This window comes from Paenibacillus taichungensis, assembly GCF_013359905.1.
Lineage (GTDB): Bacteria > Bacillota > Bacilli > Paenibacillales > Paenibacillaceae > Paenibacillus > Paenibacillus taichungensis.
Window position 1 is genome coordinate 1 of record NZ_JABMCC010000117.1, and the last position, 57,671, is coordinate 57,671.

53 protein-coding genes and 3 pseudogenes (1 of these 56 running past the window's edge) are annotated in these 57,671 nt (G+C 39.3%); 51 read left to right on the forward strand and 5 right to left on the reverse strand.

The window, feature by feature from the left end:
- The 19 genes and pseudogenes from HP548_RS22875 to HP548_RS22965 all read left to right on the forward strand — a co-directional run.
- On the forward strand, positions 1-198 hold a 198-nt coding region (locus HP548_RS22875), incomplete at its 5' end, for a stalk domain-containing protein (protein WP_217504780.1).
- 400 nt (positions 199-598) lie between these two features.
- Positions 599-835, forward strand: a complete 237-nt coding sequence (locus HP548_RS22880) for a hypothetical protein (RefSeq protein WP_099853728.1) — start codon at positions 599-601, stop codon at positions 833-835.
- A gap of 20 nt (positions 836-855) precedes the next feature.
- Positions 856-2,535, forward strand: a complete 1,680-nt coding sequence (locus HP548_RS22885) for an AI-2E family transporter (RefSeq protein WP_246318188.1) — start codon at positions 856-858, stop codon at positions 2,533-2,535.
- 11 nt (positions 2,536-2,546) lie between these two features.
- On the forward strand, positions 2,547-3,710 hold the full coding sequence (locus tag HP548_RS22890) for a hypothetical protein (RefSeq protein ID WP_175382987.1): 1,164 nt from the start codon (positions 2,547-2,549) through the stop codon (positions 3,708-3,710).
- Entirely contained in the window at positions 3,710-4,825 is a 1,116-nt protein-coding gene (locus HP548_RS22895) for an AAA family ATPase (RefSeq protein ID WP_099854568.1), read from the forward strand. Before HP548_RS22890 ends, HP548_RS22895 begins: the two co-directional genes overlap by 1 nt.
- A gap of 20 nt (positions 4,826-4,845) precedes the next feature.
- Positions 4,846-5,514 carry a hypothetical protein gene (locus HP548_RS22900; protein ID WP_099853731.1) on the forward strand — a complete coding sequence of 223 codons (669 nt, stop codon included), beginning with the start codon at positions 4,846-4,848 and terminating at the stop codon, positions 5,512-5,514.
- Between the two features lie 213 nt (positions 5,515-5,727).
- Complete coding sequence (locus tag HP548_RS22905) at positions 5,728-5,853, forward strand: AAA family ATPase (protein WP_175382988.1); 126 nt, start codon at positions 5,728-5,730, stop codon at positions 5,851-5,853.
- Between the two features lie 15 nt (positions 5,854-5,868).
- The gene (locus tag HP548_RS22910) at positions 5,869-6,129 is read left to right on the forward strand and encodes a hypothetical protein (RefSeq protein ID WP_099853733.1); all 261 of its coding nucleotides are present in this window, start codon (positions 5,869-5,871) and stop codon (positions 6,127-6,129) included.
- A gap of 356 nt (positions 6,130-6,485) precedes the next feature.
- Positions 6,486-6,884 carry a hypothetical protein gene (locus tag HP548_RS22915; RefSeq protein WP_099853735.1) on the forward strand — a complete coding sequence of 133 codons (399 nt, stop codon included), beginning with the start codon at positions 6,486-6,488 and terminating at the stop codon, positions 6,882-6,884.
- A complete protein-coding gene (locus HP548_RS22920) occupies positions 6,841-7,152 on the forward strand; it encodes a hypothetical protein (protein WP_143813556.1) in 312 nt (103 codons plus the stop codon). Before HP548_RS22915 ends, HP548_RS22920 begins: the two co-directional genes overlap by 44 nt.
- 682 nt (positions 7,153-7,834) lie before the next feature.
- Positions 7,835-8,605, forward strand: coding sequence for an SDR family NAD(P)-dependent oxidoreductase (locus tag HP548_RS22925; protein WP_099853737.1), 771 nt, complete (start codon positions 7,835-7,837; stop codon positions 8,603-8,605).
- A 176-nt stretch (positions 8,606-8,781) separates the two neighbouring features.
- A pseudogene (gene trxA, locus HP548_RS22930) lies at positions 8,782-9,100 on the forward strand (thioredoxin).
- A 69-nt stretch (positions 9,101-9,169) separates the two neighbouring features.
- Positions 9,170-9,826, forward strand: a complete 657-nt coding sequence (locus HP548_RS22935; RefSeq protein ID WP_099853741.1) for an ArsR/SmtB family transcription factor — start codon at positions 9,170-9,172, stop codon at positions 9,824-9,826.
- 526 nt (positions 9,827-10,352) lie between these two features.
- Positions 10,353-10,490 (forward strand): thioredoxin family protein, encoded by a 138-nt coding sequence (locus tag HP548_RS22940; RefSeq protein ID WP_217504803.1) that lies wholly within the window; start codon positions 10,353-10,355, stop codon positions 10,488-10,490.
- 201 nt (positions 10,491-10,691) lie between these two features.
- Positions 10,692-11,144: a rhodanese-like domain-containing protein gene (locus HP548_RS22945; protein ID WP_099853743.1), complete on the forward strand. Its 453-nt coding sequence runs from the start codon at positions 10,692-10,694 to the stop codon at positions 11,142-11,144.
- A 2-nt stretch (positions 11,145-11,146) separates the two neighbouring features.
- Positions 11,147-11,485 (forward strand): thioredoxin family protein, encoded by a 339-nt coding sequence (locus HP548_RS22950; RefSeq protein ID WP_175382989.1) that lies wholly within the window; start codon positions 11,147-11,149, stop codon positions 11,483-11,485.
- A gap of 104 nt (positions 11,486-11,589) precedes the next feature.
- Positions 11,590-12,684: a flavin monoamine oxidase family protein gene (locus tag HP548_RS22955; RefSeq protein WP_175382990.1), complete on the forward strand. Its 1,095-nt coding sequence runs from the start codon at positions 11,590-11,592 to the stop codon at positions 12,682-12,684.
- Positions 12,685-12,908: 224 nt separating this feature from the next.
- A complete protein-coding gene (locus HP548_RS22960; RefSeq protein WP_175382991.1) occupies positions 12,909-13,679 on the forward strand; it encodes an SDR family NAD(P)-dependent oxidoreductase in 771 nt (256 codons plus the stop codon).
- A gap of 105 nt (positions 13,680-13,784) precedes the next feature.
- Entirely contained in the window at positions 13,785-14,363 is a 579-nt protein-coding gene (locus HP548_RS22965) for a TetR/AcrR family transcriptional regulator (RefSeq protein WP_099853751.1), read from the forward strand.
- Between the two features lie 220 nt (positions 14,364-14,583).
- On the opposite strand, the gene HP548_RS22970 is transcribed toward HP548_RS22965, so the two are convergent.
- Entirely contained in the window at positions 14,584-15,252 is a 669-nt protein-coding gene (locus HP548_RS22970; RefSeq protein ID WP_099853753.1) for an ArsR/SmtB family transcription factor, read from the reverse strand.
- A 389-nt stretch (positions 15,253-15,641) separates the two neighbouring features.
- Here HP548_RS22970 and HP548_RS22975 point away from each other — a divergent pair, with 389 nt between their 5' ends.
- From HP548_RS22975 to HP548_RS23060, 18 genes and pseudogenes are all read left to right on the forward strand, one after another.
- Positions 15,642-15,929 carry a hypothetical protein gene (locus HP548_RS22975; protein ID WP_175382992.1) on the forward strand — a complete coding sequence of 96 codons (288 nt, stop codon included), beginning with the start codon at positions 15,642-15,644 and terminating at the stop codon, positions 15,927-15,929.
- 108 nt (positions 15,930-16,037) lie between these two features.
- Positions 16,038-16,389: pseudogene (locus HP548_RS22980) on the forward strand (FAD-dependent oxidoreductase); the annotation flags it as partial.
- A gap of 392 nt (positions 16,390-16,781) precedes the next feature.
- Positions 16,782-17,123: a thioredoxin family protein gene (locus tag HP548_RS22985; RefSeq protein ID WP_099853758.1), complete on the forward strand. Its 342-nt coding sequence runs from the start codon at positions 16,782-16,784 to the stop codon at positions 17,121-17,123.
- Positions 17,124-17,383: 260 nt separating this feature from the next.
- The gene (gene ytxJ / locus HP548_RS22990) at positions 17,384-17,722 is read left to right on the forward strand and encodes a bacillithiol system redox-active protein YtxJ (RefSeq protein WP_099853760.1); all 339 of its coding nucleotides are present in this window, start codon (positions 17,384-17,386) and stop codon (positions 17,720-17,722) included.
- 114 nt (positions 17,723-17,836) lie between these two features.
- The gene (locus HP548_RS22995) at positions 17,837-18,394 is read left to right on the forward strand and encodes an OsmC family protein (protein WP_175382993.1); all 558 of its coding nucleotides are present in this window, start codon (positions 17,837-17,839) and stop codon (positions 18,392-18,394) included.
- Positions 18,395-18,598: 204 nt separating this feature from the next.
- A complete protein-coding gene (locus tag HP548_RS23000) occupies positions 18,599-19,273 on the forward strand; it encodes an SDR family NAD(P)-dependent oxidoreductase (protein WP_099853765.1) in 675 nt (224 codons plus the stop codon).
- 124 nt (positions 19,274-19,397) lie between these two features.
- Entirely contained in the window at positions 19,398-20,129 is a 732-nt protein-coding gene (locus HP548_RS23005; RefSeq protein ID WP_175382994.1) for a DsbA family oxidoreductase, read from the forward strand.
- 27 nt (positions 20,130-20,156) lie between these two features.
- Positions 20,157-21,209, forward strand: a complete 1,053-nt coding sequence (locus HP548_RS23010; RefSeq protein ID WP_175382995.1) for an NADH:flavin oxidoreductase — start codon at positions 20,157-20,159, stop codon at positions 21,207-21,209.
- Positions 21,210-21,375: 166 nt separating this feature from the next.
- On the forward strand, positions 21,376-21,642 hold the full coding sequence (locus HP548_RS23015) for a hypothetical protein (protein ID WP_099853771.1): 267 nt from the start codon (positions 21,376-21,378) through the stop codon (positions 21,640-21,642).
- An 830-nt stretch (positions 21,643-22,472) separates the two neighbouring features.
- Positions 22,473-23,435 (forward strand): zinc-binding dehydrogenase, encoded by a 963-nt coding sequence (locus HP548_RS23020; protein WP_099853773.1) that lies wholly within the window; start codon positions 22,473-22,475, stop codon positions 23,433-23,435.
- A 149-nt stretch (positions 23,436-23,584) separates the two neighbouring features.
- Positions 23,585-24,718 carry an N-acetyl-alpha-D-glucosaminyl L-malate synthase BshA gene (gene bshA, locus HP548_RS23025; RefSeq protein ID WP_175382996.1) on the forward strand — a complete coding sequence of 378 codons (1,134 nt, stop codon included), beginning with the start codon at positions 23,585-23,587 and terminating at the stop codon, positions 24,716-24,718.
- A 146-nt stretch (positions 24,719-24,864) separates the two neighbouring features.
- A complete protein-coding gene (trxA, locus tag HP548_RS23030) occupies positions 24,865-25,182 on the forward strand; it encodes a thioredoxin (protein ID WP_099853777.1) in 318 nt (105 codons plus the stop codon).
- Between the two features lie 140 nt (positions 25,183-25,322).
- Entirely contained in the window at positions 25,323-26,093 is a 771-nt protein-coding gene (locus HP548_RS23035; RefSeq protein WP_175382997.1) for an SDR family NAD(P)-dependent oxidoreductase, read from the forward strand.
- 98 nt (positions 26,094-26,191) lie between these two features.
- Positions 26,192-27,292 carry a flavin monoamine oxidase family protein gene (locus HP548_RS23040; protein ID WP_175382998.1) on the forward strand — a complete coding sequence of 367 codons (1,101 nt, stop codon included), beginning with the start codon at positions 26,192-26,194 and terminating at the stop codon, positions 27,290-27,292.
- 36 nt (positions 27,293-27,328) lie between these two features.
- Positions 27,329-27,994 (forward strand): carboxymuconolactone decarboxylase family protein, encoded by a 666-nt coding sequence (locus tag HP548_RS23045; protein WP_099853782.1) that lies wholly within the window; start codon positions 27,329-27,331, stop codon positions 27,992-27,994.
- Positions 27,995-28,202: 208 nt separating this feature from the next.
- A complete protein-coding gene (locus tag HP548_RS23050; RefSeq protein WP_175382999.1) occupies positions 28,203-28,391 on the forward strand; it encodes a hypothetical protein in 189 nt (62 codons plus the stop codon).
- A gap of 229 nt (positions 28,392-28,620) precedes the next feature.
- Positions 28,621-29,091, forward strand: a complete 471-nt coding sequence (locus tag HP548_RS23055; RefSeq protein WP_343054923.1) for a rhodanese-like domain-containing protein — start codon at positions 28,621-28,623, stop codon at positions 29,089-29,091.
- Between the two features lie 632 nt (positions 29,092-29,723).
- A complete protein-coding gene (locus HP548_RS23060) occupies positions 29,724-31,160 on the forward strand; it encodes an MFS transporter (protein ID WP_217504801.1) in 1,437 nt (478 codons plus the stop codon).
- A gap of 96 nt (positions 31,161-31,256) precedes the next feature.
- Here HP548_RS23060 and HP548_RS23065 read toward each other — a convergent pair whose 3' ends face one another.
- Complete coding sequence (locus tag HP548_RS23065) at positions 31,257-32,225, reverse strand: LacI family DNA-binding transcriptional regulator (RefSeq protein WP_099853784.1); 969 nt, start codon at positions 32,223-32,225, stop codon at positions 31,257-31,259.
- 163 nt (positions 32,226-32,388) lie between these two features.
- Here HP548_RS23065 and HP548_RS23070 point away from each other — a divergent pair, with 163 nt between their 5' ends.
- From HP548_RS23070 to HP548_RS23105, 9 genes and pseudogenes are all read left to right on the forward strand, one after another.
- Positions 32,389-33,729, forward strand: coding sequence for a 6-phospho-beta-glucosidase (locus HP548_RS23070; protein ID WP_175383000.1), 1,341 nt, complete (start codon positions 32,389-32,391; stop codon positions 33,727-33,729).
- A gap of 307 nt (positions 33,730-34,036) precedes the next feature.
- Positions 34,037-34,324 (forward strand): hypothetical protein, encoded by a 288-nt coding sequence (locus HP548_RS23075; protein ID WP_099853788.1) that lies wholly within the window; start codon positions 34,037-34,039, stop codon positions 34,322-34,324.
- A gap of 255 nt (positions 34,325-34,579) precedes the next feature.
- The gene (gene trxB, locus HP548_RS23080; RefSeq protein WP_099853790.1) at positions 34,580-35,503 is read left to right on the forward strand and encodes a thioredoxin-disulfide reductase; all 924 of its coding nucleotides are present in this window, start codon (positions 34,580-34,582) and stop codon (positions 35,501-35,503) included.
- Positions 35,504-35,556: 53 nt separating this feature from the next.
- Entirely contained in the window at positions 35,557-36,045 is a 489-nt protein-coding gene (locus HP548_RS23085) for an OsmC family protein (protein WP_099853792.1), read from the forward strand.
- Between the two features lie 12 nt (positions 36,046-36,057).
- A pseudogene (locus tag HP548_RS33460) lies at positions 36,058-36,198 on the forward strand (thioredoxin); the annotation flags it as partial.
- Between the two features lie 716 nt (positions 36,199-36,914).
- Positions 36,915-38,204: an MFS transporter gene (locus tag HP548_RS23090; RefSeq protein WP_099853794.1), complete on the forward strand. Its 1,290-nt coding sequence runs from the start codon at positions 36,915-36,917 to the stop codon at positions 38,202-38,204.
- A gap of 396 nt (positions 38,205-38,600) precedes the next feature.
- A complete protein-coding gene (locus HP548_RS23095) occupies positions 38,601-40,460 on the forward strand; it encodes a beta-glucoside-specific PTS transporter subunit IIABC (RefSeq protein ID WP_175383001.1) in 1,860 nt (619 codons plus the stop codon).
- 14 nt (positions 40,461-40,474) lie between these two features.
- Positions 40,475-41,911, forward strand: coding sequence for a 6-phospho-beta-glucosidase (locus tag HP548_RS23100; protein ID WP_175383002.1), 1,437 nt, complete (start codon positions 40,475-40,477; stop codon positions 41,909-41,911).
- Positions 41,912-42,178: 267 nt separating this feature from the next.
- Positions 42,179-43,051 carry a MurR/RpiR family transcriptional regulator gene (locus HP548_RS23105; protein WP_099853800.1) on the forward strand — a complete coding sequence of 291 codons (873 nt, stop codon included), beginning with the start codon at positions 42,179-42,181 and terminating at the stop codon, positions 43,049-43,051.
- Positions 43,052-43,816: 765 nt separating this feature from the next.
- Here HP548_RS23105 and HP548_RS23110 read toward each other — a convergent pair.
- From HP548_RS23110 to HP548_RS23120, 3 genes are all read right to left on the reverse strand, one after another.
- Positions 43,817-45,004 (reverse strand): MFS transporter, encoded by a 1,188-nt coding sequence (locus HP548_RS23110; protein WP_175383003.1) that lies wholly within the window; start codon positions 45,002-45,004, stop codon positions 43,817-43,819.
- Positions 45,005-46,005: 1,001 nt separating this feature from the next.
- Positions 46,006-46,956 (reverse strand): AraC family transcriptional regulator, encoded by a 951-nt coding sequence (locus HP548_RS23115; RefSeq protein WP_175383004.1) that lies wholly within the window; start codon positions 46,954-46,956, stop codon positions 46,006-46,008.
- A gap of 991 nt (positions 46,957-47,947) precedes the next feature.
- Positions 47,948-49,186 (reverse strand): MFS transporter, encoded by a 1,239-nt coding sequence (locus HP548_RS23120; RefSeq protein ID WP_175383005.1) that lies wholly within the window; start codon positions 49,184-49,186, stop codon positions 47,948-47,950.
- A 460-nt stretch (positions 49,187-49,646) separates the two neighbouring features.
- Here HP548_RS23120 and HP548_RS23125 point away from each other — a divergent pair, with 460 nt between their 5' ends.
- The 5 genes from HP548_RS23125 to HP548_RS23145 form a co-directional block, all read left to right on the forward strand.
- The gene (locus HP548_RS23125; RefSeq protein ID WP_246318189.1) at positions 49,647-51,905 is read left to right on the forward strand and encodes an ABC transporter ATP-binding protein; all 2,259 of its coding nucleotides are present in this window, start codon (positions 49,647-49,649) and stop codon (positions 51,903-51,905) included.
- Entirely contained in the window at positions 51,902-52,486 is a 585-nt protein-coding gene (locus HP548_RS23130) for a DUF1854 domain-containing protein (protein ID WP_175383006.1), read from the forward strand. Before HP548_RS23125 ends, HP548_RS23130 begins: the two co-directional genes overlap by 4 nt.
- A 51-nt stretch (positions 52,487-52,537) precedes the next feature.
- On the forward strand, positions 52,538-54,754 hold the full coding sequence (locus HP548_RS23135; protein WP_175383007.1) for an ABC transporter ATP-binding protein: 2,217 nt from the start codon (positions 52,538-52,540) through the stop codon (positions 54,752-54,754).
- A gap of 154 nt (positions 54,755-54,908) precedes the next feature.
- The gene (locus tag HP548_RS23140) at positions 54,909-56,153 is read left to right on the forward strand and encodes a multidrug effflux MFS transporter (RefSeq protein ID WP_175383008.1); all 1,245 of its coding nucleotides are present in this window, start codon (positions 54,909-54,911) and stop codon (positions 56,151-56,153) included.
- A 795-nt stretch (positions 56,154-56,948) separates the two neighbouring features.
- Positions 56,949-57,671 carry the 5' portion of an arylamine N-acetyltransferase gene (locus tag HP548_RS23145; protein ID WP_175383009.1) on the forward strand. It continues 132 nt past the right edge of the window, so only the first 723 of its 855 coding nucleotides appear in the window; it begins with the start codon at positions 56,949-56,951; its stop codon lies off the right edge, out of view.

Consider the following 57,671-nt stretch of genomic DNA (forward strand, 5'->3'; position numbering starts at 1 on the left):
GGTTTAACAAAAAATAAGTACAAAGTAACGTTAACGCTGGGTAGTAAAACGGTATTTTACAATGGTATGTCTTCTACATTAAGTACCGCTCCAAAAGCCATTAACGGAATTACGTACATTCCTGTACAGGCTATTAAGGGTCTGGGTGCATCTATGAAATTTACTTCAAGCAATAACACATTAAATATTGAAATCTAGACTACTCCGTGGAGGGCGCTTGCTCTCCATTTTCTTTGAATTAAGTTAGAAAGGGTGTACCACTTACTGTATTGTTTCTTTAGAATTATCGGATGTTCAAGCTCACTAATACATACCTTGGAGTGAACGAATGTTAACTAAAAAGTAACTGCTAAAACAATGGCTCGTTAACCATCAACTGTATATATTTCTTTTCCGCCAGGAAACATGAATCTAGATAAAGCAATTATTCTTAAAACAAATAGAACAATTAGCAGTTAAAGGTAGCTTTAAAGATACTAATTATATCTTATATATTGTTTCTGAAATAGAAGGCATCGTACCAGTGTGTGTTGGGCGAAGTAATAACCCTCTCAATCTCTGGAAAGTTCATTTAAAAGGCCTAGCTAGGAGACAAGGCTTGTATAAAGAGTGGCGTACTCTGCTACTTGATGATGCTGGTATATTCAAATATAAAGTTGGCTTATTTATTGTTGCAGATTCCGTTTTATCTCATCTTCCAATCCCTGGGTTTCCTTGCACCATTGGTTCGGTTGAATATCAGCATATGAGTTTGATATCCGACACTTATCCAAATGGTCTTTTAAATCAATGGTTTAAATCATCGATCAGCCTGATTCGTGAGAAACCGATTTAATAAATTAATAAATATCTTATTTGGAAGGATTGTTTGAACCTGTGGCTAATAAAAATGCAAATCTAAATATTGAAATCGATATTACTGGAACTGACTTTGATCTTAAAGAAGTTGAAAGTTTCTTGTCAAAACAGTTAGAAGAAAGCTTTTCTGATTTAGATTTACTGGAGAAAGATAGAGAGAACATATCCGATCCCGATTCTTTAGGGGAAATAATTCTTGATGAAGTTTGGAAACAATTCGGAAATCAAATTGGTCTCGACATGACTAATGAGACATTAATTCAAAAATATGATAGAGAGCATTCTGTACAGTATAAGGATATTGCTGACTCAGTTATGCAAGATCAACGATACAAAGATGCCAATAAAGCAATGAAAGAGCAGCAACTAGCTGGGAATTTAAAGGATGAATACACAGGAAAACACTTTAAACATGGAGAAAAAGCGAATTTAGATCATGTTATTCCAAGAAAAGAGTTGTTTGAAAATCAAAGAAGGAAACAAGCTAATTTAGATGTAGCTGACATTGCTAATAAAGGAGAAAATCTAAAACCGACAAACGAATCATTAAATAAAAGCAAAGGTGCAAAGAGCAATAAAGAGTATTTAGAAACCCGTGAAACTAGGGAAATGTCACTTATTGAACAAAACGAAAAGACAAATAAAAAGGTTGATGAGTCAAATAAGTCAGAAGCTGAAAAACGTTCGCAAAAAGAAGAAAATAATAAACGCTTGAACGATAAACTTGCTGCTGATAGCGATCGTATGATGAAATCTGATAAAGAAGCAAGGAAAGCAATTAATAAAGATATTCGAATGAATGCAACAAAAGAGGTTGGAAAAAAAGCTGGAAAAGATGCTTTGAAGACAATGGCTATCTCAGCACTTTTTACATTATTGAAAGAAATCATGAACGGTTTAATCCGTTTCTTCAAAGTGAAATCTAAGTCATTTAATAGATTTTTAACTGAAATGAGGCAATCGATGAAATCTTTCTTTTCCAAAATTCTAAGTATTTTTCAAACAGGAGCTTCAACATTAATTGGCACAATTATATCTGAATTTTTTGGTCCTATAGTAAGTGTTTTCAAGAAATTGGCAAGTTTAATCAAGCAGGGGATCTCTTCTGTGATTGATGCGATTCATTATCTTCGTGATAAAGAGAATAAGGACAAACCATTTAGTGTAAAGGTTGCACAAGTCGGAAAAATAGTAACAGTCGGAATAGTTGGCGGCAGTGCGATTTTCTTAGGAGAGATCTTTGAAAAAATCCTGTTAACAATTCCTGGAATGCAAATTGAGTTACCATTGATTGGTTCTCTTGCAAATATGATAGCACTATTTTTCTCAAGTTTAGTTTTTGGATTAGTTGGTGCAATAGTTTTAAATTTGATCGATAAGTTTATCTCCAAAAAGTTAAAAGAAGAGAATGACCAACGAATCATAGAGAGCAAAAATGAAATTATAAATCTTCAACATATGCAACTTTTTGTAGCTGAAAACCATGTACAAATATTGAAAGAAAATGTTATGAGCGGAATTTCAGAGAACCATGCTTTAGCGAAAGACACAATGCAAACATCGCTTCTTAAGATATTTGGAGATAATAAGGGTAAAGATTCTAAAAACCATGACAATATTAGTAATAATCAGAGTGCTTTAGTGCAAATGCAAAATGATTTAGAAGATTTACTTTGAGGTGATGAGGCGTGTCGAATATAAAGCATAAAGAGCAAAGTTCAAATAAAGAACTTACAGGAGCCTTGACTAACAAAACCAATATTTTCAATGAAAAGAAAAATAGATTGAAGGCATTTAGCAAGAGTTTTCCTAATTCAAAAAGTTTGCCCAGTGTCCCGACTTCGAAAGGGTTATTCGGGTTGTTTGATTATAAGGTAACTGGTAGTGATCTAAATTCGCTTACTGAAAAAATTCAGGATAAAATGATTAAACAGAATCAAATTCTTGTTAAAACGATTCAAGAGTTTAACACTATTTATGACACATTTTCCGCATTAGATAAAGAGTATATTCGGGGGATTTTAATTTCACTGAAATCAGCTGAAGAGGCTAATGCAAAAGCTTTAAAAGGAATAAACGGCGTTAAAGAAAATCAAATAGAGATAACACAAATCATAGAGCAACAAAAACAAGTAATTCAAGTTCTGAAAAAATTTAAGGAAAAGATCGAGAAGATAGAACATTTAACTGATGTTGATACAATTTTTGGTGAACTTTCGACAATGCAAAGTAACCTTAAAGTCAATGAGACCAAGATTGAAACTCAAGACCTGAGATTAGTTGATTTGAACGATGAAATGAAATCATTGTTGTCTTCACTGTCAGTTTTTCAAGGAAATTTTAATTACTTTAAAGAAATTCAAGTTGAAAAATTTCAAACCGTTAAACAGCTCGTTTCAAATCAAAATGAAAATATATCTGAAATCGAATTAATAATTACTGATAATAAGACTAACATCGCAGCTCTAAATAAAGAAATTGTTATTCATGGAGAGAAACTTGGTGATTTAAAACAATTAATTCAAAATGATATCCAGATCTTATCTGAAAAAGTCACTCGAAACAATTCTGAGCTTGTTGCCAGACTGGTCTCAACTACTAACGAAGTTTCAACCAATAAGTTAAATTTTGAAAATGCTATTAAGGAACTGAACACTGGAATCGATCAAAAAGCAGAAAGCATGTCTGCATATCTTAAATCTGAATTATCAAAGGCCAAAAACGAAATTGCAGAGCTTAGTCTCTTCACAAAAAGCTTATCAAAAGTGTTGAAGATTACCCAAGCTATTTCATTTACTAGTATTGCTATACTATGTATTCTAGTACTTTTGATAATAAGTGGGGTGTTATGATGATTTCAGAGAATTATAAGCACCAACTGATTAAAGAAACTAAGCAAGTAGATGTTTTATTAGGACAAACATCTACGTTTGAACAATTAGTTCGAGAAATAATTTATGAACAAAATGATAAAGCAATTCTAGAACTAATCAAAAACTTAGGCGTCTTAACTAAAATACAATCATTTCCTAACATGGAAAAAAAGCAAGAACAAATTTTTGAGTTGTTATATAAATATCTTGGAGCATCAAAAATTGATGAGCTCTTTCAGGATTTAAAAGAGTCATCCAATGTTTCATTAAATGCGTTCCTTAACCAATTAAATGAATTGGTCGGTCTTGAGAATGTGAAACAACAAGTTCGTGATTTGATTGATTATAATCAAATACAACATTTACGTGTGAAAAACGGATTGAAGAAGTCTAACAAAACTTTGCATATGGCTTTTCTTGGGAATCCTGGTACAGCTAAAACTACAGTAGCTCGTATTTTTGGGAGAATGTATAAAGCTATCGGATTACTAAGTAAAGGTCACTTCATTGAAGCGAGCAGGACTGATTTAATTGCTGAGTATCAAGGACAAACAGCAATGAAGGTGAAAAGGTTAATTAATCGTGCAAAGGGCGGAGTGCTATTTATTGATGAAGCTTATAGTATTACAGAGAATGATCATAGCGATAGTTACGGTAGAGAAAGTCTTACTGAGTTAACAAAAGCTCTTGAAGATTATCGCAATGATCTAGTTGTAATCGTAGCTGGATATACCAGTTTGATGGAGAAGTTTTTTGAATCCAACCCAGGTTTAAAGTCAAGATTCAATACTTTTATTTCATTTAGTGATTATTCACTTGATGAGCTTGTTCGAATATTCATTTATACGTGCAACCAAAATGATTATATTGTCCAAGAGGAGGCTATGGAAGAAGTCCGTAATGTGTTACAAACTATCATAAATGAAAAAGATGATCAATTTGCAAATGGCCGTCTTGTTCGGAATCTGTTTGATGATATAACGCTGCATCAATCGAAAAGGCTGTCTAAGTTGACGGAACATATAACTAAAGAATCCTTGATGTTAATTACCAAAGAAGATGTTCCTAAAAATTATACACTTAAAATTTTTTAACAGAAGGAGATAGTTCATTCATGTATACAATTAATTTGTTTGAATCTTCTATGCATTCTAATCATCTGAACAACAATACATACATAAAGTTTGATTTCGACTTAAGAATCTCAGAAAGCATCCAGTTTATTGACATTCAGATGTCGGATCAAACACACAGACTTCAAAACATCTTGGATATTCAGGTATCAGCAAAGGTTAACTCTACTTTCCTAAAGAAAGCTGTGGGTCAAGTCCAACCTAATATTCGTGTGTTCAATCAAGGCTCTGGTTATAGAGAATGGGATTGGATATTTGACTCAAACGATATCTCTACCATAGAAGGGGTTCGTTCTGGTGACCTGTATTTCACAATTGATGTAAAGGCGATTGTAGAAGTCATGGAGAACGGAAACAAAATCATTCCGATAACCGGCAACCAACAAATAAAGATATCAGAGTCTGATTGGATTCGGTTCATACATTATTACGGTTATTCCACTAAATACGGAGTAAGCCTTCCAGCAGCATTGTTAAACGACACAAGTTGGATTCAAGCCTATGAACAGCTTGATGATGCTCGTGAGCATATGAAACGAGGAAAGACCTACGATGCCCTTCGGCAATGTCTCTCAGTAATAGAATCTTATACTGACGTTGGCAATGGAAGAGGGGGACCATACAGCTCGAAAGTCTGGGAGGGTTCCTAAGTGATATTACGGAGCAGAAAAGAGATGGAATTACTGGATTATTAACCGGAGTATCGACCTACCTAAATAAGGTTGGGCATCATCGCAACTCAAAATTAAAAGACAACGGAAATCTACCTGCTGTTCCTGTTGACCAGTATGAAGCTGAGCTAATGATAAGCATATCTCATTTGGTAGTAGCTTATTTAGAACGGTTAAGTGGGGGAAATTCAAATGAAAATTAAAAAGGTGAAAATCCAAAACTTTAAGAGTTTTTACGGGGAATTCGTCTTAGAACTTAGTGAAGGAATGAACATCCTAGTTGGCAACAACGAGGCAGGGAAAAGTACCATGATTTAGCAGAGGAGCGATCATATGAACAATGGCGATCAGTACGATATTCAAGAGGATTTATGCTACGCTCACATCGTGAACCGGCATGGTAAGGGAATGACAGCTACGGCAATGGTTCCGCTTGTCCTTGCTAAGCTTCAATCGGCAAACATTGTAACGAAACGAACACCGAATGCCGCTGCGCTTCACGTTAGCTTCATAAGACGCTTATTGGCAGGAAAGTGTTTGAAGTATCCTGCCAAGTATACCGACACAGTCATCGCTCAACTGAAATACGCATAATGATTAAAGCCCTAAGTCTCCAACTGGAGTTACTTGGGGCTTCTTTTCGGTTAGCCGCTCGTTGCAAACATCACGAAAAACAGCAGTTTTTTGAACAATCCGTATGAAGTCTTATTCTCTTTTCATATGGCAAACCGACAAAATAAACGGTGTGCGAAAATGTTGTTAGAAAGCAACAGACAATCAGACCAAATGGGACGGAGATATTATAGATGACTGATTCAAATATACCATCAGGTAAAGTTCCTGTTGTAAACGCATGGCTTCATAAGCTCTGTATGGAACGAGCGAAGTAGTCGCTAAAAGATAACGGCGCGAAAAATCCAAAGGATGATGATGAAGGTCAGACCCACTTCGTGCATGGTGATAATGATGAATCAATTAAGATTATCGTCCGTTGGCATGATGAAGATAATGATGAAGAAATCGATGGAGCTACAGTTAATCCATCGAAGAATCTCCCTGCTAAAGTAAGCCATTTCTTATTGATTCGAACGTATTACACCCAAAAGGGATATGTTCCTGAATTCTGTTACTTTACTTTTATCCCGAGAGCATTAGCTGATAAACAACAAGTTGTGTCTTATGTAGAGTTAAAGAAGGATTTCAGTTATGAACTGATCCCGCAGAAGAGGTTTGAAACCTACCCCTACAGTAATCAAAGGTTGCAACAGGATACGATAATTGAAATGGAAGATACGGCTAAAGAAGTTGAGTCAGTTATCCGCTACTGTAAAGGAACAGCTTATCAATGAAGCTCGTAGCGGACAAGGCAAGTTCAAGCGAGACCTGTTGAAGTTGAGCGACAAATGCAGACTATGGAGTATTCGGATGAGCGGTTCCTTATTGGCAGCCTTATTAGACCTTGGAGTAAGTGTGATCTTTCGGACTAGCGGGTCGATCCGTATAACGGCTTCTTGCCCGACGTCCTCCGACACCTTTCATGTCAAGGGACAAGAACTTGTACCGATTGCCGGAATGGACAAGAACCTGTTCCTATTCCCGATTAGGGTGTATATCTAATCGCCATTTGACAGTTAATTCATTAAGCTAACGGCAGGTTAGTTTAATATCAAGGAGGTGCTTACTAAGTATATTGATATTTATATAACGACACTACAGCCATTTATCGAGATGCAATATATAGGTGAGAGGAATTACCAGTATTAAGTGGTCATTTGCTTCTGTAGGCTGTAAACCTGACTTGAGTCGGGTGATTTGATCGAGGATGAAGAGTTGGAGGACAACTTGCGCATTTTGGAAATTTTCAGCCAAAGTAAAAGAACTTGTAGCGAATACCGTGAAACGTTCCACTTTTCATTCTCAACTTAATTCGGGATTTCGTATAAACCAAAAGTAACTTGCGAGCAGATTCAACAAAGATGCTACCAATATTGATTGCACTTAAGGATACTTTGTTACAGATCGCCGTGATGTCGTAAAACGCTCAAAATATGATATGGAGAGATGATTCAAAACACCTTCAAGAAAATGAGACCACGCCTTATGATATGGGACTATCTTGGAAGTGTTTTCAATTTGGCACGCCAAAGGTACATACTCAATGAGAGAATTCACGCTAATGATATAAAATAGCTCTTTTCCGATTTTCCTTCTTGAATGATTTGTTATTTAGATGCACATCCTTAGTAGGTATTTTGAAACAATACAAATGAAAATTAATGAGGCCGAGGAGATGCGTAAGATGAAATTTGAGAACAAAACCGTTATTGTTACAGGCGGAGGAACTGGGATCGGAAAAACGACAGCGAAAAGATTTTTTGAAGAAGGAGCCCATGTCATTATTAATGGCCGTCGTGAAGATGTTCTGAAAAAAACTGCTTTAGAGATTGATCCCTCAGGTAAAAAAGTGTTGCCCGTTGTTGGTGACATCAGTTTGCCGGAAACTTCGAAGAAAATAGTTCAAGTGGCCATTGAGACTTTTGGAGGGATTGATGTGCTGGTAAACAACACAGGTAAATTTAACCCGACTCCTTTTTTGGAACATACACCAGAGGATTTACAATCTTATCTGGATACCATAGTTAAAGGGACATTTTACCCTTCTCAAGCTGTTATTCCCGAAATGAAAAGAAGAGGGGGAGGGGCGATTGTCAATACAGGCTCGATGTGGGCAATTCAAGCGGTAGAAGCTACACCGTCTTCTGCATACTCGGCCGCCATGGCAGGCCGTCACGCTCTCACTCGAAATTTGGCAATTGAATTCGCTAGCGATCACATTCGAGTGAATACTGTAGCACCTGCCGTTGTAGAGACACCAATATACAACACCTTTATGAGTGAAGAGGAAGTAGCTAAAGTCCTTCCTGGTTTTAATGCATTTCATCCGATCGGACGGAACGGTACCCCGCGGGATGTAGCAGATGCTATCCTATTTCTTGCCAGTGACTCAGCTTCTTGGATCACAGGTATTATTATGCCATTAGATGGCGGAGTTACGGCTCGTTTGAGATAAGTTTATTTGGGGCAATCACACTAAGATTGTTCCTATTTTTATATTGAGATGAATTAAACAACCTTTAAAAGTGTATTGGTCTCACACTTCATAAGAAAATAGACTTGACGAAACAGTTGAATTACAATATAATTCAATCAATCAATTGAATACTTAATTAAAGGAAGGCCGTTCAACTGGGTGCAATAACACTAACAAAAGAAACATTTCTTAATGAAATTCAATCAGGGGTAACGTTGGTTGATTCCTGGGCACCTTGGTGTGGTCCGTGTAAAATACAGCTTCCGATCGTTGAGGAATTAGCTGGCGAGTTGAAGGGCCAAGCAACATTGCTAAAATCAATGTCGAGGAAGAAACCGAACTTGCCTCGCCATTTGACATTAGAAGCATTCCTACACTTCTTTTGTTTAAAAAAGGTTAATTAGTGGACACGATGGTGCGCATTAACCAAAAAACACACTCAAAGAAAAAATTGTGAAACTGACAGGAGAATAAAACGAATTAAATAGATTAAAAATCGGTAATGCTTTGATTTTTAATAATCTTTGGAAAGAAGGGTCTATTATGCTATCCCATTCGGAAGCGTCTATTAAAGAAAGACTGTATCAGCAGTATGCCCGGATCGGGAAATGTTTGTCCAGTGACAAACGGCTCGAACTCCTGGATTTACTTTCAAACGGTCCTAAATCAGTTGAAATCTTGGCACAACAGACGGGTATGAGTGTTGCTAACGTATCACGGCATCTTCAGGTTATGTTGGACTCGAGATTAGTCAAATTTCGAAAAGAGGGAACCTACGCCATCTATAACCTGGGAGATCCCGTTGTGTCCGAGTTTTTAATGGTCTTATGGAAGCTTTGTGAGAACAGGCTATCCGATATACCACGGATTAAAGAAGATCTGTTACAACAATATGAAGGTATGCAGACGATTGCAAAAGAAGAATTACTAGAAAGAATGGCTGCAAACAAAATTGTTGTTCTGGATATTCGGCCTAAAGACGAATATGAAGCAGGGCATATTGAAGGTGCAATCTCGGTACCGTTGGAGGAACTCGATACGTACCTTCAGACCCTGCCTTCGCATATCGAACTTGCAGCCTATTGTCGGGGCCCATACTGCGTGAATACAACGGAAGCTGTGGAACGCATACTGAAGAAGGGCTTTACTGCTTATCGAATTGATGAAGGGGTGCACGCGTGGAATTTGAAGCATGTGTGATTATCGGTACAGATAATAGAAGAAGAGTCCAGCATGAGGTAAAGAGATGCTTCAATAAGAGGTAGGCATACCTAACCTCTGCGTTCAATTAGATTTATGCCTCAGTATTAGAACCATCACAAGGTTTTGAAATTCTGCAGGTAAGCAAAAACCCAAACTTGACTTAGGGAATAGTCCGTTTTATTATTCAATTATTAGTTTGAATAATAAAACAGGAGAATGGAACTTGTATATGTCGGTTATTTTAGGATTAGGTCCTGCAGGAATGAACGCTTTTTATCAAGGGACCTTCAACATCACAAATGAACTGTCAAACCAAGAAAATGAAAACAATTTTAACACTTGCTTATAAATCGGTGGTGCGATTTCCCTAGCGATTATTACAGCAGGTCTTATCAGTTCGCTTGAATATTTAAATATAAATGAGGAGGATTAAATAGGGGGGCTGTATCTATAAAAATGTAAACTTTTGAAACAAATATGACGTTAGTCGATTTTTGGGATCAAACTTCCGATTGTAGATGAGCTGACGGATGAGTTAGCAGGTCAAGCAACAGTTGGTAAAGTTAACGTTGATGATGAACCACAATTGGCTGGAAAGTATGGAGTTAGAAGTATCCCTACACTACTGTTATTTAAGATGGTAGATTGGCAGAGACCATGATTACCATGATTGGAGTTACTCCATAAGATAGCCTTAGAGAAAAAAAATCTGGGATTGATAAATAATTTGCATTCATTATTTTATTTGTCAAATGAAGGATGGAGTAGATGATGAATAAATTAAAATCCCCCCTCATTTTCTTTGAAGGAAGATGCATCACTCAACTTTCAGGTTGCTTTGAACAACTGGAGGCAATAATTGATGTTTAGTATATTATTAGCATTTCTGCTGATTTACTGGCTTATCCAACATCTTCGGTTCCTACGAAGTGTTACAGTGTTATCTTTAAAATCAAACCAAAAGCAGTTTTCTGATGCTATTAAATGGCTTGATATTAGAGATGTATCCGACTTTGATAAAGAGCATGTTCCCGAATCCATTAATATATCCTTAGGTCGATTACCTTTTCTTTGGCAAAAGGAACTATCACAAGACGACTGTGTAGTCATATTAAGCGATCAATATTTAAAAGGAAAAAAGGCGACACGTATTTTACAAAAGAATGGATTTCATCACTTATATTTAGTAATAGGCCCAGTTTCTCAGCTAGTCGATTGGGTTCATATAAGTTCTTCAGAAGAACCTGATATTGAAAATTATGGGACCTGTAGACATACAGCTCCCTTTACCACATACAGTAAGGCAGGTGATTAGAGATGAATGTCCAAGAAATAACTTCTATAAAAGAAATAGATACGTTTATTCAAAATAATCGAATGAGCATGTTATATGTTTCGCAAGAGAATTGTAATGTATGCCATGCTATTTATCCTAAACTAAAAGAGTTGGTCAGTCAGTATCCAGAAATAAAACTTGCGCATATTGATGCTAGAAAGGTAAAAGAGGTTGCAGGAAAGTTTTTGATTTTTACAGTTCCCACGATTATGTTGTTTCAGGGTCAGCAAGAATATCTACGCGAAGATCGCTTTGTTCAATTTGCACAATTAGAGCTAGGATTACAACAACTATACAATGCGATGTACCCAACGGATTAACAAAGAGTATGAAATATGACCTTAGTTCAATTTAGTTATCCTGTGTACCAAGGTTCAGTTTTGTCACGATATCTAAAATTTTTCTAAATGAATGGAGTACAGAAATGGAACATCCGGTGATTATTATTGGTGCGGGTTTAAGTGGTTTGCGAGCTGCCACTTTACTTACAGCACAAGGTATTGATTGTAAGATTTTGGATTCAAGAAGCAGAATTGGTGGTAGGGCTTTAAGTAGTTTGAATCCAGATGAACCTGAGCTGGGGAAATTCGATCTTGGACCCACATGGTTCTGGCCGAGATATGAGCGTACTATTGCGAAACTTGTTCAGGAGTTGCACCTCGAAACTTTCGATCAACACACGGAGGGAGCGATGTTATTTGAGCGGTATGATAACCAGGCACCTGAACGCCATATCCTTCCGGCTCACTCCCTGGAGAGATCTGTGCGATTTACAGGTGGCGTGCAATCTTTAATTGACGCATTGGCCCGTAAATTACCCTCTAATCTCTTTGAATTAGAAACACGTGTAACCACAATTAAATTAAACGATCAAAGATCCATCATTATAAGTGCAGATCTTGCAGATGGAAAAACAAAAGATTTTATGGCTCGTGCTGTTATTCTGGCGCTCCCGCCTCGTCTTGTTGCACGAGATATGACTTTTATCCCTACATTCTCTCCCGAAATGAACCTAAACCTAACCAACAAACCAACCTGGATGGCGGGACAAGCCAAAGCTATTGTTGTCTACGACGATCCTTTTTGGAGAAAAGATGGACTTTCGGGATTTGCATCAAGTTGGGTGGGCCCTTTGCAGGAAATTCATGATGCATCTCCCCATACAGGTTCAGGTGCATTATTTGGTTTCTTTGGAATGTTACCGAAAGACCGCCAGCAGTTAGGGGAAAAGCAGGTTTTAGAGCAGGTGAAGGAACAATTAATTAGGCTTTTCGGCTCTCAGGCAAAAAAAGTAAGGACTATTCTTTATAAAGATTGGTCTGTCGATTTGGATACAGCTATTTCTGAGGATAGCATTCAACTTCAAAATTTCCCTAATTATGGTGAAATACCTGTAGTTGGTGAATGGGAAAACAAAATTGTATTCGCTGGGACGGAAACAAATTCAGAGTTTGGTGGGCATCTGGAAGGCGCCCTTCAGTCGGCTGAACTTGCAGTATCCACAATCGTAAATCGGTGAATAAATGAAGGTTATGGTCTCAGTAATCGAATGCATCTACACTCCAAATGCAAAATCGGCAATGACAATCGCTTGGTGTTGTTGGTTTTGTAGTGATGTAATGCCCATGCCTTAATTAATGATTATAAATAATCTTGACATTCTACCTTCTAGTAGGTAGAATTGAATTAATCCAGTAAGACACTTCTGGAATTAAAATAAAATGGATAAAGGAGATCTACACAATGAAATTTGAAAATAAAACAGTAATCGTCACTGGCGGAGGAACAGGTATTGGCAAGAAAACAGCACAACGATTTTTTGAAGAAGGCGCAAACGTGATCATCAACGGCCGCCGGGAAGATGTATTGAATCAAACTGCTTTGGAAATTGACCCTTCAGGTAAAAGAGTGCTGGCCGTATCCGGTGATATTAGTTTGCCTGAAACCTCGAAGAAACTGGTTCAGGCTGCTGTGGAAGCATTTGGCGGAGTTGATGTTCTTGTGAACAACACAGGTAAGTTTGTTCCAGCCCCTATGCTTGAGCACACACCTGAAGATTTGCAATCCTACTTGGATACGATCGTGAAGGGAACGTTCTATCCATCCCAAGCTGTTGTTCCGGAAATGAAAAAAAGAGGAGGAGGGGCTATCGTAAATACAGGTTCAATGTGGGCACTCCAAGCGGTTGAATCGACGCCTTCTTCTGCTTATTCCGCTGCAATGGCAGGACGCCACGCTTTAACTCGCAACATGGCCGTGGAGCTCGCTGGAGATAACATCCGGGTAAATGCTGTTGCACCTGCTGTAGTTGAAACACCAATCTACAACAGCTTTATGACAGAGAAAGAAGTAGCTGAAGTGCTACCAACCTTTAATGCATTCCATCCGATTGGACGTAACGGAACGCCTGCAGACGTAGCAGAAGCCATTTTGTTCCTTGCCAGTGACTCGGCTACTTGGGTAACAGGTATCGTAATGCCATTAGATGGCGGAGTTACAGCACGCTTGAGATAAGGCGTTTCTTATGGGTCAGTCACATCATGTGATTGGCCCTTTCTTAAACTGTAAAAAGGAGGTAGCTACCTTGACAGTATATTTACTGAATGGTAGATTGCTTTTATGAATACAAAAAAAAACACAATGCAAGATATTATGGATGTTGGGCTAACATTAGTCCAGGAAAGAGGCTATAACGGTTTTAGTTATGCAGATATTGCGGAAGCTATCGGTATTCGCAAAGCAAGTATCCATTATCACTTTCCCACTAAACAAGATTTAGTACAGGCTGTCCTTCTCCGATACCGCAAAGATTTTGTGGGCAGGCTTCAGGAAGTTAATGAACAACCATTTAGTTCATTGAAGAAAATTCAACACTTTTTTGGGTTATATCGAGAAACGTTGGAGAATAACACCAAGCTTTGTTTATGTTCAATGATGGCAGCCGAATTAAATTCTTTTCCACTGGAGATCCGCGAGGAACTTAATTTATTTTTTGATGCCAATACGGCTTGGTTAGAGCATGTTCTTGATGAAGGAAAGCAATCTGGAGCATTCACTTTTTCTAATGAGGCACTTGAACAAGCCAAAACCCTTATTGCATTCGTTCAGGGGGCGCAGTTACTATCTAGATCCTCAGGTGATATTGGGTATTATGACTCGCTCGTTACGAACTACATGTCGATTCTGCGCATGGGCTAATCTTTTATTCAAAGAATAGAACTTGTTCGAAATGAACAGGTTGTTTTTTAGGTGAATCCCTGCTGAGTGCGCTGCAATGGGTATACAGTAAAAAGACGACTTCAAAGCCATATAAAACCGGCCACGAAGTCGTCTTTTTTTAGCACTGAATTTAAAAGATGAATTGTGCTTTGTCTGAATGAGTATTTTAGAATCGAAATTGAGTTCTTGGTAATCAATATTAATGCAATTGAAAATGTTCCTGCCACTCGTTTATGCCTTCCTCCATGCGATAAGCGTTGAACCCCTCAGATTGTAATTTTTGTGCTGCCAGGGCTGAATATACACATAGTGGACCTCTGCAATAGGCTATAATTTCTGCGTCTTTGGGCAGTTCACGCATCAAAACGTCTAACTTTTCCATCGGCATGGAAATTGCTCCTTCAATATGGTCCATTTCATACTCTTCTTTAGGACGTAAATCGATGAGAACCATAGAGGAATTATTAAGTTTCTCCATTACCTCATCCATCGTAAGCGTTTGGACATCATCGAGATTGTTCAAGAAATCCTCTTTCATTCTACCGATGTCCGGAAGTTGCTTCTCACTGATTCGCCATAAGGACGAAAGAAATTCTATAATTTCAGGATCAGCCAATGAGTAAATCACGTATGTCCCTTTTTTGGTAAATTTAACGAGTTTTGCATCGAGTAGAACCTGAAGATGACGAGATACATTCGCAATATTCATCTCAGTGCAAGTGGCTATTTTTTCTACGGTTTTAGACCCATTGGATAACACATTCAAAATTTCAAGACGCTTGTCACTGGATAAACATTTTCCAATTCTGGCTAATTGTTTATACAAATCTTCCTTAAAGATCTTTGCAGAGTTCAGCATTCCCTCCATTAAGATCAACCTCAATTCTTTTTCATATTTTAAAGAAAGAAATTCTATTTGAATAGGTTTCTGTATAGCACTCTGCGTTCAATGATATGAACTAACTATATATTCAAAAGTTGACATTGCTAAGCAAAAAAAAGAATTTTAAGTGATTCAATTGATTACTAGAATTTTAACATGTACAGAAGCATAGTCAAGTAGAAAAAATGTAATTTGATGAAGTTACTAGGAATAGCTCGGGTTGCAAGGTGTCAACAAATTTCATTCTGTTGAACATTAGGACATCCGGTACTGACTTGACGAGCCCAAGAAGATTGTCTATAATTCAATTTATCGATTGATTATTTGATTTTATTGATCGATACATGATTTAAATAACTGGAGGTGCACATCTTATGCAAAAAGCTTATCTTCAAATTACATTGAAAGTGAATGTATCCGAACGCGAGGCAGCAGCTAATGTTTATACAACCTTTAAAGAGCCTTTCCTTTCCGGCATCGCTGGTGCTTTGTCAAAAGAATTACTGGTACGTGATGAAGACGTTCAAGTTCTCCACGGCTTCAGTAGTGAATCCGACGCTAAAGCCTACCTGGAAAGCGATCTATTCAACAAGGATGTCGTCGTAGGTCTGAAAGATTTGCTTCAAGCTGAACCCGAAATTCGTATCTATAGCGCATTCTAAGTAGTAAGTATTATGTAAAAGTTGCATTTCAAAATGCAATACAACTCATACGAAAAATCAACTCTCTTGAGAAAGTCGACACTGCAATATTGCTTTGTCGGCTTTTTTACCAAACTTGAGTGGGCGTTGAACAAGTCTCCCGATGAAGTTGTTGCAGAACCAAGTGGCATGACCAGATTGAAAGTCCGAAACTATGGTCTCGGGCGAAGAGGAAATCCTCCCTGCACATGGTGTATTTGTAGCTATTGGTCACTATCCGAATACCAAATTTTTGAAAGGCCGAATTGAAACGGATAAAGACGGCTATATTGTGACCGTTCCGGGTACATCCATGGCAAACATTTTCAGGGTGTTTGCTTATGGAGATGTACAGGATCCTCGCTATCGTCAAGCCATTACTGGTGCTGGAAGTGAAGTTATGGTAGCCATAGATAGTGAGAAGTTCATTGAGAAGGAGGAAGTGGAGGTGAACCCCAGCAACACCTCATATCCTCAGCTGTCGCTTGTTATACGACGACACTGGCATACATGCTCGATCGCCAAAGGTGGTACCCGTTGCCGGATCCTTTATGGCTAAAACGGGCAGTATAGCCAAAGGGATCATTTAAGTATCACACATCGTCCGCACGTTTTGTTGTCTTGGGGATCATCCACGATTGTCATTAGGGCAGAAGCCTTGATTCTACAAGTTGAAAAAGACTGCCATATAGGTCAAACGCTTGTAAAAGATGGTGTTCCTGTTGGCATCTAGGGTAAGTGACGATTGATTCCGGAGATGATATGACAAGCAATTATACTGAAGAACATCAACTGCAATGGTAACTAGATCATTTCTAAAAAGGAGATAATAACATGGAAAAAGTTTCATCAAAAGCAGAATTTGATGCTGCAATTAACTCTTCCAAACTCACAGTCGCTGTTTTTAAAGCAGACTGGTGTGGTGACTGCAAGTTCATTGATCCATTTATGCCAGAAGTTGAAGAAAAATTTGCAAAAGATTTGAATCTGATCGAAGTCGATGTAGATCATGTTGGTACAGTGAGTGAAGAACAAAACATTATGGGTATTCCAAGCTTTGTTGCTTTCGCTGGGGGTGAAGAACTTACCCGCTATGTCAATAAGATGCGTAAATCTCAGGAAGAGATTGAACAATTTCTTCAACGTGCAGTGGAGATTCACAATACACGTTCTTGAAAAAATGAAACAATTCTTTTCAGAGAACGGGCTTTTTACCCAAACGATCTGTTTAACATGATACGCAATAGAGTTCCCTACTCTATTGCGTATCATGTTTAAAATATTCGATAGTTAAATACAAGAAAGAAAGCTGTTAACAATAAAAAAAAGTCCTTGACTGAATGAAAAAACTACTTTAATATTCAAATCATCAATTGAATAATGATGCAGGACATTGTAATTGATAATACACTTGTTTGGAAGGAGGGAAACCAGAAATGCAATGGAAAGAAGTTACGACCTTGGAAGAGTGGGACACTATTTTTGAACAATCCATGGAACGAGGTCAGGTTATTTTAAAACACAGTACAACATGCCCCGTGAGCGCTAATGCTTTTAAGGAATATGAACAATATTTAAAAGCGACGCCCAATGGTAAACTGGATTATTTTCTTGTTAAAGTGATCGAGTCCCGTCCTATATCGAATAAGATTGCAGATGATTTAAACTTTAAACATGAATCGCCACAAATCATTTTAATAAAGGATAAGGAAAAATACTGGGCGGCATCACACTGGGCAGTCACAAGCCAACATATAAGAGCAGTTTTGGACTAAATGGATTTGATATAGATAAAGGCTTATAAATTATAAAACTACCTTCTAGTAGGTAGTTTTAATTCGTAATCCATTGTAATTTAAATATTAGGAAGAAAGATGAGGAGATATTAAATGAACACAAATTCTCAACTTATTAACGGAATCAACGTAGACGCCCTGAAGCAGTTTGCAGGAGCTGTAGTGCAGAACTCAAATAATGGGATAGCGAAATTTCAAGTGACAACGGAGTGGAATGGAGGCACAAAGTCAGCTTCGTCCATTAAGAAAATGAAGCTTGGAGAGCAGAAGCTTGAGAGAGATTTTGAGATTTTAATTGATGAACCAGCCGAATTATTAGGTGAGAATCTCGCTGCTAACCCACAAGAGTATCTTTTGGCAGCGCTTAACGCATGTATGATTGTTGGTTATGTGGCAGCAGCTTCATTAGAGAATGTCCATCTGAAATCGTTGAGGATTGAAACTAAAGGCCAATTGGATCTTCGCGGATTCCTTGGACTGGATGAGAACATTAAACCTGGATATGAAGAACTACAATATACAGTGGTTGTATCTGGCGACGGGACTCAAGAACAATGGAATCGAATTCATGAAACCGTCAAACGTACATCTCCTAACCGTTGGAACATTGCAAATGCGATCCAGCTCAATAGTGAATTTGTTGTTGAATAATTATAATTAATAATCAGCAGCCTATAAGCCGCTAAAGAATCATTTGTTTGTAGAGCCTTATTCGGCAATAATGATAAGCTTATTTATATTATGATTTTGGTTTCAGCATTCTCACCAAGCCACATGGTATTCTGCTTGGCGAGAATCATGAAATGAATTTTATGACACAAACATAGTAAGGCGTCTCAGAGGAGAAAGATAATTATGAAAACAATGGTTATAGTTGGTGCTGGGCCTGGCCTTGGTTTCTCACTGGCCAAGACTTTTGGAAAGCGCGGGTTTCGAATTGCTCTGGTTTCAAGAACACAGGAAAAGCTGAATCAATATGCTGAGCAGTTAAACCAAATGGGGATTGAAGCTCAGGGTTTTGCTGCCGATATCACAAACAAAATGCAACTTTCCATGGCATTTCAGCAAATTAAAAATACGTATGGCACAATAGATGTTTTGGAGTTTAGTCCCCATAATGGAAATGTCTCTGTATTCCCTGTGCTGGAAACAACAGATGAGAGCGTTATTCAACTTTTCAATAATGTAGTCATCGGAGCTATTAATTCTGCAAGACAAGTCATCCCAGAAATGACTGAACGAGGCGAAGGGGCAATACTTTTCACAAGCGACCTTTCAGCAATGAGTCCAAGTCCCATGTTTGGAAATTCAGGTATAGCCATGTCAGGATTGCGAAACTATATTCTTAATTTGCACGAACGTTTACTTCCTATGGGGGTATTTGTTGGTCATTTATCCATCAGTCCTTTGATCAAGAAGGGTACAGGTTTTGATCCGGATCAGGTAGCGGAGGCTTGGTACAGTCTATATGAGAAAAGAGCAGAGGCAGAAGAAACGTTCCCTAAGGGTATTATGCAAGTATTGTATTGAATTAAATTAATATTCCTAATAGATCAATTTACTCCGATATGATTCCTTCTACAGTCGATCCAAATTAGGGTGGATGATTTGGTTCTAATCGACGAATAATTATTATCTGAAAGGGATGGGGAAAATGAAAATTCAAATCTGGTCTGACATTGCATGCCCATTTTGCTATATTGCAAAACAGAATTTAGAGCAGGCACTGATTCAATTGCCAAGTAAAGATCAAGTGAGAATTGAATATAAAAGTTTTGAACTTGATCCATCAGCTTCTTTGTACGATGGGAAAAGCTATATGGAAAAATTAGCGTCTAAGTTTGGCGGGATGGAACAAGCAAAACAGTTCTTGAACCACTTAACGCAGCAAGCCGAAAACGTAGGACTATCCTTTAATTTAGATCGTCTGAAGTCAACGAATACATTGGATGCTCATCGCTTACTGAAATGGGCAAAAACACAAGGGGAAGAAGAAGCAACATTGAATGACAAGTTGCTCAATGCCCATTTTACAGAGTCTAAGGATGTAGGGGACATCGAAACATTGGCGGATATTGCCCAAGCATCAGGTTTCAACAGGGAAGAGGCATTGGAAGCATTACGCGATAAAGCTGGGTTTACGGATCAAGTAAGAGAAGATCAGCAGCAAGCTCGTGAATACGGCATAAGTGGGGTACCCTTCTTCATCTTCAATGAAAAATATGCCCTTTCAGGCGCGCAACCGGCAGAAGTCTTCTCTCAAGTGCTGGAAAAAATACTGGAAGAAGGGCGTCCGGCAACCAGATTTGAAGTGTTATCGAATGAAACAGCCGGTGAAGGGTTATGTACGGATGAGGGTTGTGCAATTCCACCCAGAAAAAAATGATAAACGAATGAATGACTGGAGGTCTTTATGAATAATTTTCAATCCGTTGAAGCTCTGTTTAAACCGTTCGAAATGGGAAATCTGAAGCTTTCTAATCGGATCATAATGGCACCTATGACTCGAAACTTTTCTCCAAATGGAGCACCTGGAGAGGATGTTGCTGCCTATTACCGTCGTAGAGCTGAAAATGGTGTTGGACTTATCATAACAGAGGGTACGTTTATCAATCATCGTGATGTGGTATCCAATCAGGAGAACGTACCCCACTTATATGGAGAAGATGCACTCAACGGTTGGTCAAAAGTGGTTGAAGGGGTACACGAGGCCGGTGGAAAAATTTTCTCTCAAATATGGCATATGGGCGTACGAGGGAACGTTAATGATTACTCCAAACAGGAAATTTCGGAACTTGTTGCAGCCTTCGAACAGGCAGCAGCCAATGCTAAAAAGGTTGGTTTCGATGGCATCGAGATTATGGCAGCACATGGATTCTTAATCGATCAGTTCTTCTGGGAGAAAACAAACACGCGTACTGATGAATACGGTGGGGACCTCGTCAAACGCACTCGATTTGCCAGTGAGGTCATCCAAGCTTGCCGGCGTGCTGTTGGACCCGAATTTCCAATTGGGCTGCGGATTTCACAGTGGAAATATGATTTCTATACTGCAAAATTAGTTGAAACTCCGGAACAACTCAAACGTTTCTTAACACCATTAGTTGATGCAGGCGTTGACATCTTTCATGCCTCTATTCGTCGCTTTTGGGAGCCCGCATTTGGAGGCTCGGAACTAAATCTCTCCGGATGGATTAAAAAATGGACAGGAAAGCCGACAATTACAATTGGATCTGTTGGTCTTGAGGGCGCTGATTTCGTGGATTTCTTTGCTACCGGGGAACATTCTAATGGTAAAGCCACCTCGATTAACGCCTTGATCGAGAGATTAGAACGTGGAGAATTTGACTTGATCGCAGTGGGGCGCGCATTATTGGCTGACCCTAACTGGGTAAACAAGATTCGTGATGGACGGACAGAAGAATTACTTCCGTTTACGCGTGAGGCACTCGACACTTTGTATTAAATGGAGTATTAAATTTGTCAAAATCAATCGATATGTTATCTATTTACGAAGAGCTTCTCTCACAACTTCTCTTAAATGAAATCGCCCATAAGAATGGATTATGGGCGATTTTCCTATAATATGGTTGGAAATGGAGAGGTTATCTTAAACTCCTGCACAAATGTGCATGTACCAAAGTACAAACGGCAACCAACACCTGGTCGGACAGTCTGGAGTTCAATGGACAGCGAATTCTGTTGCCGGTTCAGCAACCAAACGTATGCAGCTTAATCGGCATGTGCGCAAGGTCAAGAACGGCAATTTCCATATCACTCCGCTTCCGGCCTATCAAGATGCGATCGGTGAACTCTCGATTCAGGATATGCGATTTAATAACGCAATCACGCTGATCCTGAAGGTTCCACTGGAGCTGCTAGTTATGAGGTACCCATAATCATTCTTCAGCTTCTGATTGAGAATGCGATCTTGCATGGCATTTTGGAGCAGGATTCGGAGAAGGGCGTGATCCGTGTACCGCTGTAGAAGAGAAGGGAGATTTACTCGTAGATATCAGTGATCACGGTATCGGTATGGAAAAAGAGGTGTTGGAGAATGTGCTAAACAGGCAAATGAGCAAAGGCACGGGTGGCTTTGGCATCTGGAACATTCAAGAGCGGATTCAGTTGAATTATGGGCCACAATACGGATTGTCATTCACAAGCCTTCTTGGCTGAGGAGCCACCGTACAGATACGTGTTCCATAGAAAAGTAAGCGATACCAAAGGATTTCAAATTAGATCGAAACTTTCCCCCGTAGGTTAACATTTGGATCAGCCTTCCTTCGTGGATGCAATCCCACCATATTCTTGTATAGGCAAAGAAGAAAAATCTCATTTTTGCCTGGTCCAACTTGTTTTCCCGTAGAACATAAAAATCATCATATTCGGTTAACGTTTTCTTTTGTGATAGAGGAGCTGCTCCGGGAAGGGTATTGGGTTAATGCCAGATTCTTCATTCCAAAATAAAAAAAATAAAAGCTCTTAGTATTCTCCCGGTTTCATCATCACTTGATTAGTATCGATAGAATATCAGCAACCTTAGAAGCCGCTGTCCTAAGGGGATTAATAATAATGCTCGTTCATGCATTTCTTGACTTGGGTTGGAATTTAATTACTGACCCTACGGCATTAGCTAAAATTCAAATATACAATTATATAATTGAATATTTATTGATCCTCATCTATACTAAGGAAGTCCCATACAAATCTCAAGGAGGCAACTGAAATGAAAATGATGCGTGCAATACAGGTTCCTGCTAAAGGTGAACCGATGAAGTTAGTTGAGATTCCTGTACCTGTTCCTGGTGAAGGACAAGTACTTTTACGGATAGAAGCGTGTGGAGTATGTAACGGAGACTCTATGGCGATTAATGGAGGAGCATCTGAATATCCACGAATTCCTGGACATGAAATCGTTGGTAGCGTGGAGCAACTAGGCCATGGATCAACAAAATGGGATATTGGACAACGTGTAGGCATTGGCTTCCACGGTGGACATAATCATGTAACAGGTTTAACCATGGACGGTGGATATGCTGAGTACGTGGTTGTTTTCGAAGACGCTTTAATTCAAATTCCCGATGAGGTTTCCTCTGAAGAGGCTTCACCGCTAATGTGTGCAGGTGAAACAACATTTAGTGCATTGCGGAATAGTTCTGCACGTCCTGGGGATTTGGTTGCGGTCTCTGGTATTGGTGGTCTCGGTCACCTTGCAGTTCAATATGCCAAAAAAGCTGGGTACCAAACGGTGGCTATTTCTCGTGGAAGTGATAAAGAAAAACTTGCAAGAGAGCTTGGTGCTCATCATTACATCGATTCCGATAAAGAAGATCCTGCGGAAGTTTTGAAGGTTCTGGGCGGGGCTAAAGTCATTCTTGCTACGGCACCAAATCCTAAAGTAATCTCTTCATTGGTAAATGGTTTGAAAAAAAATGGTGAACTCATTATCGTAGCTGGTTCCGGAGAACGATTGGAATTGTCAGCTATGGATTTCTTGAAAGGACCTTATACTGTGAAAGGTTCATTTACTGCACAGGCTAAGGAAATTGATGATGCAGTTCGCTTCAGCGTTCTAACTGACGTTCGTCCTATGATTGAGGTGTTCCCATTGGAAAAGGCCAGCGAAGCCTATGAAAAAATGATGTCAGCAAAAACTCGTTTCCGGGCAGTATTGAGTATGTCTACATGATAACAAAGCAGTTTAAAAACTGACCCATTGAGGCAAGTGTTTTGCATACGTTGCTTTATGGACCTCGAGTGATTTTGACTCTGAGGTTCTTTATTTTCACAAAAAAATTAAGGGCATTCACAAAACCTATTATTTGGAGGAAATCTATCGTGGTAACACCCTTGAAAATTGGTATAGTCTGCCATCCAACACTTGGAGGCTCAGGAATACTAGCAACCGAATTAGGGAAATTACTTGCTGAAAAAGGTCATGAGATACACATGATAAGCTTTGGTCTTCCATTTCGCTTAAATCAACCGTATAACCATTTGTTTTATCATAAAGTAGAAGTTAGTAATTATTATGTATTTCGTTCTCCACCATATGAGATTGCACTAGCCAGTAAAATTGCACAAGTAGCTATAGAGCATCGACTAGATTTAGTTCACGTACATTATGCATACCCTCATGCCATCAGTGCCTTTTTAGCGAAACAAATCCTAGGAGGGAACTTACGTGTGGTGACTACTCTCCATGGAACAGATATCACCGTTCTGGCTAGGAGCGAAATAAATAAAGACCTCATTCGGTTAGCGCTAAACTCGAGTGACGCTATAACGGCAGTTTCTAAAGACTTGATAAATGAAACTAGCGAGTTACTCCATATTTCTCAAGATAAAATTAATCTAATATATAATTTTGTTGATCAGCGAATTTTTTATCCTCAATCACTAAACGGCTTGCGTAAAGAGTTTGCTGATACCAGAGAAAAAATACTAATCCATGTGTCCAATTTTAGACCGATTAAAAGAGTAACAGACGTCCTTGGCATTTTCAAAAAAGTAAATGAGGAAGTTCCAAGCCGGTTATTGCTAGTAGGTGAAGGGCCGGAACTATCTAATATTCAGAACAGAGTTCAAATCGAGGGGCTTGAGAGTCGAGTCAATTTTCTTGGCAAAATAGAAAACATTGCAAGAATAATCTCGATCGCTGATTTGCTGCTTCTCCCTTCAGAGATGGAAAGCTTCGGATTAACTGCATTAGAAGCTATGTCTTGTGGTGTTCCTACTATTGGCTCACACATTGGCGGGCTACCTGAACTGATTATTAATGGGGAAACGGGTTATCTCGCTTCGGTAGGTAATATTAGTGAAATGGCAAAAAAAGCAATCGAGTTACTTGTTGATAAGAAAAAGTACAATGAATTTAAAAATGCATGTGTGAATAGAGCTCATTTGAAATTTAGTACAGATCGGATTTTGGCTGAGTATGAATATATTTATTACATTGTTATAGGTAAATGAGAAACAATAAATTTAATCCAGAGCAAAGCGTTTTTAATTCATTCAAGATATACTTGACACGGATACTTGCTTGATTTATAATTCAATTATTCAATTGAACATTAAATAATTGAGTGAGACTTATCAATATGAGGAGGTATTCTTTTATGGGTGCAACTGCATTAACAAAAAAAACATTCAATAATCAAATTCAGTCTGGTGTTACATTGGTTGATTTCTGGGCACCTTGGTGTGGGCCATGTAAAATTCAGCTGCCAATCGTAGAGGCGCTAGCTGACGAAATGAAAGGAACGGCAACTCTGGCGAAAGTCAATGTGGATGAAGAAACCGAGTTGGCTGGACAATTTGGTATCCGAAGCATTCCAACATTGCTCTTGTTTAAGGATGGGGCATTGGTCGACACTATGGTTGGTGTTAATCAAAAAGATGTTCTAAAGGAGAAAATCCTTAAACTAACGGTGTAATAACCGATCATATATAGATAATCGGCATCACTCCAAAAATGTGTTGCCGATTATCGTTAATCCAATTATAATTACAATATCTGAAAATATCCTACCTATCAGTAGGTAAAATAACAAAACACTACAAGGAGATGTACAAAATGAAATTTGAAAACAAAACGGTTATTGTCACTGGCGGAGGAACAGGGATTGGAAAAACAACAGCACAACGTTTTTTTGAAGAAGGAGCAAATGTGGTTATTAATGGTCGACGCGAAGACGTTCTAAAAGAAACGGCTTTGGAGATTGACCCAAGTGGCAAGAAAGTCATTGCAATAGCTGGGGATATCAGCTTGCAAGAAACATCAAAAAAACTGGTCCAAGCTGCAGTGGAGGCTTTTGGTGGAGTAGACATACTGATAAATAACACTGGGAAATTTAATCCAACGCCGTTCATGGATCATACTGCGGATGATCTGCAATCGTATCTGGATATTATCGTGAAAGGAACGTTTTATCCTTCGCAAGCAGTGATTCCCGAAATGAGAAAAAGAGGTGGTGGAGCGATTGTGAATACCGGCTCCATGTGGGCGATCCAAGCGGTCGAAGCTACACCATCATCCGCATACTCGGCAGCGATGGCAGGAAGACATGCCCTGACTAGAAACCTGGCGGTTGAATTGGCTGGAGATCACATCCGAGTGAATGCTGTAGCCCCTGCAGTGGTTGAAACGCCGATTTACAATACCTTCATGACAGAAGAACAAGTCGCAGAAGTACTACCAAGCTTTAATGCCTTTCATCCCATCGGACGAAATGGCACAACAAAAGATGTAGCAGAAGCTATCTTGTTCCTGGCTAGTGATTCGGCTTCCTGGATCACCGGTGTAGTTATGCCTTTGGATGGCGGCATCACTGCGCGTCTACGATAAAATCTTTTTTTGGGGGTAATCACGATAAGTGGTTAGCCCCGATCTTTCATTAGCGATCGGGTTTCAAGAGCCATGGAAAACAATAAAGGAGCAAACGCATGGAAAAACAAATAAATAGGGATGATCCTGTAATCATCGTGGGTGCAGGATTAAGTGGACTGCGAGCAGCTTCCTTACTCAGTGCACAAGGAATAAAGTTCATCGTATTGGAAGCACGAGATCGTATTGGAGGACGAGTCTTAAGTGTTGAGGTCGAGGACAAACCTGAACTTGGGAAATTTGATCTTGGACCAACGTGGTACTGGCCGCGATATGAAATGGCCATGAACCGACTCGTCGATGAATTCGGTTTACAGACATTTGAGCAGTTTAATGAAGGTAGCATGCTTTTTGAACGATCCAGAAACGAACCTCCGCAAAAACATGACTTATCGACAGAATCAATGGAGTATTCACTTCGATTAGTAGGCGGAGTCCAGTCTCTCGTTGATGCTCTGGCTTCAAAATTGCCACAAGAAGCACTTCATTTAAATACCAAAGTAACTTCGATCCAACAGGACAATAACAGGGTAAAGGTTCAAACGGATGGAAGGAGCATTTATGCCAGTTCGGTTATCATTGCTTTACCACCACGTATCGTTGAGCAGGATATCACATTTATACCCCAAATTCCATCTGACTTAAAATCGAATTTTATTGACAAACCAACATGGATGGCAGGTCATGCAAAGGTCATTGCTGTTTATGACAGCCCATTCTGGCGTAATCAAGGTCTCTCCGGGTTTGTTTCAAGTCGTGTGGGTCCATTGCAAGAAATTCATGACGCTTCACCTTCTACAGGTTCTGGGGCGCTATTTGGTTTCTTTGGCATTCCTGCAGAAGTGCGTATAAGTGTAGGGAAAGAACAATTACTTGAACTTGTGTTGGAACAATTGACCCGCCTCTTTGGCCCGCTTGCCAAGGAAGTAAGAGGCATTCTCTACAAGGATTGGTCCCTTGACACACATACATCCGTTAAGAAAGATGGGGAGCCGCTTCGAGAATATCCTAATTACGGGCCTTTGCTTGGAGGGAAACCCTGGTTGCAAAATATCTATTTTGCTGGTACTGAGACGGCTTATGGGCATGGAGGACATCTTGAAGGTGCGCTACAGTCCGCCGAAAGTGTTGTCAACGAAGTGATTAGACGTTATCACTAAATGTTGAAAATAAATTAAACAAAGGGGAATTTAATTATGAGTAATGATAGTTTGTACAAAAAATCAAATATTAATCGGCTAGGGGAATATGGAGAACTGTCGGGGGATGCTTTTCGAGCATTCGTAGACTTTGACCAAAAGGCTTTGGCGGCAGGCCTATTAACAAATAAGTTAAAAGAATTGATAGCTGTTGCAGTAGCACACGTCACAGGTTGCCCGTACTGTATTGAAATTCATGTTAATAAAGTTAAAAAGGAAGCTACAAAAGAAGAAATGGCTGAAGCCATTATGGTTGCTACGGCGTTAAAGGCCGGTTCTGCAATGGCGCATGGGGTCAATGCTTTGAATGCTTACGATGGGAACGAGAGTGATGATGAGCTTTACAAAGTCTCTTATTTTGATCGGATTAAAGAATACTCTAACTTAGCTGGAGATGCTTTTAAAGCCTTTGTCAGCTTCGATATACAAGCAATGAAAGCAGGCCTACTCAGTGTAAAAGAAAAGGAGCTTATTGCAATTGCAATTGCGCATGTAACGGGTTGCCCATATTGTATTGAAGCTCACGTTAACGCAGCTAAAAAAGCTCAAGTGTCCAAGGAAGAAATGGCTGAAGCCATCATGGTTGCAACTGCATTGAAGGCGGGATCTGCCATGGCACATGGTGTTAATGCTTTAAATGCTTACGATGAATCTTTGAATTAGGCTAGTCCGTATTTAAAAAGTGTAAATTCGAGAGCTCCAATCCAGAGATTGGGGTTTTTGTACTGAGGTTTATTCTATTGCATAAAATGTTTTTTTGTATATTATTCAATTAATAAATAGAATTATTGATATTGCTGTTTTAAAAGAATATTCATATATAGAAGTATGTTAGTACGAATAAGAAATTGATAATGAAGGGGAGAACATGATGAACATTGAGATTTGGTCTGATATCGCTTGTCCATTCTGTTATATCCGGAAAAAAGAATCTAGAGATGAAGCGATAGCCGTAGTGCAAGACAAGAATCGGTACCAAGACCAAGTCAGAGGCGACCAACGCGAAGCAGAACAAAGACATACTTTTGTTTTTGTGGGAGCACTTATTAATCTTCTGTAACTTATGCTAATTTTAGGAAGGATATTCCGTGAAACGGGTTTAATATATGAAAGTTCAAAATCCACAATACAGATATCAAAGACCGTCTGTATCATCAGTTTTCAAGAATTAGAAAATGTTTGTCCAGTGATAAAACGATTGGAAATTATGGATCTCTTGTCGAACGGTCCAAAATCTATTGAAAGTTTAGCAAATCAAACAGGCTGTTTCACGCCATTTGCAGATTTTATTGGAAGCAAAATTGGTGAAATGCCATAAAAAAGGAACCTACGTAATTTATAGTATCAGTGATCCGTCAGTTACTCAGTTTTTATTATCTTTGTGGAATCTAAGTGAAGACAGGCTATATGACATCAAACAAATAAAAGAAGATTTGGAGAAACAGTTCCCAGACGTTAAAAGTATTACTAAAAAAGAACTCTTAGCCAAGATGAAGAAAGATAACATCGTTCTATTAGACATTCGACCAACGGATGAGTACGAAGTTTCTCACATCCCTAACGCAATCTCTGTACCATTAGAGCAGCTGGATGAATATCTAAAAACGTTAAATAAATCGGATGTAGAAATGGTTGCTTACTGTAGAGGGCCTTATTGTTCTTTCACATCTCAAGCTGTTGATCACATACAAAAACTGGGTTTTAGAGCTTATCGAATTGAAGAAGGGGTTCGAGAGTGGAACGCTTGTGATGAAGCATAACTACTCAATGAAATAAAATAAAATCCCATGGAACAAAAAATACAGTATTAATGATACTGTATTTTTTTGTGACCTACATCATGACAACTATTAAAAATCAGTTTAAGTTCAATAATTCATTTGAATATTTTATTAACGTGTTCAACATCATTTAAGGAAGTTGGATAGGGCCATTATAAGTAAGGAATCCTTATTGCATCTCTTCGATCAGGGCAGAAACAAGTTCAGAGCAGGGAAGTCATTTGGAAGGTGTTCTTGACTCAGCTGAAAGAGCTGCTAAAAAAAAATCAAAGTCATAAATAATTCTCTCCATGAAATACTACAAACAAAAGATAGAATTATATTCAAATAAACAATTGAATAATTGTATAAATTGATATATACTGATGTAATTCCAAAGGAAGGGCAATGAAATTGAAAAAATAAAGGCTACACAATATAGTTGAACGTTTATAAAACTGGGAATGTTAAGCTTAAAGTCGCTTAACCCTCACAAAAAAGATTGTCATTTCACTTTGGTTAGGAGGCGATTTTTCACGTTCATATATTCAATTGATATTGTTAGCATTTGAATTATTTGCATATGTTTTTTATTCACCTTGCTGTGCTTTATCAAATAAAGGAGTGATATTGTGTCAAATAATACAGTAGTGTCTAATACTCATGAAGGCAAATGGAGTCTTGGTATGTGGGGCCTTTTGCTTGTTGTTTCAGGAGCTTTATTTCTAGATGGTGTGGATCTTTCCATGGTAAACATTGCATTGCCTTCCATGGGGAGTGAACTTCACCTTAGTACAGGTTCATTGCAATGGATCGTGAATGCCTACATTTTGGGCTATGGTGGATTTCTCTTATTAGGAGGTCGTGTTGCCGACTTGCTTGGTAGGCGTCAAGTGTTTTTGACAGCTGTTGCAGTTTTTGGTATAGCTTCAATCGTGAGTTCTTTTATTAGTAATGAAGTAGTATTGATTGTTCTACGATTACTGAAGGGGATTTCTGCAGGTTTTACTGTGCCGGCAGGTATGTCTATCGTGGCAACAGCATTTGCTGCTGGCCCAGATCGAATGAAGGCACTTAGCATTTATTCGGTAATTGGAATGACTGGTTTTGCACTTGGTCTCGTTTTCGGTGGGTTGTTGACTGAAGTAAGCTGGAGGGCTACCTTATTTGCCCCAGGTCCAGTTGCAATACTCATATTTCTTTTTGGACTGAGATTGGTTCCTCAAGCATCTCGTAAACCAGTGACATTAAAGCAATTTGATCTATGGGGTGCGCTAACCATTACAGTTGGGTTATTGATACTTGTTTATGCACTTGTTGAAGCTCCAACCATCGGATGGACCAGCAGCACAACTATCATTTTGTTGGTTCTCAGCATCTTGTTGTTTATAAGTTTCGTGATTATAGAGAGTAAGCATTCTTCTCCGTTGGTGAGGTTAGGGATTTTCAGTTCGATGTCTTTGGTGAGTGCCAATTTTGCCGCAATGGTGCTATTGGGAAGCTTTATGGCATTTCAATTTATCGCTACACTATATTTGCAAGACTCGCTTAGTTGGTCTCCGATCTGGGTCGCATTAGCTTTCTTGCCATCAAGCTTGTTTCAAGTCGTTTTTGGGCCACAAATTGATCGGGTAATGAAACGGGTTGGAACACCAATGGCCATATCGCTTGGTATGGTGCTGGTATCCGTTGCATACCTATTATTTTTCAGAGTAGATCCTGCATTGCCATATTGGAATTTTCTATTACCAACTATGATTCTAATTGGTATCGGGTTTGTCTTCGCATTTCCAGGTGTTAATGTCCAAGCAACACATGATGTCGTCCCTGAAGAACAAGGGCTAGCTTCTGGTTTGGTTAACACAAGTTTGCAAATCGGTGGTGCAATTTCTTTGGCTGTTATCACGGCTGTTTTGAATAGTACCCATAAGGCAATCGAACATAATCAATTACTACCCAATATGCACACTGCTATTGCCATTGTAGCTGGGTTAGCAATTGCTGGCGTTTTGTCTTCACTGATTAATTATATTTCATCCAGGCGTTCTCAACAAAAGGCTACGAAATAAAGTAAATAGATTCCTTCTTTAGTAAAAAGCACTTATTCGTTTAAACAATGAATAAGTGCTTTTTACTTTATAGGCACTTAACTACAGAATCTAATCTTATGTTGAGGAACGCTCAATTAGTTGGTACTCCAGTGAATGTAGATTACAATTGGATTTGATAAGTTGATTTTGAAGAATAATAAATGCATTCTCAGCTTGCTGATCGATAGGATAGTGAATCGTTGTTAAATCAAGCAAATGAGCCAGGATGGAATTGTCAAACCCCATAACACCGAGGTCCCCTGGAACTGAGACCCCCGAACGACGCAGTACCGTTGTAATTCCTGAGGCCACTTCATCGTTGGCACAGAAAATAGCGTCTGGCCGATCTTGTTGTTGCATCCACCATTCCGCAATTTCTTCGCCCTCATGTACAGAGATTTTGTCCTCAAAGTGGGGGAAATTAGTTTCAGCGAGGCCATATTGCTTAAAAAATTTGGTATGAGCACGGAATCGTTCTTTGGTGTTTAATCCTACTGACATAGGGTATATGCTCAGAATTTTTCGATAACCTTTATTATAAAGGTGCTCAAGCCCATTCCAGTACGCCTGGAACTGATCCATAAACACCGATGGAAGTTTTTCGCTATGAAGCCTTTGCCATGTTACGATCGGGCCATAATGGGTATAGGATTCAATGACATTCCACTCATTGGATCTAATTAAACAAACAAGGGCGTCCAGTTGCTTTCGTTTTAACATTTCAAGGGCAATCAGTTCTCTCTCTGGTTGACCATTAGTAATGAAGAGACTTATTGTAAAGCCATTTTTCTCAGCAATCATCGTAAACGCACGAACAAAGTTAACAATGATTGGACTGAAAGCAATAGTAATAATCCCAATAAGATGAGTTTCTCCCTTTTTTAGCGAGATTGCATTGGCATTCGGAACATAGTCCAACTGTTTCATAATCTCCAATACCCTTTTCCTAGTGGTATCGTTTACATTTTTTTTACTATTTAATACGCGTGATACCGTTGCTGTAGATACTCCAGCCAAACGGGCGATATCCTGAATATTCGCCAACTCTAACCACCTCAGTTGTCAGCATAGCATAATTTAATTCCAGGTACAAAGACAGGTTGAATCTGAAAAATAAAGATAAAAATGAATGCTTGACATGTAATGCATTACATAACTTACAGTTCAACTATAAGCAATCACAATACATCTTTAGGAGGTACTCAGCATGAAAAAAGGACTAAAAGTCGTTACCATTGGTGGAGGTTCAAGTTATACACCAGAGTTAGTCGAAGGGTTTATAAAACGGTATCACGAATTAGCGATTAAAGAATTATGGCTGGTTGATATTGAGGCAGGGAAAGAAAAACTCGAGATCGTTGGAGCGATGGCCAAACGTATGGTAAAGGCAGCAGGAATTGATTGTGAAATCCATCTGACACTGGACCGTAGACAAGCTTTGCAAGGAGCAGATTTTGTAACTACCCAACTTCGCGTCGGCTTGATGGATGCACGTATTAAAGACGAGACCATTCCGAATAAATACGGCCTCATCGGGCAAGAGACAAATGGAGCTGGAGGAATGTTAAAAGCATTTCGGACTATTCCAGTTATTTTGAGTATCGTTGAGGATATGAAAGAACTGTGTCCAAACGCATGGCTGATTAATTTTACAAATCCAGCTGGGATGGTTACTGAAGCTGTTTTGCGGTATGGACAGTGGGAGAATGTTATTGGTTTGTGTAATGTGCCAATTATGGCGGTGAAAAACGAGTCAGCTGTTCTCGACAAAACTGAAGATGAACTGTTCTTCAAATTTGCTGGAATTAATCATTTGCATTGGCACAGAATTTACTCGAATGACGGAAAAGACCTCACCCGTGAAGCTATTGAGAAAGTATATGGTCCTGATGCAAAACCTGAAAAAATGGTTCAAAATATTAAAAACATGCGTTTCCTTTATGAACAAATCATTCAATTAGACATGTTACCTTGTCCTTATCATCGGTATTATTACATGACGGATGCCATGATTAAAGAGGAATTAGAAGAAGCACAAGGGGAAGGCACAAGAGGTCAAGTCGTTAAGCAGTTAGAAGAGAGACTTTTTGAACTTTACAAAAATCCGAATTTGGATCATAAACCTGAAGAACTTGAGAAACGTGGCGGCGCTTATTACAGTGATGCAGCTTGTGAAATCATCAACTCCATTTATAATAATAAAGGAACACAAATGGTGGTAAGCACACGCAATAATGGTGCAATCAACGATCTGCCTAGCGAAAGTGCTATTGAAATCACAAGTATCATTACTTCGCATGGTGCAGAACCCATTCATTTTGGATCGTTTCCATCGGCTCAGCGAGGATTGTTACAAGTCATGAAATCAATGGAGGAATTAACAATTGAAGCTGCGGTAACAGGGGACTATGCTACAGCCCTTCAAGCCTTCACGTCAAATCCACTTGTTCAAAGCGGAGATATAGCAAAAGCATTGTTGGATGAAATGTTGGAAGCACATAAGGAATACTTACCTCAATTTCATCATAATGAGATCGTTAGAGCATAACAATTCTAACAATAAAAAGACTTCAAGCCTTCATAATTGGCATTGAAGTTTTTTTTGTTGAAAAGAAATTATGAGAGAAATTAATAAAATTGTATCCCGACCATGCAAGTAAGCAAATGAAAATATGGTAATGGGATAAAACTTGTAGGTTTACTCATGTTACAAAAGTGTGAACATTTTTTGGTATTTTTGTCTATGTAATGCTCGTTTACTTGACGCAAGGAACGAATATGAAATATAATTCAATTGATCGATTGACTAGTTGATTTTGTCAGTCGATACACTAATCAGTGGAGGTTCGATTTCAATGGCAAAGGCTTATCTTCAAATCACTCTGAAAATTAATGCATCAGAACGTGAGGCTGCTACAAAAGTGTATACAACGTATAAAGAGCCTTTTCTCTCTGGGATTACTGGCGCCGTTTCCAAAGAATTGCTAGTACGTGACGAGGATGTTCAAGTTATGCATGGCTTTAATAGCGATGCTGATGCAAAGGCGTATCTCGAAAGTGATCTTTTCAATAATGACGTCGTAGTTGGACTTAAAGACCTGCTTCAAGCTGAACCGGAAATTCGTATTTATAGCACTTTTTAATAACACGGTGCTAAGGGCTACTCGCTCATAAGAATTTTCTTAGCTTCATAAAAAAGAAACCGACATTGCATTTTTGCTTTGTGGGTTTCTTTTCTTAATAAAAACCAGTCGAGAAACGGTAAGTCAGATAACAAAGCTATATCGAATGTGTTGACAAAGATCTGTTCCAATGTTATTATTCAATTATTCAATTGAACATTTTATTATGAATGTTAATTCTTAATGAAAGTGAATATAACATTGGAGGGATTATTTATGTATAAATCACTCATTATTGGAACCGGTCCAGCAGGACTGACTGCTGCAATCTACTTAGCTAGAGCAAATATGAACCCTTTGGTTATTGAAGGTCCTGAACCAGGAGGACAATTAACAACAACGACAGAAGTGGAAAACTATCCTGGTTTCCCTGATGGAATTATGGGCCCCGAACTCATGGGTAATATGCGAAAACAAGCCGAACGATTTGGAGCAACATTTCTCACTGGTTGGGTGGAAAATGTAGATCTTTCAGAGCGACCTTTTAAACTGACTGTAATGGGTAAAGGTGAAATGGTTACAGAGACTTTAATCATCTCGACTGGTGCAAGTGCAAAATATCTAGGGATCCCTGGTGAAACTGAAAATGTTGGACGTGGTGTTAGTACATGCGCCACTTGTGATGGATTCTTCTTCCGAAACAAAGAACTCATCGTTGTTGGTGGAGGAGATACAGCACTTGAAGAAGCTAACTTCTTAACGAAATTTGCCAATAAGGTTACAGTAGTGCATCGCCGTGACGAATTGCGGGCCTCTAAAATAATGCAAGATCGTGCGCGTGCAAATCCCAAAATTGATTGGGCACTGAACAAAACTCCGATTGAAGTTATTGCTGATTCAATCGGAGTCAACGGATTGAAAGTACGAAACAATTTAACGAATGAAGAAGAGATTCTAAGTGCAAACGGTGTATTTGTCGCGATTGGTCACCATCCGAATGCAGAATTCTTAAAAGGTCAAATTGATACAGACGAACACGGCTATATTGTAACAGTTCCGGGCACTTCGTTAACCAATATTCCAGGTGTCTTTGCATGTGGAGACGTACAGGATAATCGTTATCGTCAAGCGATTACAGCTGCAGGAAGTGGAGCAATGGCTGCTATGGATAGCGAAAAATTTATTGAGTCTCAAGAATAAACAATACAAAACAAACAAAAAAATAATAATCGAATTATAAAGGAGAACTTGATATGGCAAACCAGAAAATTAATATGAATACAGTTTGGTTTAAAGATGCTAAAGGTGAGGGACGCATAAAAAGTGATAATCTCCAAACTCAAATTGCTATTCCTGCTCCTAAAGGAGGAAGTGGGGATGGTGCTGAACCACAGCAACTACTTATCTCTTCTGCTGTAGCTTGTTACACGATGACTTTGGCGTATATGCTGGATAAAAGTAAAGTTCCGGTTTCTGGATTCTTTATGGATACCGAAGGAGACGTCGCTCCTGGAGACCAATTAAGTATTACTCATCGCCCGCATGTTGTTTTGAAATCTGATGCAACAAAAGATCATGTGAATCTGGTAGAAAATTTAGTACTAAAAGCCGAAGAAAATTGTCACATCGGTCAACTTCTGATAAAAGCAGGAGTTCCTGTGGCAACTCAAGGTACGGTATCTATCGATAATGAAGATGACTTGACAAGTAATTATATTGAAGAAAATGGATTCGAGTGGTAAATGATCGTTCTCCAAAATATTAAGGGAATCCCAAGTTTCGTGGCTTACGCTGACGGTAGAGAAATCATTCGATTTGTTAACAAATTGCGTATATCTCAGAATGAAATCGAACAATTTTTGGAACTTTCCATTGAAGGGTACAATACTCGTTAAACCACTTAAGCGCCATTTCGCATAAAAGAAATGGCGCTTAATTTTTATCCTCTCGAGAGGTAATTTCACACAAAAAGATAATTTTTTTAAAATGAAATTATTTTTTTGGGAATACATTCAGAGGAAGCAAAACACCTCCACTTGGTACTGCATATCAGTGGGACATCAGTACCAGCCACCCCCATGTCATAAGAATACATGTTGGTATTATTTATAAATAGAGTTTTCCAGTGGAACGGGTATATAGCATATGACAATCTCACACCAGCACTAAATATGTTTTGATTGAAGTTTAGTTATTGATTAAACAATGGTTTAATAGGCGTTTTAGTATCTTACTTCCCTTTTTCAATAAAGAAATTTATAACAAAATAGGATATTAATTGTATACACTTCTTTTTTACATTTCCTTTAATATGAGAACAATAAAAATCACATAATTGCAGGTGTGTTTACTTGTTTGAAATCACCAACTTAATACATTTAATTAGCATTTATTTAAATCTTATTTTATTTATGAGATTTTATTCGCGAATAATAAGGCTTGTCAGAAAAAAGGTATTTCATTATAATTCGATTAATAAATTGAATACTATGTTAATAATCGATCGAACGCTTTAACAGCATATTAAGCTTATGTATCGTTAAATTACCACAAACGAAGGCATGTTGCTTATATCTAATCAGTGGTCATCGAAAAATTAAGGAGATTGAGAATGGCAGAAAGAACGTTAGAACACAAACAGGTATTATCACATCTTCCAGCATCCATTGTTGAATATGTGGATTCAGCAGAGAAGCAGCGTCAGTTACATTCTAAAACGATGAAGGTTGTCATTGCTTCTCAAATTTTTGGTGGAGCTGGCTTAGCTGCAGGTATTACTGTAGGGGCGTTACTCGCCCAAGACATGCTGGGAACGGACAGCTTTGCCGGCGTCCCTACAGGTCTATTTACATTAGGTTCTGCTGGAGCTGCGTTAGTGGTGGGACGCCTTTCTCAGCGATTGGGAAGACGGGTAGGACTTGCTACAGGATTCCTAGTAGGAGGTTTGGGAGCTATTGGGGTTGTTCTTGCAGCATTGTTCAACAGCGTGCCCTTACTTTTTATTTCCATGTTGATCTATGGCTCAGGCACGGCAACAAATTTACAGGCACGCTATGCAGGGACAGATTTAGCTTTGCCCTCTCAGAGGGCAAAAGCAATAAGTATGGCAATGGTATTCACAACATTTGGAGCCGTAGCTGGCCCCAATCTTGTGAATCTGACAGGGGATTTGGCTACTTCGATTGGCGCTCCCCCGTTATCGGGGCCATTTATGCTTGGAGCTATTGCGTATATACTAGCAGGTTTGATACTTCTTATCTTTTTAAGACCCGATCCTTTCATTGTGGCCAAAGCTATTGCTGAAATACAGCATAAAAAAACAAGTGGAATCACTTCAGAAAAGGACAGTAGTAATAAAAAAGGAATCTTTATTGGTACATCAGTGATGGTGCTTACCCAAATTGTCATGATAGCGATCATGACAATGACTCCTGTTCATATGCTACATCATGGTCATGGTTTAGGCCAAGTTGGTATTGTCATCGGAATTCATGTTGCATCCATGTATTTACCATCTTTAATCACCGGGATACTTGTTGATAAATTCGGATACATTTTTATGGCTTACATGTCAGGATTTACTTTATTGTTATCGGGCTTGTTAGCTGCATTTGCACCAGGCTCATCGATGGGATTGCTTATTGTTGCTCTAGCTCTTCTTGGCTTGGGATGGAACTTTGGATTAATCAGTGGAACAGCGGCTATTGTTGATGCGACACCTCCGAATGTTCGGGCGAAGACTCAAGGAACAGTCGATGTTTTAATTGCTTTATCTGGAGCATCTGGAGGAGCATTGTCTGGAATGATTGTAGCCCATTCAGGCTATTCCACACTTTCTTTGATTGGTGCTTTCTTGTCATTATTACTTATTCCAGTTGTAGTATGGTTTCGTAGAAAGTAATAAAAGATCCATCATCGCTTTGAAATGAGAACTGAAAAAACCTCAGTCTGCGTCTGCGGGCTGAGGTTTTTTGCATGTAATAGATCCAACAAACGGAACAATACACTATTTTCAAGTAGTAAAATTATAGATCTGAAATCCATAAGAATACACTTCTGATGTACAAAAGCAATGTTTAATAGGCCATTATTCGTAAATTTGAAAACCGCATTTACTAAATTTAATCGGAATCCAATCAAAGTTTGTAAACGCTATTACTATTTCCGTAAAGTCATTGAAAACGTGATTAATATATATAAAATAAAACTGTGAGAGGGGAAGAGAAAGCGCTTAATTTTAAATAAAATCAAACCCTTTTACTTTTTTTAACACTATGAACTCATCAAGGGGGGCACCATGAATCAACTAGAATTAGGAAAAGAAATCATTAAAAATATCGGCGGAGAAGAAAATATTAAAGACTTTTATCATTGTGCTACTCGATTACGTTTCATTCTTGTGGATACCAATAAAGCGGACAAAAAGAAGATTGAAAATCTAGAAGGGGTTATAAGCGTCGTAATTAGCGGCGGTCAGTTCCAAGTGATAATCGGAAATAAAGTTAAAGATGTTTATACCGTGATTACTCAAAATATACTAAACAATTTCGGACAATCTGAAGAGAAGGTGGCCGATAATAGAAGTCCAGTTAGTAAACTGATTGATTTAATATCAGGTATCTTTTCACCCGCTTTTGGACTACTAGCCGGAACAGGCTTATTAAAGGGAATCCTCTTACTTGCAACTTTAGCAGGGTTGTCGCAAGAGTCCGGTGCATACATCATTTTAAACGCTGCTTCAGACAGTCTGTTCTATTTTCTTCCAATTGTCTTAGCGATCTCTGCGGCAAGAAAATTTAAGACCGATCAATTTTTGTCGGTCGTTATAGCAGGAGCGCTAGTATACCCAACAATAGTAAGTGCATTTAACGAAGGGAAGAACTTGGATTTCTTTGGTATTCCAGTAGTTCTGGCGCAATACAGCAGTTCAGTAATTCCTATTATATTGGCAGTGTGGATTCTTTCTAAAGTCGAACCTGTTGTTAAGAAGTTTTTACATGAAACTATACAGACTTTTATTACTCCAATGATCTGTTTGGTAATCATGGTGCCATTAACCCTAATTGTAGTTGGCCCCATTTCAACGTTGGTTGGGGATATCCTTGCACAAGGATATTTGTGGATTTATGAGCTGAGCCCTATTGTTTCAGGCATTATTATTGGTGCGTTGTGGCAGGTATTCGTTATCTTCGGATTACATTGGGCATTCATCCCTATTATGATCAATAACTTGTCTAATATGGGCTATGACACTTTAATGGCGATGTGTACACCGGCTGTTGTTGCTCAAGCGGGCGCTGCATTAGGAGTATTTTTACGAAGTAAAGATAAAAAATTCAGGTCATTATCGTTCTCGGCTTTTGTTAGTGGACTCTTTGGAGTTACTGAACCTGCCATTTATGGAGTTACACTAAAATTAAAGAAACCATTTATTATGGGCGTAATTAGTGGTGCCGTTGGCGGAGCGATCATTGGTCTGGCAGGATCCAGGTCGACGATTTTTGGTACGTTGAGTTTTATCACTTTTCCAGCATACTTTGGTAAAGGATTTGCAGCATTTGCGTTTAGTTACTTTTTATCTTTGATCTTAGCCTGTGTTTTAACATATTTCTTTGGCGGGGTCAAAAAATACGATCAAGATAACCAAGTTCATAACAGCAATGCAGAATCTGAATTGAAGCTTGAACCTGTTAATGTTGGGATTGAGAAGGTCATGGCACCAAGTATGGGGGATTTGATCCGATTAGAAGATATTTCGGACGAATCCTTTGCTAGTGGTGCTCTTGGTAAAGGCTTTGGGGTTAAGTCTGATGATGGACTGGTAGTTTCACCTGTAGAAGGAGAGATTTCAACGATTGTTAAATCTCAGCATGCTCTGGTTATTACTTCAACAGGCGGTTCTGAGATTTTAATTCATGTGGGTATAAACACGGTTTCGTTGAAGGGTCAAGGTTTCAATGTGATGGTGAAAGAAGGGCAAAAAGTACATGTAGGGGACTCACTTATTTCGTTTGATAAAGATTTCATCACTGAAAAAGGGCTAGATCCTACAGTTATTCTGATTATTACGAACTCATATGATTATCAGAACATTACAGTAAAACACGATCGCAAAAAGGTTAATCCAACCGATGAAATTATACTACTAGATAAATAAGGAGCTAAAAAGATATGAAAAACACATTTCCGAATCATTTTTTATGGGGTGGGGCGATTGCAGCCCATCAAGCTGAGGGTGCATGGAACGTCGATGGTAAAGGGATTAGCGTTGCAGATGTCATAACGGCAGGATCACATCAGAAGAATAGAGAAATTACAGAAGGTATCATCAGTGGTAAATACTATCCTAATCATGAAGGTATCGATCTTTATCATAAATACAAGGAAGATATTTCATTCTTCAAAGAGATGGGTTTTAACTGTCTTAGAACCTCGATCGCTTGGGCTAGAATTTTCCCTAATGGGGATGAGGAGTCTCCTAATGAAAAAGGACTATTGTTTTATGACAACTTGTTCGACGAATTAATAGCAAATGGTATAACTCCTATTATCACCTTATCTCACTTTGAAATGCCGTATCATTTAGTAACGGAGTATGGAGGCTGGCGGAACAAAAAAGTAATCGATTTTTTTGTTAGATATGCTGAAACCGTTTTAAATAGATATAAAAGTAAAGTGAAATACTGGATGACATTTAATGAAATCAACAATATTTACGGTACAGAGAATGAATTTTTCAGCTTTGTGACCGGCGGCTTAAAATATTCAGAAGATGAAAACAAAAAAGAAGTAATGTTTCAGTCAGCTATGAATCAATTAGTTGCAAGTGCTCGAACCGTAAGCATTGCTAAAAAGATTAATCCTGAATTTGAGATGGGGTGCATGCTTGCTTATGTTCCAGTGTATCCATACTCAAGCAAACCGGATGATGTCCTCTTAGCACAACAAGAAATGCAAAGCAGACATTTCTTTTTAGATGTACACTGTCACGGTAATATCCCGAATTACATTGAACTGTCATGGGAGAGAGAAAACATTACAGTAGATGTGTCCGATGAAGAACTGCGTGATCTAAAAAATGGAACGGTCGATTATATCGCAATAAGTTACTATATGTCGAATACAGTTACTAGAGAAACTTTGAATAGCGAAACTACATCCTACCAAACAAGCAGTGTAGTAGTCGATAATCCTCACTTATTAGCTAATGAATGGGGATGGCAAATTGATCCGGTAGGATTGCGTTACTCTTTAAATGAATTATATAATCGGTATAGAAAACCGATTATGATTGTTGAAAATGGACTTGGAGCAGAAGATACAGTTATTCCTAACGAAAAAATTATCGATGACTACCGTATTGAATATCTTGCTAATCATATTACAGAGTTGAAAAAGGCAATCCTCATTGATGGGGTTGATGTACTGGGTTACACTACCTGGGGACCTATTGATATTGTGAGTGCAGGAACCGGGGAAATGAAGAAAAGGTATGGTTTTATCTATGTGGATCGAGATGATCAGGGAAACGGATCTCTCTCTAGATCCAAGAAAAAGTCGTTTGATTGGTACTCCAATGTGATAAAAACGAACGGAAAAGACCTTTAATTGAATACGACAGAGATAAGCGTCATATCTCTGTCGTATTTTTGTTTTTAACAAGTAAGGCGTAAAATTACTATATTTCATATGATAAACAAAAAAACAATCCCATTTCCAAGTATTAAATATATGTGTTGAATAATGTGGTAAAGTTTGATTTACTCCCTAGATGGTAATGCTTTTAACAACAAAATACATTGAAGAATGGTTAATAATTGAACCATCAAGATAAGCCTTATCTTCTTGCAGAGATTATTTAATAGGAGGAAGTTCATGTTAATTTCTGATCGATTAGAACAAACCAAATTTTCACCTTCAGAACAAGCGGTTGTGAAATATTTAAAGGAAAAAAAGCACGCTATTAAACAACAAACAATCAAAGAAGCTGCCAATCAGACCTATACGAATCCAGCTACCTTTATTAAAGTCGCGAAAAAACTGGGATTTAATGGATGGGCCTCTTTAATCGATTCGTACTTGGCTGAGATAGATTATTTAAACTCAAACCTGGATCATATTGATGCTAATATACCCTTTACTGTTAATGACTCAATTATGACAATAGCAAGTAAACTTACACAGCTTTCTGTAGAAACCGTTCAAGATACTCAAAAGCTGATAAACAACGAATCGTTATTAAAAGCAGTACACTTAATGGATCAAGCTTCAGAAATAAAAATATTTACAAACAATAATAACAATTTGATCATACAAGATTTTTGTTTGAAAATGAATCGAATAAAAAAACGTGTAGGCGTGAGTATTTTAAAAGGTGAAGAGAAGTTCGAGGCTGCAAACTGCGACAAAAATGATTGTGCATTACTGATCTCCTATACTGGAGACTCGCCTACACTGATTGATTTAATTCCTATACTGCGCGAGAATCAAGTCCCCATTGTGGCGATCACAAGTATTGGAAATAATATTCTGTCTGAGCTTTCAGACTGCGTGTTAAACATCACAACAAGGGAAAAACTCTACACCAAAATAGGGAATTTTACGACGAATACGGCCATTATCCATTTATTGAACATTATTTATGCAGCTTACTTCTCACTTAGATATGAATCCAATTTAGAGCATTTGATAAAGATATCAAAACTTGCAGATTTTAGACAGTCTTCGCTAGATATCATTAATGAATAATATGGGCCACTACTCCTAACTCAAATGTAGCCATTTATTGAAAGATCATTTTTAATAATGAAGAAAAAAAGCAGAAATATAGCACCATAAAATGCTGTATTTCTGCTTTTATTTATCACTTCTTAAATAAACTCACGAACTTTATATGCAAGAGCAGGGAAGATAGGCATAAATTCTTTTTTCCATGAGCGTGTTTCGATATTCAGTCCAATTACGCTAACAGAATTGCTAATGTCATCGGCAGCGGTCTGACTGACTTCAGATGCCCCAACCAATGTATTCGTTTTATCAAAAAACCAGTGTTAATTTTGCATTATAATCATTCGTTCCAGTATAGAAGAAATCTGGAGTTAGATCATATGTGTTTACAATATAATCAGGGTTATTCAGAGCATCATCCACATTGACGTCAACTTGAGCAATTTGCAGGAAAGTAAATGAAGCTGAAGCGATGACCGGATATTTAATTGAGATATTTGGCTAAGCATGTCGAGGGACAAGAACATGGTCCCATTGAAGTCGCTATTTTAGCGGCTTTTTTATTTTATCGGTACAAGTTCTTGTCCCAAGCCAAGGACAAGAACTTGTACCGATTGCCGGAATGGACAAGAACATAGTCTGATTACCGATTAGGTGATTATCTAATTAAAGAACACATACAGCCTTCACTAGTATCAAAATACACTATACCGAAAACGGTACATTTCGAAAAAAGAAAGGAGCTTGGAGGCACATTAGGTTCTTCCCCTTTAATCCAATTTGCTCTTAATCTGATGCTTCTACCTTCTTTTTGTCTTCCCGGGCCACGAATATCATCCCAAGTGCTAAGATTCCAAGTATAGCCCCTAAAGCCATGGCTGCTTTTAAACCCATATTATCAACAGCTACTCCACCCACAAAAGCTCCTAATGAAATTGCGAGTTGAGTAATGGCAGTCGCCATTGCTTGTGCACCTTCAGGTGCCTCTGGTGAGGTATATTGTACCCATAATTGAGCAGATAGCGGGATAATTCCAAACGCAAGCGCCCATAGTAATAGCGCTCCACTCGCTACGATCTGAAACTGACCAAAAAGAGCTAAGGTAAGCAAAGCAACAGAGAATAATATTGTGACAGTTATTTGCGTACCGTGAAAATTACGACTGGCTGTAATGCCACCAAGGAGATTTCCAAGTACGCCCATAATTCCGTAAGCCAACATTAGTATGCTAATTGCCAATGTACTGAATACTGTAATCTGCTGAAAGAATGGAGTTACAAATGTATAACTAGCAAAATGACCACCGAAAGCGAATATGCTGTAGAGCAGCACAATATGAAGCTTTCGATTACGCAACACTCCAAAAAAACCTGATAATCCCAACGCGTTTTCTGTTGTTAGCTTTGGTAGCCATAATATTTGAATAAACAAAACCAGTATGCCAAGAACGGCTGAGGCTATAAATGCGATTCGCCAATTGAACATTGATGCAATCAGCGTTCCGGCAGGTACACTTATAATAGTGGCTATCGAAATACCTCCTGTGATTACAGCTACTGCCTGTGCCATTTTGTTTTTAGGAACCAAACGAGCGCCTGTTGCAATAGAGATCGCCCAAAATCCACCCACACTAAATCCTAAAAAGACTCTGGCAACCATCATTACCATGAAGCTTTGAGAGTAAGCTGATAACAAACACGAAATAACCTGAAGCAATGTAAATCCTACCAAAACAAAACGTCGATCCAATCGACCAATCATAATAGCTGTCACTGGTGCTCCAATTGCCGCAAGTAAGCCGGTAATCGAAACCATCAACCCTGCTCTGCCTTCCGTAATTCCCAACTCTCTGCTGATTTCCGGAAGCAGTCCTACCGGTAAAAACTCAGCAATAATAAGTGAAAAAGCACCTAATGCAACGGCAATTACCGATAACCATGGATTGTGTTTTCTTTTCTCTGTCATACTATTCATTCCTTTTTGTGCCCTCCTATATTGAACTTAGTTGATTAATCTAACGAGATATTCTCTTTTTCACATAATAGAGTATTTACACCTATTAACTAGGGAATTAGTCGGTTGTTGGCTTTCTCTATAGCGTTTTTAGCTGTCTTAGTCAATTATTCTGGCTTGTTTTCTAGCCATAAAGATAAAGGAACATGCTGTAGTTAATAGCCTAAAATACCAAACAAACAATTGAGAGATCCATTTTGACCTCAGAGTATCAGATACCGTTGAGAATAATTTCGAAATTTCTACAGAGATCAACTACGTTTTTTACATATTATTTCTCTCCTTAGTTAACATGCTTTTTTTACAAGGTTGTTATTTAGTAACCTTATGTATTTTATTATAGTGTGATAATAATTAAGTAAATAGTCGAAAAGGGCTGAATTCTTGCCTAAAACTCTGTTGTTTTATCTATACAGTTTATATCTTTATTACACATATCCTGTTCGGTGATGACTTCACTTCAATGTTGTTCAACTGAAGCACTGTTTATCAGCTAGTTCTACACCAGGAAAAATTGCTGTGTAATTACTGAAGGGACTTCTCATATTGATTCAACATCAGTAAGTTCCGTAAAGAGAAGTGGTTTACGTAGATGGTTCAGGCCCACGGTATAGCTAAATCGATTCAGTTATTAATTAATTAAATTTGGGAAAGTGTAATAGGGTTGAAACGGAGATTCCTTAAAAGAGGAGATGAAAAACAGATTACTTTTTGTCCGAGGTTTCCGATTCAAGTAATTTCCATGTAATAAAAAAAGACAGAATCCGCTCTATTGTTAGGATGAAATTTTTCATATCACCATCCACAGAGGGACTTGTCTGTCTAATGAATATTTTATTTAAGTACAAATGGAGTAAAATAACCTACGCGGCTATTACAACTCAAGCATAGAAATAGATGAAGTTATTTTATCGTTGAAAAACCTTCTAGAGAATAACAGAATGCCCTACACATAGTGTTTACTATAGTAACGAATCAACATATGCAGATTCATTTATGTTTTCCTTGGAATGGTTACCCACAGTACGAATATCCTTAAGGGGTGGCAGACCGAAAAAGCGCTTGTATTCGCGGTTGAATTGAGTCAGACTTTCGTACCCAACCTCCAATGCAGCTGAAGTAACATTAGCACTTTCAGTAAGTAAAATTCTACGTGCTTCCTGAAGACGGAGTTTCTTCTGATATTGAATCGGACTTAGTGTGGTGACAGCTTTAAATTTTTGATGCATTGTAGAAGTACTCATGCCACCTACTTTGGCAATCTCTTCTACATTCAGGGTGTGTAAATAGTTTTCTTTAACATAATGGATTGCCTTGATGACGCCTGCCGCATCATGATGCAGTAGCATATTTTTGTAAAAGCGTGCACCACCATCGTCGGTCAACAAGCGGTAGATCAGTTCACGCTTGGCACTAGTGGCAAGAAAATTGGCTGCTTCTTTGTCTGTATCAAGTTGTAGTAAACGCTCAAGGACATGCAATACTTCAATTCCAGTCTTTCCAATAAATACGCCTTCTGTTAGACGTTTTTGACAAATATTTTCGATTCTGGCATCCATAGCTACGGACGCAATTTCATAAGGTGTAAAAGTAATTCGAATCGCTAAATATGGTGACTCAGGTGTAGCTTGAGTCACCTGACCTTTGATAGGTAGATGAAGGTTAGAAGCAATAAAATCACCAGCTCCATAGTTGTAAGTGTTGTTAGGGAGAATTAGTTTTTTATTACCCTGAAGAACTACACATATCCCTGGGTCAAAAAAACCATATTGAATTGTGCTTGGGTTATCTGTTTTTAATAACGAAACAAAGGGAATGCTGGTTTTACTTATACCATGAGAAAAGGAATAATCATTGCAATCATAAATCAAGCGTTGTAAAACGTCTGAAGGTTTTTCAGTAAGCTGGGACATAAGTATCTTCCTCTCTAAAAGCTGCGTATGCAATTCGGCTATAATAATATAAAAAGCAGGAGAAACGGAGTTTTTGGCATGATTTAGCACGTTTCGACTATTTACAAAGTATTACACTATACTAAGATACACAAGGTCAATGGATCTTACGCATAGTAACTCAATCTAAATAAGGAGAGGAAAGTGTGGATGGTAACTGGAAGCGGGGTAGGCCAGAATTTTACTGAAGCTGCACTTGCAAAAGGAGAGCGTGTAATAGCAAACAGCCCACGAAAAAATTCGAGTCGCTACGCTTGATGTGACCTGTAGAGCAAGCATCTCAAGCGGCGGTTCAACTAGGTCATAGGTATGATTGTTGAGACCAGTATTCATACGGTGTGAGTTGGCTACACGAGAAAGCCAATGTCGATAAAATTAGATTCCAGAGGCCCTGGCCTGTTCAGTTGAAAGTGCACCCATTTTCTACTCGTTCGACGTCAGGCAGTTGATTGATGCACTTGTGAAGTTGAAATGGATGCATATAGGGGAGGGTATCTCCTTCTATTTCCTCTAGTGGCAATGGACGCTGACGTGTTTCAAGTATGATCCACAGTTCAACCCGATCGAGTCGAGCTCTTCCCTAGAATAGGAAGGAGAGGCCTCGAGAACAATTTGGGAGTTATCATTCTCAATCACCCGGAACGGTCCGCTTACAGGAAGACGTGCAATCCTCCAAGCAAACGTTCTGCCGGAAGAAAGGTGACGTTAAACGTTTAACTGTATAGACAATATCCTTAGCATGATGCAGTTTAGTATTATCGTGAAAAAGCACCACTAAAAAGGGGAAGTTTCTAATTGAAAAGTAGTTACCATGAGGGCATAATACCTGTATTCCATCATACAAAACTTTTTAATAAAAATAACCTATTCATAATTATATCTCCTAGTTCAAACCAATAGCGGTAAATCATTTATGGATAAATCTTTTCTGCTCGAACCCCTAAAAAGAGTCTTAGCAACTCTCGACATTCCGCTCATTTCTATCATTACTTGTAGGCAGTACACGTTTGTTACCTGTGAATAACATAAGCCCAACGGTCAGAATCAAAATCATTCCGGCAACCACATAAGGAAAGTTCATATTTACATCGAACAACATGCCTGCTGCTACTGGTCCTACTATATTGCCAAGACTGGTAAAAGCGGAGTTAAGTCCTGCAACATACCCCTGTTGTTCTTCCGCAACCATAGACATTTGTGTGCTAATTGCCGGCCGTAAAAGATCGATGGATAGGAATATAATAAAGGTTACCGCAAAGATGAGCCAGAATTGGTGAACGAACAACGTCAAAAGGATGAAAATACCTGAAGCGAGCAAACAGAGTGTAATGACCAGCTTCTCTCCTAAACGGTTCATAATCCAGCCGAAAACAGATAATTGAATGAGAGCTCCTCCAATAGAAGCAAAAGTAAAAATAAACGCAATATCCTTCGGTGTAAAGCCGAGCTTATGGTCGACGAAGAGACCGAATATTGCTTCATAATTGGCAAGCCCAAAAGACATGACGAACACAAGAATCAGACTGATAAAATAAGGTTCCCGGTAAGCGAAACGCAATTGTTGAAGTAAACTTTTTTGAGGCTCTTTTTGGGTAACGATGGTATTCTTTTCATCTGATTTACGAGTAGCCCTAGATTCTCGTAGCACGATCGTCGTAATGATTGCTGCCACAAGTCCGGCAGCACCCGCCACATAGAACGGCACACGTATGCCAAACTCCGCCAGATAACCCCCGATGCCTGGACCAATGATGTAACCTGTCAAAAAAGAAGCATTGATATAGCCCATCCCTTTAGCACGTTCTTCCTCTGTCGTCATATCCGCAGCATAGGCCATAACCGCTGGCATGATGAACGCTCCACTAACACCTCCCATCAACCGAGAAACGAAGAGGAGTAGGGCAGAATCAGCTAATCCGAATATCACCTCAGCACAAGCGAAGACCAGCATCCCTGTGACAATAATACGCTTGCGTCCGAAGGAATCAGAAAGCCTTCCTGCCAGTGGAGAAAAAATTAACTGTGTAAAAGCAAAGGAGGCGGTAAGTAAACCGGCTGTGCTTCCAGTAATATCTAGCATCGTAATATATTTTGGAATGACGGGTATGACCAGACCGATACCTGCAAATACCAAAAATAAATTAAACATTAGAAGCATCATTGTACCTCTATTTTTGAACAACAAAGCCATCTGATTCTCCTCCAGTACAATCCTCTCAAAATACTACTTAGCCACTGGTAAGTAGCTCACACATTCAAACTAACATCTTTTGACTTTTTAAATATTATACTTTAGAAAGTCTGCCATAAATCTATTACACAATGATTTCAGTGTCAATACATAACGTAAACTATAACAGTCGGGCAAGCTGAGTACTTTGGGAACAAAGCCCTCTCAAGGAGAGTCAATGCCTGCATCTCGAAGGACGAGGGGGACAGCCAAGAAACCGTTTTTTTTGAAAGTAAAACTTAAATAGCTTGATCAGGGGTAGGCTTGTTTTTTAAAATATACTTTTTAAACAAAAAAGTTGACAAAGTAAATAACCAGAAATAAGATTGAGTCATTCCAAATGGTGTTGGTAATCAACAAGTGATTGTTATGGATGCTATCTACGGAGATGATGACTATTCATTTTAGAGAAAAATTAACAATGCTGCAGCAGCACGAATGGTCAGAGAAGGATATCCTGTTCGAAATGACATGCGATCGTACTACAGAAGGTTTTTTTCTCGATACATACATCGCCTTGTCCCGACAAAAGCTGCTTATTGCCACAAGTATCAATGAACCCGATCATGAAAAAATTTATAGGGGCTACCCTTCCCTTATCCAAAGAAATAGCATCCGGGAGGAGGGGGAATGGTCGGTTCAGACGTTCCAAATCAAAGATATCGAATCTGTTTTTACTGTTAATCTTGTCGCTTCAGGCATGTTGGTGATGAAGGCTCCTCAGGAGAGAGTCATTGCCTTATTCACGAATGGTCTAATGAGTAAGGCATCTAAGTTTGCTGCAATTTTCGAGAAGTTGAAACAGGAAGAAGAACCAGACAGCGAGTTATTAAAGGAGGAGATAATCAACTTTTCTTGTCCCAAATGCGGAAAGATTTATCCGGAAGAAGGCAGGGAGGTTTGTCCGAAATGCATGAAGAAAAGCACATTGGTTTTCCGGCTGCTATCGTTTGTGAGACCTTACAAAACCACCGCCTTGCTCGTTATTTTGTTAATGTTGCTGAATTCCGCGACCGGACTTGTCATTCCTTATTTGACAGGTACTGCTCTATTTGATCAAGCGCTTAAAGGTGAAGGATATTTTGGCGACCAGATAGGGCTGGTCATTTTTCTGATCATTGTTTTTCGAACCTTATCTCTGTTGTCTGGTGTCTTATTCAGTACCATGAATGTGAAAATGGTTGCCAACGTTGTTTTCGATCTGAAATCGGTTATATTTACTGCGATGCAACGCTTGTCACTGAACTTTTTTCAGCGAAAACAGACGGGACAGCTAATGACGCGGGTTAATTACGACTCAGCCGAGGTGCAAATTTTTTTAATTGATGTTTTTTCTTATTTCATTGTCAATGCAATGAATATCATTGGAATAACCATCATTCTGTTGGTACTGGACTGGAAGCTTACATTGCTTTGCTATTTGCCGCTCCCGATCGTTTTTTATCTGGTACGAAACGTATTCCCCAAGCTGTTAAGCCTTTCATCGCGGACCCATCGCCGTATGTCTGCGATGAACTCAATCATAAGCGACTCCATCAGGGGGGTCCGAGTCATAAAGGCATTTGGTATGGAGCAACGTGAGATGCAACGATTCCAAGAGGCCAACGTGCATTTCTCCGGCGCAGAGCAAAATTACAACCGTTTGAGCGGCACAATCTTTCCTATGCTTAATGCTTTAACCCAAATGGGGGGCATGTTTATCTGGACATTTGGGGGCTGGATGGTGCTTAAAGGTGAAATTTCATTCGGACTTATGCTCACCTTTGTCCACTATATGTATATGTTGTATGGTCCTATAGAGTTTATGAACAATATCATAGGTTGGTGGTCGCGATGTGTGACGGCTTCGCAGCGGTTGTTTGAAATTCAAGATGCCAACCCGGATGTGAAGGAAAAGGAGAATGCGACCCGGATTCCGGACATGAGGGGAGAAATAAAGGTAACGAATGTGGTATTTGGCTATGAGCCAAATAAATCCATTCTGAAGAATGTTACGTTTCAGGTGAAGGCAAAACAAATGCTGGGCATTGTCGGACATTCCGGAGCAGGCAAATCAACTCTCGTTAATCTCATTTCCCGGCTGTACGATGTGAATGAAGGGGCTATTACAATCGACGGAGTGAACGTAAAAGATTTGGCGGCGGAGTCGTTGCGATCCAATATTGGAATTGTATCACAGGATGTGTATGTGTTTTCAGGTAGTATTGCTGAAAATATTGCGTACGCCAACCCGAATTGCAGCGTCATGGATATCGTTCATGCTGCTAAAATCGCCAATGCCCACGATTTTATTGAGAAGCTTCCCGATGGATACGATACGATCGTAGGAACGGGAGGTTACAATTTATCGGGAGGTGAAAAACAGCGATTGTCCATCGCGCGAGCGATTCTGCATAACCCGAAAATACTGATCCTTGATGAAGCGACTGCTTCTCTTGATACGGAGACTGAACTGCAAATCCAGGAGGCGCTGGATAAGTTGATTCGAGGGCGAACAACGATTGCCATCGCACATCGCCTCTCTACACTTCGTAAGGCCGACTACTTGGTCGTGATGGATCAAGGCAAGGTCATAGAAGAAGGAACACATGAAACTTTAATGGGTACCGATGGTGCTTATTATCATTTGGTGAAAAAGCATGATGAAGCTTTAAAGATGAGTGAGGTGATTTCAGTATGAGTTCGTCTGAGACACGAAAGGAGTCGACTCCAGACCAGACGGGAGAGTTGCTAGAGGAAGAAATAACAGCGGGATCGCTGTCCGATGCAGCAGACATGCATTATCTAACGGAGGATAATGTAGTCTTTCATAAAACGGAAGGTCAGATGTTGGCTGTAACAGTGGGGGACGAGACGCATTCGGCCGTCTATGTGCATTGTTCCTTCCCGCATACGAATAAACACATGTTTTTGTCTGTCCGGACATTGGAGAATAGAGAAATTGGCATGATTCGCCGTCTGAGTGATTTTTCGGATAACACGCAGCAACTGCTGGAGGAACAGTTGCAAATTCGTTATTTCACCCCGGAAATCCGTAAGGTAATTACCGTGAATGAGGAGTTTGGCTACTCCTATTGGGAAACTGAGACTTCAGCGGGGCTATGTCGTTTCACGGTCAGAGGCGGTGGAGGTAATGTAAAGCTGGTAAGTCCCGACCGGCTACTTGTGACTGATGTTGACGGCAATCGATTTGTTATCCCGAATATAAGCAAGCTGCAGGACAAGGAATTCCGGATGGTAGAGTTATGCATGTATGGATAGTGAGGCCCTTCTAAACAAACAAAGCGGACAGGAAAGAGATGGTGTGAGCCGATGAATATTAATTATTCGCTTGCAGAGCAGGATAGGATTGCCGCTAAGAAGGCTGTCGGAACAGAGATTGAATATTGTGTCCCGGCTAACCTTTCGCTACTGGGCTACCGTACAGCAGGCTTTCTGGTTATTGGGCAAATCAAATGGGCTTACATTGAGCATGGGCAAGCGAAGGAAGTTGGTGTTATTTCAGATTCATGGGCATATAAGGTCATTCCACTCATCGGGAATGTGGTGCTTGAGACCGAAGATGAACAGGGAAAGCGTATCCTCGTCCGCTCAACGATGAAGCATGCCACCCGCTTTGCTTATATGGCACAGGTATTGAATGATAAATCTGCATCCCTTACAGTTCGAATTTTTAATCAGGAAGAAGAAACTGCTTGTGTGAAGTGCGGCGGGCGATTAGTGGAAGGTACCCGCGTTTGCCCAAGATGCACTAGTAAGTCCGCGGCTTTCAAAAAGCTTTTTCATGTCTCGAAGGTGCATTGGAAGTCGCTTACGACAGGGCTGGTTGTCATGATTGCAGCTTCCGCTATTGCATTGACAGGACCTTATTTTCAGGAAGTTTTGATTAACGGTGTCTTGCGACCGCCTGATGGGCAGAGTCCAAGCATGAGACTGTTTTATATGGCGCTTGCCGCCATGATTGGTGGACTTGTCATTGGAGAACTGCTGTCGATTGTCCGGGCACGTGTAATGGCAAATGCCAGCTCCAATATTGTCGCAGACCTACGCAGAATGGTGTATGAGAGATTACAAAACCTGTCTCTGGGTTTCATGACCTCCCAACGGGCGGGGGATGTGATGAACCGGGTAACTGCAGATACAGATCGTATCCGCCAATTGATTCAAGAGTTATGTACAACCGCAATCTATCAACTGATTTTGCTGGTTGCTGCTAGTACTCTGCTTTTTACTGCTGACTGGCGCTTAGCATGCGTTGTACTGCTGCCTGCCCCTATTGTAGCTTACATTAACATGTATATCTGGAAGCATGTCCTGTGGAAGCTATATGAAAAGCAGTGGGCAATCTATGACCGGGGGAGCTCATTCATGCATGATGTGCTGAGCGGAATCCGGGTCGTCAAGGCGTTCGGCAAGGAAGCCCACGAGATTAAAAAATTTCGCACCTTCAATAGTGAATTTGCCATCGCTACAATAAAAAGCGAAACCCTCTTTAACATGCTTGCTCCAATAACCAACTATTTGATCCAGCTCGGCCAGTATTTTGTTCTACTGCTTGGCTGCAACATGATTCTAGACAATCAGATGAATGTAGGCGAATTGATCAAGTTCAGCATGTATGCGTCCATGGTGTTTGGGCCAATTTCCTGGATGATGTTTATGCCAAGATGGGTTGCTAATGGACTGATTTCGATTGACCGTGTATTCTCGGTCATTGATGAACAGCCGGAGGTGCTAGAGGCTGAAAGGGCTGTGAAGCATAAAATTCGCGGGACTATATCATTCCGAAATATTTACTTTAGCTATAAGTCCTATGAGCCGGTTCTTAAGAATGTGTCCTTTGATATTCATGAGGGGGAAATGATTGGTTTGGTGGGTCACTCAGGTTCCGGTAAGTCGACTCTGATTAACCTCGTCTCCCGTTTTTATGATGTGAATGAGGGTCAAATTACAATTGATGGTGTAGACATCCGGAATATCCAGCAGGATGATATGCGTTCCCAGATCGGTGTCGTGCTTCAAGAGACCTTCTTATTCACAGGCACAATACTGGATAATATTCGGTATTCAAAACCGGATGCGACACAGGAAGAGGTCATCCGGTCCGCCAAAATTGCTAATGCGCATTCCTTTATCATGAATTTGCCGGATGCCTATGACACTTTGCTTCAGGAGAACGGGAACAATATATCTGGCGGAGAGCGGCAGCGTCTGGCGATTGCAAGGGCGATACTGAACGATCCACCGTTGCTTATATTAGACGAAGCGACCTCAGCGCTCGATATTGAGACAGAGGGTGTCATTCAGGAGGCGCTTCAACGAGTCATGCGTGGAAGAACAACCATTGCTATTGCCCATAGGCTGTCGACGCTTCGCCATGCTGACAGGCTTGTCGTACTGGATAAAGGCAAAATTGCGGAAATGGGCTCTCATTCAGATTTGATAGAGAAGAGGGGACTTTACTATAATCTGATTTCTGCCCAAAGGAAAATGTCGAAGAAAGAGCGAAAAGAAGAGCTTGTCGGTTAACTTCACCGGTAGGTGATTCGTGGTCTTATTTTGTAGTTCATTTAAAGCCAATAATGAACTCAGTACTCGCTGGTATTAAACGTGTTTCCTCCAAATCGTTTATTTAGAATACTGAGGTAAATAGGGGAGAGATAAGAAAAGGGGTTTGAAACACATGTTAACAACAAGCACATCTTTACAACCTAAATCAAAGTCAAAGCGACTCCTTATTGCCATTATTTTAGGTCTACTTGCCGGGATCGGACCTTTGAGTATTGATATGTATTTGCCAGCACTACCGACAATCTCTATGAATTTAGAGGCTTCTGCTTCAATAGCACAACTCAGTCTAACTGCAACACTTATCGGTATTGCACTTGGACAATTAATCCTGGGACCAATCAGCGATTGGAAAGGACGTCGTGCTCCGCTGTTAATCGGAATCAGCATATATGCGGTCATTTCTTTTTTATGTGTAATTGCTCCTAATATTTCATTATTTATTGTGCTGCGGTTTATCCAAGGTGTTGCTGGTTCTGCAGGTATCGTTATTGCTTTCGCGAGTGTCCGAGACCTTTACTCTGGAACGGAATTAACTAAGTTTTTAGCACTGTTGATGCTTATAAATGGGACAGCTCCAATTATTGCACCTATAGCCGGTGCGGAAATTGTAACACTCACCTCATGGCGAGGTATATTTGTCTTATTAGGTATCTTAGGAGTGATACTGTTTACCGCCGTTTTTTTTGGTCTTAAAGAAACGCTTCCATTCGAGCGACGTTCAGAAGGGGGACTCCGTCATACGCTTATTACATACCGAGGGTTGTTTGGTAATCCCAATTTTATGGGTTATGCCTTGACGCAAGGTTTCATTATGGCAGCCATGTTTGCATATATTTCAGGGTCGTCTTTTGTATTACAGGAACTGTATGGTATGACTCCACGTGGGTTTAGTCTTGTGTTCGCTTTGAACGGAATTGGTATCATCGTGACTACGCAAGTTGCAGGCAGACTTGCTGGGAAAATTGCTCCACGCAAGTTGTTGATCGTTGGGCTAATGATCGCAATGATAGGAGCGCTCCTGTTAATTGCTTCCGTAACCTTTTTAGCCTCTTTACCAGTCGTTCTTGCCGGTTTCTTTTTAATTGTTTCCAATGTAGGACTAGTGATGAGCACATCAACATCGCTCGCTCTTCAGGATCAGGGACGTGCTGCAGGAAGCGCATCTGCTTTGCTGCTTAGTTTGTCATTCGTACTTGGAGGAATCGCTGCCCCCTTAACAGGCTTAGGTGGTAAAGAGACAGCAGCCCCTATTTCAATCGTCATCACGGGATTGGTTGTTGCGGCAATTACAAGCTATATGCTGCTTATTCGAAAAACGTCTACAGCAATGCAAACAAAGTCATTTGAGAATGAGTAATGTAGGTATTTTCATCTGTATGCTCTGTAAGTCTTGGGTCTTGTAGCAAGTCCTTATTCTCATTAACAATTTAATTAAGTTTATTACTTCTCGAATACATTATGCAGGTACTTCACAGGCGTATGTCTATACTATCTGGGGTACCGTTGCCTCTGGGGGAGCAGGCCTTGGACCTATTAGGCAGCACTTGTCTATGCCATCAAAGAATTTGAACGCGAAGGGTCACCAATTCTTTCAACTATTAGCGCTGTTATCAGAATAGTGGTGATCATCTTTATTCGTGTTCAATTGAGAAGTTTCAAGCCACTTCTAAAACTATCACTTTTTAGAATATCTCCGTTCACCACTTGATTTATTACAGCGTTGTTGGGTCTATTCGGACAGTGGGGTATACAGTTTATAATGTCTCAGGAAGTGGCCTATGAAATTTGGTGGAGCAAGCGGAATCGCAATCATCGGAAGTCTGGCAGGTTTTGTTTACTCTTTGGCAATGAAAAATCCTTCGGGACTTCAAGTTACGAAGATGTGAAATACTGTCTGGATAAAGCGCTGTTGGTCACGGAAAGATTACCTAGGCAAGCTCCCGAAGCATTGATGGAGAACGGTTGATCAGCGTTTGATGAGTCCTTTATCGCTATTTTTGTGGGAGTTGTGGTATTTTCATCATTGCTTCACTTGTTATTGATTTGGTAGAAGGTCGTGGGTAAGATCTTAACATGCCCGAATTTGTACCTAACACCCCTTGGAGTGAATCGCTCTTATATTTAATTGAAGAAATGGAAGGAAGAGAATATCTTGATTCAAAAATCATTACCGTCATGGGCTATTCAATATTTGAAATACATTCAAGTTCCCGTTCAAGAACCTTCTTATGACTATTTAAAAATGATTTGCACTGCCCATCTAAATCGAATTCCTTTCGAAAACGTGAGTACATTAATAAATTTCAAAGCGTACCACAAGCAAAAAAGGCTTAAGCAGGATGAACAGAAGTTTGTGGAGCACCTCTTTCAGCATCATACGGGAGGAACGTGCTATGTCATAAACAGCAGTCTCAACAAATTATTGAACAGTCTTGGATTTCACAGCCGCTACGCTTTATTAGGCGGCGGGCACGTTGCACTTCTCGTTCTACTCCCGGATGAACAAGAAGAATTATATGTGGATTGCGGGAACGGCTCCCCGTTCTTTGAGCCCGTTCGACTGGAGACCGATCCCAACCAGGTGTCTCGTTTTGGTGGAATAGAGATAAGGTTGCGCCCTGGAGATGAACCAGGAATATACACGTACAACAGAGAGGTCGACGGAAAGTTAATTACTGAAATGAACTGGACGTTCGATACCCGCAAAACATATCGCTTTGAGGATTTTCAAAAACCGATTGAAAATTATTATCAGCCAAATGGTACTTTCACCTCCTTCTTACGATGTCAAATTTGGAAATTAGATCGACAGCAATCGCTTTCATTAGTCAACAATGTCTTGAGTATCCGAAACAACTTCGGGCAGGTTGAAAAA

Bases quoted from the DNA above. Each gene is read 5' to 3' on its own strand.
- HP548_RS22935 (WP_099853741.1), top strand. From the start codon at position 9,170: ATGCTATCCCATTCGGAAGCGTCTATTAAAGAAAGACTGTATCAGCAG.
- ytxJ (WP_099853760.1), top strand. From the start codon at position 17,384: ATGCAATGGAAAGAAGTTACGACCTTGGAAGAGTGGGACACTATTTTT.
- trxB (WP_099853790.1), top strand. From the start codon at position 34,580: ATGTATAAATCACTCATTATTGGAACCGGTCCAGCAGGACTGACTGCT.
- HP548_RS22910 (WP_099853733.1), top strand. From the start codon at position 5,869: ATGAACAATGGCGATCAGTACGATATTCAAGAGGATTTATGCTACGCT.
- HP548_RS23045 (WP_099853782.1), top strand. From the start codon at position 27,329: ATGAGTAATGATAGTTTGTACAAAAAATCAAATATTAATCGGCTAGGG.
- HP548_RS23110 (WP_175383003.1), bottom strand. From the start codon at position 45,004: ATGAATAGTATGACAGAGAAAAGAAAACACAATCCATGGTTATCGGTA.
- HP548_RS22985 (WP_099853758.1), top strand. From the start codon at position 16,782: ATGGAAAAAGTTTCATCAAAAGCAGAATTTGATGCTGCAATTAACTCT.
- HP548_RS23010 (WP_175382995.1), top strand. From the start codon at position 20,157: ATGAATAATTTTCAATCCGTTGAAGCTCTGTTTAAACCGTTCGAAATG.
- HP548_RS23100 (WP_175383002.1), top strand. From the start codon at position 40,475: ATGAAAAACACATTTCCGAATCATTTTTTATGGGGTGGGGCGATTGCA.
- HP548_RS23085 (WP_099853792.1), top strand. From the start codon at position 35,557: ATGGCAAACCAGAAAATTAATATGAATACAGTTTGGTTTAAAGATGCT.
- HP548_RS23140 (WP_175383008.1), top strand. From the start codon at position 54,909: ATGTTAACAACAAGCACATCTTTACAACCTAAATCAAAGTCAAAGCGA.
- HP548_RS23040 (WP_175382998.1), top strand. From the start codon at position 26,192: ATGGAAAAACAAATAAATAGGGATGATCCTGTAATCATCGTGGGTGCA.
- HP548_RS22955 (WP_175382990.1), top strand. From the start codon at position 11,590: ATGGAACATCCGGTGATTATTATTGGTGCGGGTTTAAGTGGTTTGCGA.
- HP548_RS23130 (WP_175383006.1), top strand. From the start codon at position 51,902: ATGAGTTCGTCTGAGACACGAAAGGAGTCGACTCCAGACCAGACGGGA.
- HP548_RS23020 (WP_099853773.1), top strand. From the start codon at position 22,473: ATGAAAATGATGCGTGCAATACAGGTTCCTGCTAAAGGTGAACCGATG.
- HP548_RS22975 (WP_175382992.1), top strand. From the start codon at position 15,642: ATGCAAAAAGCTTATCTTCAAATTACATTGAAAGTGAATGTATCCGAA.
- HP548_RS22925 (WP_099853737.1), top strand. From the start codon at position 7,835: ATGAAATTTGAGAACAAAACCGTTATTGTTACAGGCGGAGGAACTGGG.
- HP548_RS22970 (WP_099853753.1), bottom strand. From the start codon at position 15,252: ATGGAGGGAATGCTGAACTCTGCAAAGATCTTTAAGGAAGATTTGTAT.
- HP548_RS23115 (WP_175383004.1), bottom strand. From the start codon at position 46,956: ATGTCCCAGCTTACTGAAAAACCTTCAGACGTTTTACAACGCTTGATT.
- HP548_RS23105 (WP_099853800.1), top strand. From the start codon at position 42,179: ATGTTAATTTCTGATCGATTAGAACAAACCAAATTTTCACCTTCAGAA.
- HP548_RS22960 (WP_175382991.1), top strand. From the start codon at position 12,909: ATGAAATTTGAAAATAAAACAGTAATCGTCACTGGCGGAGGAACAGGT.
- HP548_RS23090 (WP_099853794.1), top strand. From the start codon at position 36,915: ATGGCAGAAAGAACGTTAGAACACAAACAGGTATTATCACATCTTCCA.
- HP548_RS22905 (WP_175382988.1), top strand. From the start codon at position 5,728: ATGAAAATTAAAAAGGTGAAAATCCAAAACTTTAAGAGTTTTTACGGG.
- HP548_RS23095 (WP_175383001.1), top strand. From the start codon at position 38,601: ATGAATCAACTAGAATTAGGAAAAGAAATCATTAAAAATATCGGCGGA.
- HP548_RS23005 (WP_175382994.1), top strand. From the start codon at position 19,398: ATGAAAATTCAAATCTGGTCTGACATTGCATGCCCATTTTGCTATATT.
- HP548_RS22950 (WP_175382989.1), top strand. From the start codon at position 11,147: ATGAATGTCCAAGAAATAACTTCTATAAAAGAAATAGATACGTTTATT.
- HP548_RS23125 (WP_246318189.1), top strand. From the start codon at position 49,647: ATGCTGCAGCAGCACGAATGGTCAGAGAAGGATATCCTGTTCGAAATG.
- trxA (WP_099853777.1), top strand. From the start codon at position 24,865: ATGGGTGCAACTGCATTAACAAAAAAAACATTCAATAATCAAATTCAG.
- HP548_RS22965 (WP_099853751.1), top strand. From the start codon at position 13,785: ATGAATACAAAAAAAAACACAATGCAAGATATTATGGATGTTGGGCTA.
- HP548_RS22895 (WP_099854568.1), top strand. From the start codon at position 3,710: ATGATTTCAGAGAATTATAAGCACCAACTGATTAAAGAAACTAAGCAA.
- HP548_RS23135 (WP_175383007.1), top strand. From the start codon at position 52,538: ATGAATATTAATTATTCGCTTGCAGAGCAGGATAGGATTGCCGCTAAG.
- HP548_RS23070 (WP_175383000.1), top strand. From the start codon at position 32,389: ATGAAAAAAGGACTAAAAGTCGTTACCATTGGTGGAGGTTCAAGTTAT.
- HP548_RS23035 (WP_175382997.1), top strand. From the start codon at position 25,323: ATGAAATTTGAAAACAAAACGGTTATTGTCACTGGCGGAGGAACAGGG.
- HP548_RS22900 (WP_099853731.1), top strand. From the start codon at position 4,846: ATGTATACAATTAATTTGTTTGAATCTTCTATGCATTCTAATCATCTG.
- HP548_RS22945 (WP_099853743.1), top strand. From the start codon at position 10,692: ATGTTTAGTATATTATTAGCATTTCTGCTGATTTACTGGCTTATCCAA.
- HP548_RS23120 (WP_175383005.1), bottom strand. From the start codon at position 49,186: ATGGCTTTGTTGTTCAAAAATAGAGGTACAATGATGCTTCTAATGTTT.
- HP548_RS23015 (WP_099853771.1), top strand. From the start codon at position 21,376: ATGTACCAAAGTACAAACGGCAACCAACACCTGGTCGGACAGTCTGGA.
- HP548_RS23000 (WP_099853765.1), top strand. From the start codon at position 18,599: ATGAAAACAATGGTTATAGTTGGTGCTGGGCCTGGCCTTGGTTTCTCA.
- HP548_RS23075 (WP_099853788.1), top strand. From the start codon at position 34,037: ATGGCAAAGGCTTATCTTCAAATCACTCTGAAAATTAATGCATCAGAA.
- HP548_RS22995 (WP_175382993.1), top strand. From the start codon at position 17,837: ATGAACACAAATTCTCAACTTATTAACGGAATCAACGTAGACGCCCTG.
- HP548_RS23050 (WP_175382999.1), top strand. From the start codon at position 28,203: ATGAACATTGAGATTTGGTCTGATATCGCTTGTCCATTCTGTTATATC.